The organism is Chloroflexota bacterium, from assembly GCA_013152435.1.
In the GTDB taxonomy this organism is placed as follows: domain Bacteria; phylum Chloroflexota; class Anaerolineae; order DUEN01; family DUEN01; genus DUEN01.
Map to the genome: position 1 here is coordinate 1 of JAADGJ010000120.1, position 41,424 is coordinate 41,424.

At 65.2% G+C, this 41,424-nt stretch carries 38 protein-coding genes; 19 read left to right on the plus strand and 19 right to left on the minus strand.

All coding sequences use genetic code 11. The features are described from left to right. Positions 1-399 precede the first annotated feature (399 nt). The 14 genes from GXP39_17215 (at position 400) to GXP39_17280 (ending at position 18,125) form a co-directional block, all read left to right on the plus strand. Positions 400-1,302 (plus strand): glycyl-radical enzyme activating protein, encoded by a 903-nt coding sequence (locus tag GXP39_17215; GenBank protein ID NOZ29769.1) that lies wholly within the window; start codon positions 400-402, stop codon positions 1,300-1,302. Positions 1,303-1,311: 9 nt separating this feature from the next. Next, the gene (locus GXP39_17220; protein ID NOZ29770.1) at positions 1,312-3,672 is read left to right on the plus strand and encodes a glycyl radical protein; all 2,361 of its coding nucleotides are present in this window, start codon (positions 1,312-1,314) and stop codon (positions 3,670-3,672) included. 6 nt (positions 3,673-3,678) lie between these two features. Further along, positions 3,679-4,425, plus strand: a complete 747-nt coding sequence (locus GXP39_17225; protein ID NOZ29771.1) for a DUF1638 domain-containing protein — start codon at positions 3,679-3,681, stop codon at positions 4,423-4,425. Positions 4,426-4,508: 83 nt separating this feature from the next. Next, positions 4,509-5,594 (plus strand): aldose 1-epimerase family protein, encoded by a 1,086-nt coding sequence (locus GXP39_17230; protein NOZ29772.1) that lies wholly within the window; start codon positions 4,509-4,511, stop codon positions 5,592-5,594. Between the two features lie 75 nt (positions 5,595-5,669). Next, the gene (locus GXP39_17235; GenBank protein NOZ29773.1) at positions 5,670-5,978 is read left to right on the plus strand and encodes a hypothetical protein; all 309 of its coding nucleotides are present in this window, start codon (positions 5,670-5,672) and stop codon (positions 5,976-5,978) included. Between the two features lie 11 nt (positions 5,979-5,989). Beyond that, positions 5,990-7,171 (plus strand): aminopeptidase P family protein, encoded by a 1,182-nt coding sequence (locus GXP39_17240; GenBank protein ID NOZ29774.1) that lies wholly within the window; start codon positions 5,990-5,992, stop codon positions 7,169-7,171. Then, positions 7,168-8,589: an iron-sulfur cluster-binding protein gene (locus GXP39_17245; protein ID NOZ29775.1), complete on the plus strand. Its 1,422-nt coding sequence runs from the start codon at positions 7,168-7,170 to the stop codon at positions 8,587-8,589. Before GXP39_17240 ends, GXP39_17245 begins: the two co-directional genes overlap by 4 nt. Continuing rightward, complete coding sequence (locus GXP39_17250; GenBank protein ID NOZ29776.1) at positions 8,586-9,293, plus strand: hypothetical protein; 708 nt, start codon at positions 8,586-8,588, stop codon at positions 9,291-9,293. Before GXP39_17245 ends, GXP39_17250 begins: the two co-directional genes overlap by 4 nt. 6 nt (positions 9,294-9,299) lie before the next feature. Continuing rightward, on the plus strand, positions 9,300-12,275 hold the full coding sequence (locus GXP39_17255; GenBank protein NOZ29777.1) for a hypothetical protein: 2,976 nt from the start codon (positions 9,300-9,302) through the stop codon (positions 12,273-12,275). Positions 12,276-12,400: 125 nt separating this feature from the next. After that, positions 12,401-13,570 (plus strand): Gfo/Idh/MocA family oxidoreductase, encoded by a 1,170-nt coding sequence (locus tag GXP39_17260; GenBank protein ID NOZ29778.1) that lies wholly within the window; start codon positions 12,401-12,403, stop codon positions 13,568-13,570. A gap of 464 nt (positions 13,571-14,034) precedes the next feature. Continuing rightward, positions 14,035-15,060, plus strand: a complete 1,026-nt coding sequence (locus GXP39_17265) for a Gfo/Idh/MocA family oxidoreductase (GenBank protein ID NOZ29779.1) — start codon at positions 14,035-14,037, stop codon at positions 15,058-15,060. A 90-nt stretch (positions 15,061-15,150) separates the two neighbouring features. Continuing rightward, positions 15,151-15,957: a sugar phosphate isomerase/epimerase gene (locus tag GXP39_17270; GenBank protein NOZ29780.1), complete on the plus strand. Its 807-nt coding sequence runs from the start codon at positions 15,151-15,153 to the stop codon at positions 15,955-15,957. A 171-nt stretch (positions 15,958-16,128) separates the two neighbouring features. Beyond that, positions 16,129-17,136: a Gfo/Idh/MocA family oxidoreductase gene (locus GXP39_17275; GenBank protein ID NOZ29781.1), complete on the plus strand. Its 1,008-nt coding sequence runs from the start codon at positions 16,129-16,131 to the stop codon at positions 17,134-17,136. After that, positions 17,133-18,125, plus strand: coding sequence for a Gfo/Idh/MocA family oxidoreductase (locus GXP39_17280; GenBank protein ID NOZ29782.1), 993 nt, complete (start codon positions 17,133-17,135; stop codon positions 18,123-18,125). The genes GXP39_17275 and GXP39_17280 overlap by 4 nt, the downstream gene beginning before the upstream one ends. 169 nt (positions 18,126-18,294) lie before the next feature. On the opposite strand, the gene GXP39_17285 is transcribed toward GXP39_17280, so the two are convergent. Beyond that, positions 18,295-19,188: an NTP transferase domain-containing protein gene (locus GXP39_17285; GenBank protein NOZ29783.1), complete on the minus strand. Its 894-nt coding sequence runs from the start codon at positions 19,186-19,188 to the stop codon at positions 18,295-18,297. Between the two features lie 88 nt (positions 19,189-19,276). Between GXP39_17285 and GXP39_17290 the strand changes: the two genes are divergently transcribed. The 3 genes from GXP39_17290 to GXP39_17300 all read left to right on the plus strand — a co-directional run bounded on the left by GXP39_17290 (position 19,277) and on the right by GXP39_17300 (position 23,507). Beyond that, a complete protein-coding gene (locus tag GXP39_17290; GenBank protein NOZ29784.1) occupies positions 19,277-21,295 on the plus strand; it encodes a family 20 glycosylhydrolase in 2,019 nt (672 codons plus the stop codon). Between the two features lie 74 nt (positions 21,296-21,369). Next, positions 21,370-22,449 (plus strand): Gfo/Idh/MocA family oxidoreductase, encoded by a 1,080-nt coding sequence (locus tag GXP39_17295; protein NOZ29785.1) that lies wholly within the window; start codon positions 21,370-21,372, stop codon positions 22,447-22,449. Between the two features lie 242 nt (positions 22,450-22,691). Then, positions 22,692-23,507, plus strand: coding sequence for a hypothetical protein (locus GXP39_17300; protein ID NOZ29786.1), 816 nt, complete (start codon positions 22,692-22,694; stop codon positions 23,505-23,507). A gap of 180 nt (positions 23,508-23,687) precedes the next feature. Here GXP39_17300 and GXP39_17305 read toward each other — a convergent pair whose 3' ends face one another. The 3 genes from GXP39_17305 to GXP39_17315 form a co-directional block, all read right to left on the minus strand. Further along, entirely contained in the window at positions 23,688-25,004 is a 1,317-nt protein-coding gene (locus GXP39_17305; protein NOZ29787.1) for an MFS transporter, read from the minus strand. After that, positions 24,994-26,166 (minus strand): aminotransferase class V-fold PLP-dependent enzyme, encoded by a 1,173-nt coding sequence (locus GXP39_17310; GenBank protein ID NOZ29788.1) that lies wholly within the window; start codon positions 26,164-26,166, stop codon positions 24,994-24,996. Before GXP39_17310 ends, GXP39_17305 begins: the two co-directional genes overlap by 11 nt. Before the next feature lie 120 nt (positions 26,167-26,286). Further along, entirely contained in the window at positions 26,287-27,357 is a 1,071-nt protein-coding gene (locus GXP39_17315; GenBank protein NOZ29789.1) for a Gfo/Idh/MocA family oxidoreductase, read from the minus strand. Positions 27,358-27,446: 89 nt separating this feature from the next. Here GXP39_17315 and GXP39_17320 point away from each other — a divergent pair, with 89 nt between their 5' ends. Continuing rightward, complete coding sequence (locus tag GXP39_17320; protein ID NOZ29790.1) at positions 27,447-28,109, plus strand: methyltransferase domain-containing protein; 663 nt, start codon at positions 27,447-27,449, stop codon at positions 28,107-28,109. 9 nt (positions 28,110-28,118) lie between these two features. Here the strand turns inward: GXP39_17320 and melA are convergent, their stop codons facing one another. The 13 genes from melA to GXP39_17385 form a co-directional block, all read right to left on the minus strand. Then, a complete protein-coding gene (gene melA / locus GXP39_17325; GenBank protein NOZ29791.1) occupies positions 28,119-29,447 on the minus strand; it encodes an alpha-galactosidase in 1,329 nt (442 codons plus the stop codon). A 733-nt stretch (positions 29,448-30,180) separates the two neighbouring features. Continuing rightward, positions 30,181-30,495, minus strand: a complete 315-nt coding sequence (locus GXP39_17330) for a hypothetical protein (protein ID NOZ29792.1) — start codon at positions 30,493-30,495, stop codon at positions 30,181-30,183. A gap of 102 nt (positions 30,496-30,597) precedes the next feature. After that, positions 30,598-31,116, minus strand: a complete 519-nt coding sequence (locus tag GXP39_17335) for an NUDIX domain-containing protein (GenBank protein ID NOZ29793.1) — start codon at positions 31,114-31,116, stop codon at positions 30,598-30,600. A 41-nt stretch (positions 31,117-31,157) separates the two neighbouring features. Next, positions 31,158-31,820 carry an NUDIX domain-containing protein gene (locus tag GXP39_17340; GenBank protein NOZ29794.1) on the minus strand — a complete coding sequence of 221 codons (663 nt, stop codon included), beginning with the start codon at positions 31,818-31,820 and terminating at the stop codon, positions 31,158-31,160. 10 nt (positions 31,821-31,830) lie between these two features. Further along, positions 31,831-32,118 (minus strand): acylphosphatase, encoded by a 288-nt coding sequence (locus tag GXP39_17345; protein ID NOZ29795.1) that lies wholly within the window; start codon positions 32,116-32,118, stop codon positions 31,831-31,833. 100 nt (positions 32,119-32,218) lie between these two features. Continuing rightward, positions 32,219-32,506 carry a GYD domain-containing protein gene (locus tag GXP39_17350; protein NOZ29796.1) on the minus strand — a complete coding sequence of 96 codons (288 nt, stop codon included), beginning with the start codon at positions 32,504-32,506 and terminating at the stop codon, positions 32,219-32,221. A 190-nt stretch (positions 32,507-32,696) separates the two neighbouring features. Next, complete coding sequence (locus GXP39_17355; GenBank protein ID NOZ29797.1) at positions 32,697-33,212, minus strand: nitroreductase; 516 nt, start codon at positions 33,210-33,212, stop codon at positions 32,697-32,699. A gap of 43 nt (positions 33,213-33,255) precedes the next feature. Beyond that, positions 33,256-33,738, minus strand: coding sequence for a hypothetical protein (locus tag GXP39_17360; protein ID NOZ29798.1), 483 nt, complete (start codon positions 33,736-33,738; stop codon positions 33,256-33,258). Between the two features lie 321 nt (positions 33,739-34,059). Next, positions 34,060-35,064, minus strand: a complete 1,005-nt coding sequence (locus GXP39_17365) for a peptidoglycan DD-metalloendopeptidase family protein (GenBank protein ID NOZ29799.1) — start codon at positions 35,062-35,064, stop codon at positions 34,060-34,062. 246 nt (positions 35,065-35,310) lie between these two features. Beyond that, positions 35,311-36,045, minus strand: coding sequence for an ABC transporter ATP-binding protein (locus GXP39_17370; protein ID NOZ29800.1), 735 nt, complete (start codon positions 36,043-36,045; stop codon positions 35,311-35,313). A gap of 13 nt (positions 36,046-36,058) precedes the next feature. Further along, positions 36,059-36,850 carry a cobalt ECF transporter T component CbiQ gene (gene cbiQ, locus GXP39_17375; GenBank protein ID NOZ29801.1) on the minus strand — a complete coding sequence of 264 codons (792 nt, stop codon included), beginning with the start codon at positions 36,848-36,850 and terminating at the stop codon, positions 36,059-36,061. A 7-nt stretch (positions 36,851-36,857) separates the two neighbouring features. Continuing rightward, the gene (locus tag GXP39_17380; GenBank protein NOZ29802.1) at positions 36,858-37,811 is read right to left on the minus strand and encodes a cobalamin biosynthesis protein CbiM; all 954 of its coding nucleotides are present in this window, start codon (positions 37,809-37,811) and stop codon (positions 36,858-36,860) included. Between the two features lie 99 nt (positions 37,812-37,910). Continuing rightward, complete coding sequence (locus tag GXP39_17385) at positions 37,911-38,345, minus strand: transcriptional repressor (GenBank protein NOZ29803.1); 435 nt, start codon at positions 38,343-38,345, stop codon at positions 37,911-37,913. A 193-nt stretch (positions 38,346-38,538) separates the two neighbouring features. Here GXP39_17385 and GXP39_17390 point away from each other — a divergent pair, with 193 nt between their 5' ends. After that, the gene (locus tag GXP39_17390) at positions 38,539-39,285 is read left to right on the plus strand and encodes a GlcNAc-PI de-N-acetylase (GenBank protein ID NOZ29804.1); all 747 of its coding nucleotides are present in this window, start codon (positions 38,539-38,541) and stop codon (positions 39,283-39,285) included. A gap of 93 nt (positions 39,286-39,378) precedes the next feature. Here the strand turns inward: GXP39_17390 and GXP39_17395 are convergent, their stop codons facing one another. Together GXP39_17395 and GXP39_17400 are read right to left on the minus strand one after the other, a co-directional pair. Beyond that, positions 39,379-40,227 (minus strand): ABC transporter permease, encoded by an 849-nt coding sequence (locus tag GXP39_17395; GenBank protein ID NOZ29805.1) that lies wholly within the window; start codon positions 40,225-40,227, stop codon positions 39,379-39,381. Continuing rightward, on the minus strand, positions 40,217-41,203 hold the full coding sequence (locus GXP39_17400) for an ABC transporter permease (GenBank protein ID NOZ29806.1): 987 nt from the start codon (positions 41,201-41,203) through the stop codon (positions 40,217-40,219). Before GXP39_17400 ends, GXP39_17395 begins: the two co-directional genes overlap by 11 nt. Positions 41,204-41,424 lie beyond the last annotated feature (221 nt).

Below are 41,424 nucleotides of genomic sequence, written 5' to 3' on the forward strand. Positions count from 1 at the left end.
AGGGGCTTCGCCCCTCCAGAAAAAGCCTTCCTCCCGCCTTCGACCTGCCCGGCCTCGGCCTGGGTCCTTCAGGAAGGGCCGAGAGGCAGGTGCAGGCCGGAAAAGCGGAGTTTCCCGTGGAGGGGAGGTCCCCTCCACACCTCCCCCTGTGGAGCTGGTAGTTGAGGGAGATCCTCAGACACCTTGCCGGCAAATTTTCAGACACGATCTCAGACTCCCCAGGGGGGCGGTCGATGGCGGCCGTAGCGTTCTTTTCCATACCTCACGTTTCCATGTGACGCGATCCCGTTGACAGCCCGACGGAAGAAAGCCTATAATGGGATCACGAACACTCGATGCGCCGATGACGATGGGGAGACGGCCTCTGCATGAGAAGCGAGCGCTGAGTTGAAAGCGGCGGTGAAGGGAATTATCTTCGATTTCAAGCGGTTTTCCGTCCATGATGGACCGGGGATTCGCACAACGGTCTTCTTGAAGGGATGCCCACTGAGCTGCTGGTGGTGCCACAACCCTGAAAGCCAGGCCCCAGGGCCGGAGTTGATCGTCCGGGAGAGCCGGTGCATCCGATGTTACGCCTGTGTAGCGGCCTGTGAGCAGGGGGCCATCTCCCAGAATGGCGGCATACCCATCACCGACAGGGAGAAATGCGTGCTCTGCGGGGCCTGCGCCGAGGTGTGCTACGCCGAGGCGCGGGAGATCGCGGGCCGGGAGATGACGGTGGCAGAGGTGATGGCGGAGATCGAGCGCGACGCCGCCTTCTACGAGGAGTCAGGCGGGGGCGTGACCTTCTCCGGTGGGGAGCCCCTCTTGCAAGGGGAGTTCCTGATCGCCCTGCTGGAGGCATGCCGGGAGAGGGGCATTCACACCGCCGTGGACACCAGCGGTTTCGCTCCCTGGGAGACGATGGAGAGGGTGGGCCAGCTGGCCGACCTCTTCCTCTATGACCTGAAGCTGATGGACGATGCCCAGCATCGGAAGTACGCGGGCGCGACCAACCGTCCGATCCTGGAAAATCTCCAGGCGCTCTCCAAACAGGGACGCGAGATCGTCCTTCGCATCCCCCTGATCCCGGGCATCAACGACGATGAGGAGAACATCCGACAGCTGGGCCGGTTCGCCGCCGCGCTTCCCCATCTGAACCATGTAGACCTGCTGCCCTACCATCGCATGGGGGCCGAGAAATACGAGCGACTGGACAAAGCCTACACGCTCCCCGATACCCATCCTCCCTCCAAGGAGAGGGTGTCCGAGATCGCTCAAATCCTGAGGGGATTTGGCCTGCGCGTCGAAGTGGGAGGATGAGGCATGGTGATGACGGAGAGGGTCGCCCGGCTGAGGGAACAAAGTCTGGCGGCGCCACCCACCCTCTCGACGGAGAGGGCAGAACTTCTGACCGATTTCTACAAGCGAGATCAGGGGCTGACGTCCGTGCCTGTGCGGCGCGCACGGGCCTTTCAGTACCTGATGGAGCGCAAGACCATCTACATCGGCGAGGGGGAGCTCATCGTCGGCGAGAAAGGCCCCTTCCCTAAGGCAGCGCCCACCTATCCGGAGCTGTGTTGCCATAGCCTGGAGGACTTGGATATCCTGAACTCCAGAGAGAAGATCCCGTTCGCCGTCAGCGAGGAGGCCCGGCGGGTATACGAGGAGACCATCATCCCCTTCTGGAGGGGAAAATCCCTCCGGGATTTGCTCTTCCAGGAGATGACGGAAGAATGGAAGGCCGCGTACGAAGCCGGCATCTTCACCGAGTTCATGGAGCAACGAGCGCCCGGCCACACGGTGCTGGATGACAAGATCTATCGCAAAGGGTTCCTGGACTTCAAACGGGACATCCAGAGGAGCCTGGAGAATCTAGACTACCTGAACGACCCGGATGCCTATGATAAACAGGAAGAGCTCAAAGCGATGCTCATCTGCGCCGACGCGCTGATCCGCTTCGCGGAGCGACACGCGGAGAAGGCGAGAGAGCTGGCGGCGCGAGAGGAGGACCCGCAGCGCCGAAAGGAGCTGGAGCGCATCGCCGAGGTCTGCTCGCACGTCCCGGCGCATCCTCCGCGGGACTTCTGGGAGGCTCTGCAATACTACTGGTTCGTCCACCTGGGCGTGACGACTGAGCTGAACACGTGGGATGCCTTCAGCCCCGGCCGGCTGGACCAACATCTGTACCCCTTCTACAAGAGGGGACTGGAGGACGGAACCCTCACCCGGGAGCAGGCCGAGGAGCTGCTGCAATGCCTCTGGATCAAATTCAACAACCAGCCGGCTCCCCCCAAGGTCGGGGTCACGGCGGAGGAGAGCGGCACCTACACCGACTTCGCTCAGATTAACCTCGGAGGCCTGAAGCCGGACGGATCGGACGGCGTCAACGAGGTCACCTATCTGATCCTGGATGTGGTGGAGGAGATGCGGCTCGTGCAGCCCAGCGCCTCCATCCAGGTGAGCAAGAAGAGCCCGGACCGATTCATCAAACGGGCCGCCCGCATCATCCGCACAGGTTTTGGCCAGCCATCCGTGTTCAACTCCGACCTGATCGTCCAGGAGCTCGTGCGCCAGGGTAAATCCATCCTCGACGCCCGAAACGGCGGGTCCAGCGGCTGCGTGGAGGTGGGTGCCTTCGGCAAGGAGAACTACAATCTGACCGGCTATTTCAACATGCCGAAGGTGCTGGAGATCACCCTGAACAACGGCGTTGACCCGCGCACGGGGAAGCAGATCGGGCTGAGGACGGGGGACCCGACGCGATTCCGGTCCTTCGACGAGCTATTCGAGGCGTACAGAAGACAGCTCAACTACTTCATCGACATCAAGGTGCGGGGGAACAACGTCATCGAGCGGCTGTACGCCCGCCATATGCCCGCACCGTTCCTCTCGATCCTGATCGATGACTGCATCGCCACCGGCCGGGACTACCACGACGGCGGGGCGCGCTACAACACGACCTATATCCAGGGCGTGGGGCTGGGCACCATCACCGACGCCATGACGGCCATCAAGTACCACGTCTTCGACCGGAAGACGCTGACCATGGCACGGCTTCTGGCCGCCCTGCGAGACGACTTCGAGGGCCACAAGAGGACGCGCCTGATGCTGCTGAACCGGACGCCCCGGTACGGCAACGACGATGATTACGCCGACGAGGTGATGAGGGCCCTGTTCGAGGCCTACTTCGACGCGGTGGACGGTCGTCCCAACACCAAGGGCGGGGAGTATCACATCAACCTGCTGCCGACCACGGTCCACGTCTATTTCGGCTCAGTGATCGGGGCCACACCCGACGGACGCAAGGCCGGGACTCCCCTCTCGGAAGGGGTCTCGCCCGTCCAGGGGGCGGATCGACGCGGCCCCACGGCGGTTCTGAAGTCGGTGGCCAAGATGGATCACGCCCGCACCGGCGGCACGCTGCTCAACCAGAAGTTCACGCCGCAACTGCTCCAAAACGACCGGGACCTGGACAAACTGGTCCATCTGATCCGGACATATTTCCGGCTGGATGGCCACCATATCCAGTTCAACGTCGTGGACGCCGACACATTGCGGGCGGCGCAACGGAATCCGGAGCGATACCGGGATCTCATCGTGCGCGTGGCTGGTTACAGCGACTACTTCTGTGACCTTAACAAGGCTCTGCAAGATGAGATCATCGCCCGCACGGAGCATCAGACATTTTGAGGTATAATGCGACTGAGATGCCTGGCATGTGAGGTGTTGGCCCGGCCGCTGTACCTCTGCGCGGCCCACTCGCCGCACATCGTCGATGTGGAGCTGTTTCGCCGCGGGCTACACGATGACCCACCTGATCTGCGGGCGCGGCTTCAGGCTCGCATTGACGTCTTGGCAGACGAGGGATATGACGCGATCGTGCTGGCGTACGGCTTGTGCGGGCAGGCCACGGCCGGGTTGGAGGCCCGGGGAATCCCCCTGCTCATCCCACGAGCGCACGACTGCATCACCATCTTCCTGGGCTCCAGGGAGCGCTACCGACAACAGTTCGAGGAATGTCCGGGCACTTACTGGTATAATCTGGATTACATGGAGCGCTCGGATGGGAGTGGCGGCGGGGTAGCCCTGGGCGCGAACACCAGCACCGACATCGACGCCGTGTATCAGGAATACGTGGAGAAGTACGGAAAGGACAACGCCGACTACCTGATGGAGGTCATGGGCGCCTGGCAGCAGCATTACCAACGGGCGGCATACATCGACATGGGCGTCGGCGACGGGTCACGCATCGAGGCGCAGGCCCGCTCCCAGGCGGAGCGGCGCGGCTGGCGATTCGATCGGCTGGCAGGGGATCTGGTGCTGATCCGCCGGCTGCTCAACGGCGACTGGGACGAGGACTTCCTGGTCGTGCCGCCCGGGCAGCAGGTCAGGATGACCTATGACGAGCGAGTGGTCACCTGCGCCGGGGAAGACCGGGGATAGGACAGCTACAGCGATACGCGTTCGTCGAGGGATCGAAGCATAGATCTGTAGGGTAACTTTCAGCGCATCAATAGGGAGAAGCTATGATAAACCTCTACGGCCGTTCCCTCTCTCGCGAGGAGCTGCTACAACGGATCGGTGACATGCGTCAGGTGGCCGGGGTGCGGCTGGCGGAGCTGGCCGACGGCCCTGAGCGCGGCGTGCGCGTCGCTGACGTGTACACGGGAAGCGGTTTCTCCTTCACCGTGCTCCTGGATCGCGGTATGGACATCGGCGCGGCCACGTATAACGGCCGGGCGCTGGCCTGGCAGGCACAGCCGGGCACGCCCGCCCCCTCGTTCTATGAGCCGCAAGGGCTGGGATGGCTGCGCACCTTCCACGGCGGCCTGGTGGCCACCTGTGGGCTGACCCAGGTGGGCGCCCCGTGCGAGGATCAGGGCGAGGCGCTGGGGTTGCACGGGCGCATCGGTCACATCCCTGCCCGCCATGTGTACGCGGACGCCGGGTGGGACGGCGATGAGTACGTGATCTGGGTGCAGGGGAAGATGCGGGAGACCGTGATCTTCGGCGAGGATCTGCTGCTGACCCGCCGCATCTCCGCCCGGCTGGGCGAGTCCCGCCTGTTCATCGAGGACACCGTGGAGAACATCGGCCACCTGCCCACCCCGCACATGATGCTATACCACTGCAACTTCGGCTGGCCTCTCATCGACGAGGGAACGGAGCTGATCGTCCCGTCGACCACGGTAACCCCGCGTGACGCCGTGGCCGAGCCAGGCCTCGACCAGCACCACCGCTTCGAGACGCCGCAGCCCGGCTACGCGGAACAGGTCTTCTTCCACAACGCGCGGGCGGACGCGGACGGATATGTGACGGCCGTGCTGGCCAATCGCACGCTGGACAACGGGCGCGGCTTCGGGGCCTACATCCGGTACCGACAGGCTGAGCTGCCCCAGCTCATCGAGTGGAAGCAGATGGGCGCGGGGACCTACGTCGTCGGGGTCGAGCCGGCCAACTGCCTCGTCATGGGCCGCGCGGCGGAGCGCGAGCGGGGCACGCTGGTCATCCTGGAGCCGGGGGAGAAGCGCGAATATCGAGTGGAGATCGGCGTGTTGCCTGACAACGACGCCATCGACGCATTGACGAGTCAAATCCGCTCGCTCTTATAAAAGCGGAGGATTCATCCAAGGTACCCACTTTTTCACATCGCGGTTCACAACACAAGGACCAAGAAAGGAGGTCTCATGGAGAACAAGTATCGCTGGTTGCGTATTCTGGCCGTGGTCTCACTGGTGCTGGCGGCTCTGGTGTTCCTGTGGGGACTGTGGAACGGTCTCTCCTGGCAGGCGAAGGCGGGTTATGAGGGATTGACGGCCCCCGGCGGCGTCAGGCTCGTCCTGCGGCTCACCCTGTTCTTCCTGCCCTTCGCGCCCGCTCTCTTCTTCGCCGGGCTGCTCTTCATGGCCGCCAGCGGGCTGCAACTCATGCTGGACACCGCCGAGCGCACCCAGGCGCTGGTAGAGGATCTGCAGAAGCAGGCAAGCGAGGGCTGAGCCCTTCCACCATGTTCCACCTGATCCAAGTTCAAAGCCTGCTGCAAGAGGCCGGGCTGGATGGATGGCTGCTCTTCGACTTCCGCGGCAGCAACCCCATCGCCCGGCGCGTGGTGGGCCTGCCCGAACATGGGGTGTTCAGCCGTCGCTGGGCCTACTGGGTCCCGGCCCACGGTGAGCCCGCATGGGTGATCCCGCGCCTGGAAGCGGGACAGTTCGAGCCTCCCGCGCCCGGGCGCGTTCTCACCTATGTGAGCTGGCGCGACTGGCTGGATCGCCTGCAAAGCCTCGTCGGCGGGGCGAGCAAGATCGCCATGGAATATTCGCCCCAGGGCGCCATCCCATACGTCTCCCGGGTCGACGCGGGGACGATCGACCAGGTACGCGGGCTGGGCGTGGAGGTCGCCTCCTCCGCCGATCTGGTGCAGGCCGTGGAGGCCCGGTGGACGCCCGCGCAACGGGAGGGCCACCGCCGCAGCGCGGCCGCGCTCATAGAGGTCAAGGACGACGCCTTCGCACTCATCGCCCGGACGTTGAAAGAGGGGCGCGTCCTCTACGAGCACGAGGTGCAGGCGTTCATCATCGAGCGGTGCACGGACCGCGGCATGGTTGGCGCCAGCGCCATCGTGGCCGTGAACGCGCACAGTGGGAATCCCCACTACTTCCCCTCGCCCGAGCGCCCGACGCCCATCTGCCCCGGCGATTGGGTGCTGATCGATCTCTGGGCCAAGCAGGCGGAGCCGGACGCGGTATATGCGGACATCACCTGGGTGGCTTACGCGGGGGAACGGCCGCCCCAGCGCCACCAGGAGATCTTCGACATCGTACGGGAGGCAAGGGACGCGGCGATCCGCTTCGTCCAGGAGGGCATACAGTCCGGACGGTCGCTCCATGGCTACGAGGTGGACGACGTGGCACGGGGGGTGATCGCTCGCGCCGGCTACGGCGAGTACTTCATCCACCGCACTGGCCACTCCATCGGCGTGGAGGGACACGGCAACGGCGTGAACATCGATAACCTGGAGACCCAGGACCGCCGGCGATTGATCCCGGGCATCGGCTTCTCCATCGAGCCGGGCATCTACCTGCCTGAGTTCGGCGTGCGCCTGGAGATCGATATGTACGTCGGCGAGGACGCAGCTGAGGTCACCACGCTTCCATTGCAGGAAGAGATCATCCGGTTGATGGGATGACGACGACCAGGCAGTCCACGACGCCTTCGTTCAAGGAGCGGGTGCGTCTCGCCCTGGGGGATCGGCACCTGCGCACCGCGCTGCAGCGCGCCACCGGGCAGTTCGAGCGGAAACGGGCACAGGCCTTCGCCGAGCTATCCGACCCGGAGCTGCTGCGAGATCAGGCCCGCGCGGCGCGAGAGCATGCCATCGCGCACCTGCCCGAGCTCCTGGAGCGGCTGGAGGCCGAGGTAACGGCCCACGGCGGGGTCGTCCACTGGGCGGAGGACGCGGCCCAGGCTCATCAGATCGTCCTGGACCTGGCCCAATCCCACGGGGTGCGCCGCATCGTCAAGGGCAAGTCCATGGTCTCCGAGGAGATCGGCCTCAACCAGGCGCTCCAGTCCGCCGGGCTGGAGGTGACGGAGACCGACCTGGGCGAGTTCATCATCCAGCTGGCGGGGGAGATGCCCTCCCACATCGTCGTGCCCGCCGTTCACAAGCGCAAAGAGGATATCGCCGACATCTTCGAGCGCCACCTCGACGTGCCGCGCACTCTGGAACCGGAGGTCCTGACCGAGACGGCCCGCCGCCGTCTGCGCCGCTACTTCCTGCGGGCCGACATGGGGATCACCGGGGTCAACTTCGCGGTGGCGGAGACGGGCACGCTGGCCATCATCACCAACGAGGGCAACGGGCGCTTCGTGACCAGCCTGCCCCCCCTGCACGTGGCGATCATGGGCATCGAGAAGGTGATCGCCACGTTGGAGGATCTGATCCTGCTCGTGCAGATCCTCCCGCGCAGCGCTACCGGTCAGAAGATGACCACATATGTGAGCCTCATCAACGGCCCCGCGCGGCCGGGCGACCCGGACGGCCCGGAGGAGCTGCACCTGATCCTTCTGGACAACGGCCGCAGCCATATCATCGCCGAAGGATACACCGAGGCCCTATACTGTATCCGATGCGGCGCCTGCTTGAACAGCTGCCCCGTCTATCGGGAGATCGGGGGGCACGCTTACGGCTGGGTATACCCCGGGCCCATCGGCGCCGTGGTGACGCCGCTCCTGCAGGGGTTCCCCCGCGCCAGGGAGCTTCCCAACGCCAGCTCGCTATGCGGCGCCTGCCGGGATGTGTGCCCCGTGCGGATCGACCTCCCCCGGCTTCTCCTGAAGCTCCGCAGCGAGCTGACGAGGACAGGGCTCTCCTCGCGATGGGAGCGATGGGCCATCCGGGGATGGCGCTGGATCATGGCGTCGCCCGCCCGCTATCGATGGGCCGGGCGGCTGGCCGCCTGGGGCACCCTAGGGCTGGCGCGACGAGGATGGATCCGCCGGCTGCCCCCGCCGCTGAACCGGTGGACGCGCAGCCGGGACTTCCCGGCTCCCGCCGTCAAGCCGTTTCGGGAGCGTTGGGCGAAGCGGGAGGCAAGGCCATGACGGAGGCGCGACAGGCGATCCTGAACCGGCTGCACCAGGCGCTTCGGACGAGCCCTACCCCTCCCATGCGCCCCCCGCGGCCGAGCCGCTATGAGCCGGTCACGCACCTCACCGGCTGCCGCCAGGAGTGGCTGGAGCGATTCGGACAGGAGTTGACCCTGCTGGGGGGTACCTGGGAATACGCGGAGACCATCGCCGCCGCCCGGCTGAAGCTGCTGGCGAGATTCCAGGAGGAAGGGCTTCGGCGGATTCTGGCCTGGGATCCCCGGCTGTGGCCGCTGCCAGGGCTGTATGAGGCGCTGACCACGGTTGGGGTGGAGGTCATCGTGCCGGACTTCCGCGCGAACGATCGAGAGGACACGCTCCAGCTGGCCGCCGAAGTGGAGTTGGGCCTGAGCGGCGCGGAGGCAGCCCTCGCCAGCACGGGCACGCTGATCGTGCGCAGCGGGCCGGGATCCTGTCGGCTGGCCTCCCTGATCACCCCCCGCCACCTGGCCCTGGTGCCCATGTCCCGCCTCTATCCCAACGCGGAGGCGTGGCTGTCCGACCTGCGGACGACCGGACGGGCGCGCGAGTTCTTCACCGACGCAAGCAACATCGTCCTCATCAGCGGTCCCAGTCGCACCGCCGATATCGAGATGATTCTGACGCTGGGCGTCCACGGCCCGAGGCGTGTCGACGTCCTCTTCTTCGAGGAGCGATAGGGAACGATGCTTGACCTCTCGACATTTCAGACCCCGCCGAAGACCTACGGCGCGGCGCCTTTCTGGTCATGGAACGACGATCTGCAGGAGGACGAGCTGGTCCGGCAGATCGGCGTGATGGACGAAGGCGGTTGGGGAGGGTTCTTCATGCACTCCCGCGTGGGACTGATCACCCCGTATCTGTCCCGCCGCTGGTTCGAGTGCGTCAAAGCCTGTGTGATGGAGGCGAAGCGACGCGGCATGCACGCCTGGCTGTACGACGAGGACAAATGGCCCAGCGGCTTCGCCGGCGGCATCGTCCCCGCCCTCTCCCCCGCGTATCGGAGCAAGACACTCTACTGCCTGGTCGACCACAAGCCAACGCATATTCCCGAACGGCTGGGCGCCTGGATCGCCCGCCGTGAGGAAGGGCAACTGGTTGACTTCCAGCCCGCGCCCGACCCCTCGGCCTTCGATCCGACCACCCACGCCTGGGTGCAGATCTACCCCGTCACCGCCACGCTGACCGAGCCCTGGTTCAACGGGTACTGCTACTTCGACGCGTTGAACCCGGAGGCGGTACGCGCCTTCATCGAAAGCACCTATGAGGCATATGCCCGTGAGGTAGGCGACGCCTTTGGGACGACGATCCCGGGCATCTTCACGGATGAGCCGCAATACATTCGCTGGAGGGGATACCACCGCGCGATCCCCTGGACCGACGATCTCCCCGAGGAGTTCCGAGAGCGCAACGGCTACGACCTGATCCCGGAGCTGCCCAGCCTGTTCTTCGACACGGGCGATTACATGCGGGTGCGTTACGACTTCTGGCGCACCGTCACGCTGCGATTCGTGGACAGCTTCACCCGCCAGGTGGGCGAGTGGTGCGCCGAGCACAACCTGATGCTCACCGGCCACATGATGGCGGAGGACACGCTGGAGAGCCAGATCCGCTGGATCGGCGCCGCCATGCCGCACTACGAGTACATGCAGCTCCCCGGCATCGACAAGCTCTGCCGGGATATCGACCAGCCGGTGACGGCCAAGCAGCTCGACAGCGTCGTGTGCCAGCTGGGGAAACCCCTGGCCCTGTGCGAGGCATACGGCTGCTCAGGACAGGACTTCAGCTTCGCAGGCCGCAAGTGGATCGGCGACCACCTGTACGCGCTGGGCATCAGCGTGTTGAACCCGCACCTCTCGCTCTACGCCATGCGGGGCGCCCGCAAGCGGGACTACCCGCCGAACATCTACTACCAGCAGCCGTGGTGGCCGTACAACAGCGCCTTCGACACGTACTACACGCGCCTGAGCTACGTGCTCACGCAAGGTCAGCGCGTGGTCGACGTGCTGGTCATCCACCCCATCGCCAGCGCATGGACGGTCTACAGGCCCATGGGAACGCTCCGGGCCGAACGTCTGAGCCGGGAGCTGCAAGCCCTGAACGACAGCCTGCTGGCGCTGCATCGCGATTATCACTTCGCCGATGAGATCCTCCTCGCCCGATATGGCAAAGTGGCGGACGGACGTATTCGGGTCGGGGAAATGGCGTACCGGGTGGTGATCGTGCCTCCGGGCACCACGCTGGCCCAATCCACGGTAGACCTGCTCCACGACTTCGCCGAGGCTGGCGGCCTCGTCCTGGCCGTGGGGGAGGCGCCCACGCGAGTGGATGGCCGCCCGGCCCAACGCGTGCTCCCGCCGGAGACGGTGCGCATCCCCAACGAGCGAGCGGCCATCGCCCAGGCCCTGGACGCCCGCTTGCCCGCTGATATCCTGATCGAGGGCGAAGGGGCAGAGGAGATCATCTACCACCACCGGCGCGATGGGACCACCGAGATCTTCTTCCTCGCCAACCAGGATCTGTACGAGGGACGGGAGGTCCGGGTTGTGCTGCCGGGAGAGGGACGCCTGGAGCGATGGGATCCCTTCACCGGGCAGACGGAACCCCTTGCCGGGCACGTCTCCGGCGGCCGTACCGAGGTAACCCTCTCGTTCCCGCCGGTGGGATCGCATCTGCTGGTCATGCACACGGATCAACCGCCGGTGGCCCTATCCTCCGAACAACGCCCCTCCACCGAGGAGTCGATCGCGCTCCCCGACCGCTGGACCTTCCGACGCCTGGATCCCAACGCAATCACCCTGGACTATTGCTCCATCCGCCTGGACGACGGGCCATGGAGCGAGCGCAAGCCGATCTGGCAGGCCCATCGCGACGCCATGATGGCTGGCACGGGAACGCCATTCGCGCTGCGGTTCCGCTTCCAGGTCGAGGCCCTACCCTCCGCTATCGAACTAGTCCTGGAATGTCCCGAGCGGTTCCAAATCGCCGTGAACGGACGTAACGTGCCGTACCAGGACACAGGATACTGGCGGGACATCAGCTTCAAGCGGGTGGATATCCGTTCTTACGTGCAAGAGGGGGAGAACACGATCGAGCTGACGGGCGTGGTGGCGGAGGACACGGAACTGGAGGACATCTACCTGATCGGGGATTTCGGCGTGAGCGCCCGCCGCATCGGCCCGGAGCGGCACGGCGCGGAGGGGATGGACTTCGACCGCTATGCCCCGGAGTTCGCGCTGACCCAGGAGGCGGCGGGCGGGACCAGCCGGGATCTGAACACCCAGGGCTACCCCTTCTTCGCCGGCATCCTCAGCCTGAGCCAGACGGTGGAGGTCGCCGATCCGGGGGAGCAAGCCATCCTGGCCCTGGACGGGCTACACGCCATCGTCGCCGAGGTATGGGTCAACGGCCAGCAGGCGGGGATCACCCTCCTGCCGCCCCATGAGGTGGACGTGACCGAGCACCTGAAGCCAGGCGCCAACGAGATCGAGGTGCGCCTGGTCACCAGCCTGCGCAACCTGTTGGGGCCGCTCCACCGGGCGGGTGGCGATCAAAGATGGACCGGGCCCAACGACTTTGTGGACATGAGCCGATGGACGGACGACTACATCTTCGTGCCCTTCGGGTTTGAGGCCGCCCATCTGCGGATCCGGCGAGCATGACCTGTATCCTGCATCTTGTATCCTGGATCCTGGATCTTGTATCCTGCATCTTGCATCCTGGATCTTGCATCCTGCACCCTGCATCCGGTATCCTGCATCCTGCACCCTGATATCAGGAGGTAACCATGGCGAAAACGGTCAATGTAGCACTCATCGGTTACAAGTTCATGGGACGAGCACACTCCAACGCCCTCCGTCAGGCGCCGATCTTCTTCCCCGAGCTACCGATCAAGCCCGTGATGAAGGTCCTGGTGGGGCGCAATCGCGAGGCGGCGCAGGCCGTGGCGGATCAATTCGGGTGGGAGGAGGTCGCCACCGACTGGCGCGAGGTGGTCGAGCGGGACGACATCCACGTGATCGACATCGCCTCCCCCGGCAACACCCACGCCGAGATCGCCATCGCCGCGGCCAAGGCGGGGAAGCACATCATCTGTGAGAAGCCGCTGGCCAACACGCTGGAAGAGGCCAAAGCGATGGTGCAGGCCGCCCAGGAGGCCGGGGTGACCACCCTGTGCAACTACAACTATCGCCGGGTGCCCGCCATCCGCCTGGCCAAGAAGCTGATCGAGTCCGGCGCGCTGGGCGAGATCCGCCACTTCCGGGGCGCCTACCTGCAGGACTGGATCGTCGATCCCGAGTTCCCGCTGGTCTGGCGGCTGCGCAAGGAGGTCGCCGGGGCGGGCGCGCTGGGCGACATCGGCTCCCACAACATCGACCTGTGTCGTTACCTGGTGGGCGAGCCCACCCGCGTCACCGCGCTGACCCGGACCTTCATCAAGCAGCGCCCCCTGCCATCCGAGGACATGGGCGCGTGGGGCTCGTCGGCGGGGGGCGGCATGGGCGAGGTGACGGTGGACGACGCGGCGGCCATCATCGCCGAGCTGGACAACGGCCCCGTCGCCACCTTCGAGGCCACCCGCTTCGCCCTGGGCCGCAAGAACTACAATTCGTTCGAGATCTACGGCTCCAAGGGATCCGTCGCCTTCAACTTCGAGCGGATGAACGAGCTGGAGTACTACGACGGCACCCTACCCACCGACCGCCAGGGATGGTCCGTCATCCAGTGCACCAACGCCGGGGACCATGACTTCATCGATCACTGGTGGCCGCCCGGCCATCCCATCGGCTATGAGCACACCTTCACCCATGCCATCGTGGACTTCCTCAACGCGCTGGACAAGGGCGAGCAGCCCGACTCCGACTTCGCGAGCGGGGCTCAGACGGATGCGGTGGTTGATGCCGTGCTGAAGTCGGCCGAGACCGGGCAATGGGTGACGGTGGAGAAGATCGCCTGAAAGGAGCGGGGGCGTTCAACCGTTGGCGAAACGCATAGGGGGCCGGGGGTGCCCGGCCCCTCTCTTGTGGAGTTGAATCGCGGGCCTGAAACGGGGGGCCGCGATCCCGGGCGCCTATCCGATCACACCTCGCAGCCCACAAGGATAGCGCCCGGCCGACCGCCGGGCTCTTAGAGTATGTCTGAAAAACGCCGTTGCTTCTGCTGTGGGGAGGCCTGGAGGGGCTCCGTCCCTCCGGAAAAGCCCTTCTCCCACCTTCGACCTGCCTGGCCTCGGCCTGGGTCCTTCGGGAAGGGCCGAGAAAGGCAGGTGCAGGCCGGAAAAGTGGGGTTTTCCGTGGAGGGGAGGACCCCTCCACACCTCCCCATGTGGAGCTGGTCGTTGAGGGAGACCCTCAGACATCTCGCCGGTAAATTTTCAGACATGCTCTTACACATCTCACCAAAATGAGGACGGGATCCACCATGCTCACAGCGGCGATCATCGGCTGTGGCCGTATCGTTGCGGAAGGACACCTGCATGCCTTCCAGACGTTGAAAGACCGGGTTCGCGTCATCGCGCTGGCCGATCCGGCACCCGAGCGACGGGCGCTGGTCGGCGACGCGCTGGACGTGCCGGAATCGGCACGCTATGCGGACTATCGAGACCTGCTTCATCGTGAGACGCCGGATTTCGTCGATCTGGCGCTGCCCCATTTCCTGCATGAGGAGGTCACCATCGCCTGCGCGCAGGCCGGACGGCACATCCTGACGGAGAAGCCTCTGACCACCTCGCTGGAGTCGGCCGACCGCATCCTGGAAGCGGTGGAGCGCGCCGGCGTGCGCCTGGGCATCATCCACAACTACCGCTACCTCCCCCACAACGTCCACGCCCTGCGCCTGATCGAGGCGGGGAAGATCGGAGAGCCGTTCTTCATCCGCAACGAGGGGCTGGGGGGCGGCCACTACCGGGGGGCGCCCGGATACGACCCGGACTGGCGAGCGAAGGGGGAGCGGGCGGGCGGGGGTGCGCTGCTGGATAATGGCTACCACAACATGTACGTGGCCGAGGCCCTAATGCAATCGCCCGTGAAGGCCGTGTTCGCGCACGTGGGCACCTACGTTCAACGCCAGGACGTAGACGACCTGGCCGTCGTGCTGCTGGAACACGAGAACGGCGGCGTATCGTCCGTGCAGGTAAGCTGGGCGATCCACGGCGGCGGCCAATGGGTCTCAGAGGTACATGGCACCGGGGGGAGCCTGCGCTTCGTCAACGGGCGGCTCGAACTGTTCGAAAACGACCAGGGGCAATGGGTGTCGCAGGACGTGGGGGAGCGCAATCACGGCCGGTCGTTCGTCGGGCTGTTCTCCGACTTCATCACCGCGCTGGAGCAGGGACGGCCGCCGGAGCTGGACGGGCGCGCCGCCCGACACAACCTGGCCATCGTCATGGCCGCCTACGAGTCCAGCCGACGAAAGCGCCCTGTGGCGCTCAGCGAGCTGGGCGAATAAGCGAGCACCTTCCCAAGCGCGCGAACGGGAATGGAATGCACACTTTCATCAGACTCCGGCCCAGAAGCCCGTAGAAGGAGATAGCGAACGGTGAGGTTAGCGATCCAACATACGATGGTACGTGGTCAAACGCTGGCGGAACGGTTTCAGCGCGCGGCGGAATACGGCTTCGCCGGGGTTGAGCTGACCACCGGGGGATTCTCGGGGCCGATCTTCGAGCATGTGGAGGAGATCCAGGCAGCCATGAGCGCCAGCGGGCTCCCGGTGAGCAGCATCTGCACCTCACGGGCGGAGGACCTCATCACGCCGGACCCGGAGGAGCGAGCTGCCCGCGCCCAAAACCTGATCCGGCTGCTGCAACTGGCCGAGCAGCTGGGCGCGTCCGGCGTCGTCTGCGTGCCCATCCGTCCCCCCACACGCCTGCCCGACCTATCACCCGTGGGGACGGAGAACGAGCTTATCGAGCGGCTGCTCGTGGTCACGCTGCAGGATGTGATCGCCGAGACCGCCGATCTGGACGCGGCCATCTTCCTGGAGCCGCTGAATCGCTACGAGGCTCGCTTCCTGCGCACGCTGGCCCACGCGATGCGGATCGGGCAGGCGGTCGGCCATCGGCGCATCCAGGTACTGGCCGACTTCTTCCACATGAACATCGAGGAGGCGGATATCCCGGGCTCCATCCGGGCCGTCAGCTCCCGTCTCGGGCATGTGCACCTGGCCGACTCCAATCGTCTGCTCCCCGGGCATGGGCACATCGACTTCGCCGCGAGTCTGAAGGCGCTGCGTCGCGCCGGATTCAGCGGCTGGATGGTGCTCGAATGCAGCATCCCGGACGATCCGAACAAGACGCTGCCGGCCTGCGTCTCCTACCTGCGGGAACGCTGGCAGCAAGGCTGACCGCGGCACCCGGCGCGCTCCTGGCTGCGAGGGAGCTCGCCACGTTCCCGGCGCATCCTGTAAGCGAGCGCCCTGCGGTGGCGGCATATCGCTGTCGACCGAGGGGGCTCGGAAGATGAGCCACAACTTCATTACGGTAGCCTACCCTTTCATGAGAATCAGGAGGGTTCTATGCTGAACGTCGGTGTATTGGGTGCGGGGACGATGGGAACGCTTCACGCCCATCACCTGTGCCAGATCCCCAACGTACGGTTGGTGGGCGTGACCGCCCTTCCAGCCAACGAGGCGGACGCGCTGGCCAGCAGTCTGGGTATCCAGCGCTACGACTCGTCAGAGGCGCTGCTGGCCGACCCGGCCATCGACGCGGTGGTCATCGCCACGCCAACGCCCACCCACGCCGAGCTGATCATGGCGGCGGCGCGGGCGGGCAAACACATCTTCTGCGAGAAGCCGCTGGCCCGTCACCTGGAGGATGGCCAACGGGCGATCGAGGCATGCCGCGAGGCGGGCGTATCCCTGATGATCGGCCACGTGGTGCGATTCTTCCCGGAATACGAGCGCATCAAAGAGCTGATCGACCAGGGAGCGATCGGCAAGCCCGCGATGCTGCGCTTCAGCCGGGTGGCTCCCTTCCCCCGGGCCGGGCAGGAGAACTGGTACGCCAATACGGCGGCCAGCGGCGGCGTGATCCTGGATCTGATGCTGCACGACATCGACACGCTACGCTGGTACTGCGGGGACATCCTGCGCGTCTATGCCCACAGCCTGACGGGGCGCACGGACGTGGAGCGGGACTACGCGCTGGTCACCATGCGCATGGCCTCTGGGGCGATCGCCCACCTGGAGGGGTCATGGGCCCATCCCGGCGGCTTCCGGACGCGCGTGGAGATCGCCGGCGACGGCGGGCTGCTCTCGGTGGACAGCCGGGAGAGCGCCCCCATTCAGATCGAGCGGTGGATGACGGAGGGGCGTGGGGGCGGCGTGGCCCTGCCCGAAAGCCCGCTGGCGGAGAGCCCCTATCTGGTGGAACTGCGCCACTGGGTGGACCACGTCGTCAACGGGACACCGCTGCGGGTGACGCCGGAAGACGCGCTGAAGGCGCTCGAGGCCGGGCTGGCCGCCATGGAGTCGGCCGACACAGGCCAGGTGATCTCACTGGTCCGGGGAGGTGTGTCATGAAGATCGCCATGCTCAGCTTTGCCCATCTACATGCACTCAGCTACGCCGAATGCCTGCGCCAGCTGCCGGACGCGGAGCTGGCCGCCATCTGGGACGAGGATGCGGAGCGAGGCCAGACCATGGCCGGGCGCTTCGAGACCCGCTTCGTAGGCGATCTGGACGCCCTGCTGCGAGAGGAGGAGATCGCCGCCGTGATCATCACCGCGGCCAACGCGGACCACAAGGACCTGGCCGTCGCCGCCGCGCAGGCGGGCAAGCACATCCTGTGCGAGAAGCCCATCGCCACCACCGTGGCCGACGCGCAGGCCATGATCCAGGCGGCAGACGAGGCCGGCGTCAAGCTGATGACCGCCTTCCCGGTGCGCTACAACCCGCCCACCCGCCGCGTGTACGAGCGCGTGCGCGGTGGGGAGATCGGCCCCATCCTGGGGGCCAAATGCACCAACCACGGCACCATGCCGGGCGGCTGGTTCACGGACAAGGAGAAGGCCGGCGGCGGCGCCGTCATGGACCACACCGTGCACGTGGCCGATCTGCTGCGCTGGATGCTGGAGGACGAGGTCGTCGAGGTATACGCCGAGCTCGACAACCTCATCTACCCGGACATCCACATCGATGACTGCGGCCTGCTCTCTATGCGCTTCTCATCCGGGACCTTCGCCACCCTGGACACATCCTGGTCCCGGCCTCCCATCTTCCCCACCTGGGGGGATGTGACCATGGAGATCGTAGGACGGGATGGCGTGCTCTTCCTGGACGCGTTCCGGCAGAACGTGGAGCTCTACAGCCAGACGCAGAACCGCGTCGCCTGGGTTCACTGGGGGACCAACATGGACCTGGAGATGATCCGGGACTTCATGCGGGCCATCCGGGAGGACGCGCCGGTCCCCATCACCGGATACGACGGCCTGAAGGCCATGGAGATCGCGCTGGCGGCCTATCGCTCCGCGGAGACCGGCCAGCCGGTCTCCCTGCCGCTGACCCCGTAAAGGGCAAGAGGGGAGCAACTCGCCCGAGGACGCACGGAACAGGCGGGTCAGGCGATCGCGCCTGGCCCGCTCTCCAATGGGATCGGCGCGACGTGAGCCCCATCCTCTGAAGCGGGGCAAACGGCCCGCTTCCCGCGATGTCCCCGGACGAGAGGCCCGCTCACGTCGATCAGATCAGTCCGGCGAACGCGGCCACGGTGTGCGCGTATTCGGCCGGGCGGCCGATGTCGAAGGAGCGGCCATCGACCTCGTAGGCCCAAAGGGGCTCGTCTTTCAGCATGAGCTGGAGCGCCGAGGTGAACTGGATCTCCCCGCGCTCGCGCAGGTCGTGGTCGATGAGGTACTGCAGGTGATCGAAGATGGACGCGGTCAGCGCGTACTGGCCGTAGATGCCCAGATACCACCCATCGGGCAGGCCGCGAGTGCGCAGGTGCTCCCAGGCGTAGTCGGCGGCCGGCTTCTCGGCGATGTTGTACAGCCGATAGAGCCGGGCGACCTGATCGTCCTGCTCGCCCGCCATGACGCCGATCGCGTAGATCGCGTTCTCCGGGACGCGCTGTGTGGCCAGAACGGAGTGCCCGGTATGCTCAAAGGCATCGATGATCTGCTGGGCGCAGGTGCGGGGGGTGGCGCTGCGATAGAGATGATCGCCCAGGAGAAGCAGGAACGGCTCGTCCCCCACAAAGGAGCGGGCGCAGTGGACGGCATGGCCGAACCCCTCCTGCGTGGGCTGAACCACGAACCGCAACCGCTCGGCGATCTGCAGAAGATGCTCCGTCTGCTCGATCGCCTGGGGCAACCTGCTCAGACGGCCGTTCAACTCCTCCGAAAGCGGCTCGCTGAAATAAAAGCGAAAGACCTCCTCATCGCCGGGCCGGACCACCAGGCACACCTCCTCCACGCCTGTGCTCAACGCCTCCTCGACGATGCGCTGGATGACCGGCTTGGCGACGCCATCAGGGCCGACGACCGGGAACAGCTCCTTTTTGACAGCCCGGGTGGCGGGATACAGACGGGTCCCCATCCCCGCAGCCGGGATGACAGCTTTGCGAATCTGGGACACGACAGCGCTCCTTGTTCATGACTGGAATTCGAGGGCGGAAACCGAAGATTCCATATGATTATAGCGTAGCTTGAGGGGAAGGCCAACCGTGACAACAGATCGTGAGATCGCATGGATTCCACAGCCGAAATCGGTGGAGTGGTTGCCGGGGCGATTCGCCTGGGACGGCATCGAGGCGCTCGTCGTCTCCGAGAGCGGGGACAAACGCCCGCTGGCCTGGGCCACAGCGCTGTGCGAGGAGCTGAGCGCCCGGCTCGGGCGGGCGCTGGCCGTCCGGCCGGCCGCCGCCATGGAACCAGGCCTGTGGCTGGCCGCCACGGCAGAGGGCGACGCATCCACGCTCCAACTCGATCTTCCACAAGCGCCGGAGGGATACGTCCTGCAGATCACCCCGACGACCTTGCTGATCGCCGCGCGGCGGCCGGCCGGGCTGTACTACGGGCTGCAGACGCTCCGCCAGCTCCTCGCGGACGCGGCGGACGAGTCGCTTGCCCTTCCCGCCGTGCGCATCACTGACTGGCCGGATCTGGCCGTGCGCGGCATCCATCTGGATCTCAAAGGGGCCATGGCCCCGTTCGACTACTGGCGAGAGGTGATCGTCACGCTGGCGCACTATAAGATCAACGCGCTGCTCATCGAGTACGAGGATAAATTCCCCTACACCGGCCATCCGGACATCGTAGGCCCCGGCGCCCTCACCCCGGGCGAGGTGGCCGAGCTGGTGGAGCTAGCCCGAGAGCATTGCATCGAGGTGATCCCGCTGGTGCAATGCCTGGGGCACGTCGAATATGTGCTCCGTCACGAGCGCTACGCACACCTGCGCGAGGACGGGGAACTGTCCCAATACTGCCCCCTGGAGCCCGGCGCGGCCGAGCTATTCCGAGAGATGGCCGACGAGGTCATCGCCGCCCATCCGTACAGCCGATACTTCCACCTGGGGGCGGACGAGACGTGGGTGCTGGGACAATGCCCCCGCTGCCGGGAGGAGGCCGCTCGCCAGGGGAAGCTGGGCCTCTACATGGACTACGTCGTCCCGGCGATCGAGCACATACGCTCTCGCGGCAAGGTCCCCATCATCTGGGACGACATGGTGTGGCGCACCCCGCAGCCCGACCGGGTCGATCGATTCCCCGCGGACACGGTGATGTGCGACTGGTTCTATCACATCACGGAGCCTCAGGTCCCCTACTTCCTGTGGGGAGACGAGGAGAACATGAGCCGTCGCTGGGTCTCCCGACGATGGCGGGAGATCGACCCGACGGTGATCCCGGCCGGAGCGCGTCCGCTGGAGGATCTGCCCGAGGCCGGCCGAGAATTCGCCCGGCGGTATTGGGACCGCGGCAACTGGCCGCTGATGGGAGACGCGCTCCCCTACGCCAACTTCTTCAAGGAGCAGGGGAGGCCCGTGATCGGCGCCTCGGCCGCGAAGGGGGCCGACGGCTTCTCGGCCTTCTGTCCCAACTTCGACCGCCGCTATCGCAACGTGGCCCTGTGGGGGAAGGCAGCAGTCGAAAAGGGGATCGAGGGCGTCATCAGCACGGCGTGGTCCCGTTACTCGACCCTCACCGTGCCCTGTGAGCCGTTTGAGATGGCCTGGTATACCTACCTGGCCTCGGCCGAGTCCTACTGGAACGGGAGTACGACGCCGCGCGCGCTGTTCGACATCGCGTTCGACCGCCGATTCGTGGGGGCGATCGGGGTCGCTGAGGCGATCCGCCATCTGGATCGCGGGCGGGCCGATCCCACCGGGAACGGGCTGGCCATGGCGAGGGAGCGCCTGGACGCGGCGGCAGGGCAGGCCACCCCCGCCGGACGACGACATATCGCTCATCTCCAACTGGCTGCAGACCTGGCGGAGCTGCAGGCCCGCGCCGAGGGCGTGCTGGGGCGACTGATCCCGTCGGCGGGACGGATCGCCCGCGGGGAGCCCACACGCGAGGCGACGCGAGCGGCGAAGGAGATCGAGGCCCTGTTGGCAGCCTTCGAGGCCTGGCAGCAAGCGGCGAAGGAGGTCCTTGCCCAAACCCTCCTCCCCGCCGATGCAGCCGAGGTCATCGAGGCCCAGACGTTCGGCTGGAAAGAAGCCCTGACAGGCTGGAACACGTAACACGCAACACGCAATACGCAACACGCAACACGCAACACGTAACACGCAACACGTAACCACACAGCGAGGGAACCATGACGGACAGAAAAGTGCGTGTCGGCATCGTCGGCGCAGGCTTTGTCACGGCGCGAGGGCACATCCCCGCCTACAAGCGACTGCCCAACGTCTCCATTGAGGCCATCTGCGACATCAACGTGGAGCGGGCGAGAGAGGTCGCAAGGGAGTTCGATATCCCTCACGTCTTCGCCGATTTCGAGGAGATGTTGGAGCAGGTGGAACTGGACCTGGTGAGCATCGGCACACCGAATCGCTTCCACGCTCCTCAGACCATCGCCGCGCTGGAGAAGGGATGCCACGTCCTGTGCGAAAAGCCCATGGCGCTCACCGTGGAGGAGGCCCAGGCGATGGCCGAGGCCGCCCGCAGGAACGGGCGAAAGCTGACGCTGGGGCTCCATCATCGCTACCGCCCGGAGGCTATCGTCCTGAAGCCGATGTGCCAGGCGGGCGAGCTGGGCGAGATCTACTACGCCCGGGCGTCGATGATGCGCCGATCCGGCATCCCCGGATACGGAAGCCACTTCACCAACAAGGACCTGGCCGGCGGCGGCTCGCTGTACGACATCGGCGTGCACATCCTGGACCTGACCCTGTACTTCATGGGATATCCCGAGCCGGTCTCCGTAAGCGGGCGAATCTTCTCCGTCTTCGGCCCCCAGCGCAAAAAGCTGGGCCGATGGGGGGCGGACATCCTGCCCGGGCACGCCCGCTTCGACGTGGACGACCTGGCGACAGCCATCGTGAAATTTGACAACGGTGCTATATTACAGCTGGAGGCGGCCTGGGCGTTCCACGGCCGCAGCGAGCAGCGGGTGCAATTGATCGGCAGGGAGGGTGGCGCCGAGATCTACCCAGAGATGTTCGGCCGAGAGCAGGCGCTGCGCGTTTACAAAGACTGGGGGGACCGCCCGATCGACATCACGCCGGAGCTGCCACGGTTCCCGGCCAATCAACAAGCCCGACAGATCGAGGACTTCGTCAACCACCTGGACGACCCCGAGCCACCTGTGGTCACCCCGGAGGAGGGGGTGATCCTGACCCGGATCCTGACGGGGATCTACCGGTCGGCCGAGACGGGCGAAGAGGTCCGGGTGTAGCGCGTCCAGAGGCGTGCCCCGACATGTCCACCGCCCTCCCGGCAAACGCGACGGCCCATGACGGGGGAGGAGGCCGACGTCCAGATCGGCGCATCCTCCATGCTGATCCCAGGCCCTGGGGATGCGCTCTGACCGCACACCAAGAGCCGGGCAGGGGACACGACGCTGCCCGGCTCCTCCAGGGTCGGACATCCCAGACGTGAAGCCCGACCTTTGGACAGACGATCCACAAGGAGGGAACCATGAAAGGGATCGCTTCTTTCATCCTTATCCTTCTCATCATGCCGCTGGGGCACGCCTTGATGATCGTGATCGAGCGCTACTGGGAGCCCTACATGGCCCCGAGCGCGGCCGCTATCGCCCTGGTGGGCATCCTCCTCGTCCTCTCCACCCGATGGGCGCAACGGGAAGGCTGGCAATCCCTGCTGGGAGCGCTGGGCGGCGTACTCGTCTGGACGGGAGCCGTCGAGTATAGCTTCGTCTTCGCGGCCCGGCGCTTTGGCGTACCCGACTACCCACAGGCGGAAGGCGAGTACATGCTGATGGAGTACTCGTGGGGGCTCCTGATCCCGGTGATCCTCTACCTCCTGTTCCTGGAGAACGTGCGTTGCAGCCCGATCCTGTGGCTGCGCCGAAAGCTCAAGCTGATGCGTGGGCCCACCGCCTCCGGCCGGATCTACAACTACGGCCCCCACGTGGCCTTCGAGATGTGTGTCGTCCTGTGGTTCTGCTACGTGGCCATGCTGCTCGCCTACGACATCGGGACGCGCTCCTGGGCATCCTACCTGCTGTTCGTCCTCTCCGTAGGCGGGGGGCTGTACACGCTCTACCAGTTGTACCACAAGCCCACCTGGGGGACCGCGATCCGGTACGCCATCCCGACCGTGGTGATCGTCTGGATCGCCGTGGAATACCTGGGGAAGTGGGGCGTCTTCACGGAGCCCTGGATCGTGCTGAATCCCCCCATCATGCTTTCCATCGCCCTGGCCTTCCTCTTCACCGCCTACCTGGTCGTGGACAATCTGCGCGAGCAGAGGAAGACCCACCACGGGACATAGGGCGGACGCTCTCATTCCAGGGGCTACTCGGGCATAGCCAGAAGCCAGACCGAGAGATCTGGCCAGACGCAAACCGTCCTGGGGCAGACGAAAGTGGGTGGCTCTCATGGGAGCCACCCACTTTCGGTCGGTGAGAGGCGGGAAAGGCTCTCACATCCCATGACCTGCGGGCAGAGGCCCTCAGGCGCTCGCTTGATGGGACCGCGCCACGTCATGGGTCTCCGGCAGGCCAAGGGCGAACAGCAACGCGACCCAGGGCAGAAAGATGATCACCCGAAACACGGAGCCGATCCCCCACAGGTCGGCCGCGGCGCCGAACAGGATGCTGAACGCCCCGGTAGCGATGAGGCCCACGCTCATCATCAGGCTGGTGGCCGTACTGCGGCTGTCAGGCAACAGCTCCTGAATCATGGTCAGGCCCACCGGGCCGGTGCACAGCGCGACGGCGCCGGCTATCAGGAGCCACGCCAACGCAGCCCAGCCAGCGCTGGAGAGGAAGGCATAAAGCAACGGCGGTGTGAGCGCGGCCGAGGCCATCAGGACCGTCCTGCGTCCCCAACGATCCGAGAGGGTGCCGCCGGAGAGCGCTCCCAACGCCCCCGCCAGCTCGAAGGTGGAGACGGCGGTGCCCGCGAACAACAGCGTGTACGAGCCCTGTTGCACCAGGTAAGTCGGCAGGAATAAGATGAACACGCTGGTCGCCATGGAGCGGAGTGAGGTAAAGGCCAACAGGGCCAGGATGGCCCGCCGCTGCCGGGACAGGCTATGTCGCAACTCCTTGAACGAGATGCGATGGGCGCCCACGTGAGAGCGAGGCGTGAAACGGATCAACAACAACGATGTGATGATCGCCGGGATAGTCGCCAGCCACAGGCGGTCCAGCCCCAGCCAGCCCACCATGGTCACGGCATAAAGCGGCCCCAGCGACCTCCCCATCTCCCCGCCTGTCATGAAAAAGGACATGCCGGTACCCCAGCGTCGCCCGCTGGACTGCGTGATCATCCTCATGGCGGGGGCGTGGAACGCGCTGATGCTGAGCCCCGCCAGGATCAGCAGGGGCGGCAGCAGCCAGTAGGTAGGAACGATGCCCAATAGGCTCATGCAGACGGCGGTTACAGTGGGAGCCAGGATCACGAACAGGCGCGCGTCGGTGCGATCGGCCAGGTAGCCGATGGCCGGCTGAATGAAGGCGGAAGAGCGGAGGAACGGGACCAGAGCGCCCGCCGCCGCCAGGGAGAATCCCAGCTTGGCGGTCAACAACGGGAGCAGCGGGGCGAGGAAGGCGGGAAAGCAATCATGGATGAAATGGGCCAGGGAGATGATCCCCACCCGGGTTGCATCGAACCGGGCCACCACGGGATCACGCGCGCCATCCGCCTCCTCCTTCCCATCACGCGGCCCCTGCTGCGTCTCCCGAGGGACGGTCGGGTCTCCGCCGGCCTCCCGCCGCTTTCCGGGGGAGCGGACGTCTCTCGGCAGGGGACGCTCATACGCCATGCCGCGTCCCCTCCATGGCGAACTGGCGCAACACCTCCAGCAGACGATCGAGCTCCTCAGGCAGCGTATAGGCGTTGATGGACAGCCGCATCCATCGTCGCTCATCGTTCGATCCCACCAGGATGCGATGCTCCTGCCACAATCGCTTCCCCGGCTCATCCGGGATCGTATGCGTGAACGCGACCAACCCGGAGCTGAGCGCCGGATCCATGGGGGAGGTCACGGTCACACCCGGGATCTCGGCCAGCGCCTCCTTCACGGAGCAGGCCATCGGAGCAATGACGCGCTCGATCTCGGCGGGATCCAACGCCTGGATACGCTCGATCGCGGTCCTCAGCGCCGGATACAGCGGCCACGGCCGGGTGCTGAACTCGAACCGTCGGGCATCAGGATAGGGCTCATACATCATCTTCTCGAGGTCGTAACGCTCCGTCATGCCCCACCCCACGAAGGTGGGCTCCACCTGAGGCAATAGATCGCGCCGGATGTAGAGGAAGCCCGTGCCCAACGGGCCACAAAGCCATTTATGTCCACACGCTGCGTAGAAGTCGCAGGCCAGGGACCGCACATCCACCGGGAACTGCCCCACAGCGTGGGCGCCATCCACCATCACCAGAACACCCTTGCGGTGGCTCAGATCGCATATCTCGGCCACGGGCAGGCGCAGGCCAGTGATGCAGGAGACATGGCTGATGTGGATCAGCCGGGTGCGGGGGGTGATGAGCCGATCCAACCGATCCAGGATGAGGTCTACATCGTGCGCCAACCGCAGCAGCTTCACCACGATCCCCTGCCGGCGCGCCAGGTTGAACCAGGGGGCAGCGCCGCCGGAATGTTCCTCGTCAGTGATGATGACCTCGTCGCCCGGATGCCACGTCAATCCATTGGCAACGATATCCACCCCCTCGGAGACGTTCCGCGTCAGCGCCACCTCCTCCTCATCGGCATGGATAAGGGAGGCGGCGGCGCGCCGGGCGGCATCGAACTGCCTGAAAAAATCCTCCGTCACCTGGAAGACGAACGTCCCCTCGGCCTCGATGCGCCGATACCAGCGCACCAACTCATCGGCGACGACGGTGGGCAACGGGCCGTATGTGCCACAGTTCAGGTAAACACACCGCTGCACAGCCGGAAGGCCCGCTCGTAACGCAGCGACATCCATGATCCCCTCCAACACGACGCCGGGCATGTATCACGCCCGGCGCAAGGTTGCGCGCATGATACAACCGGAAAGAGCACGCCGGCCGAGGCCGGGCAGGTCAGAAGTGGGAGACTCGTAGTACTATAACACGCCGCGCTGGACCAGATGCGCGCGAAAGATCTCCTCGAACAGGCGGACGTCCGTGCGCGTGTCGGCCGCCGACGACCGGAACGGCTCGCCGGTCTGCAGGCAGTGAATGAAGTGTTCCGCCTCCCGCTTGTAGCTCCACGACCAGATGGGCTTGGGGATCGGCCGGGTGAATGTCTGCTCCTCCCCAGCCCGATAGACCTCCACCTCCGCCGGGACCTGCCTCAGCAACAGCGGCGGCGCCCACGTCTTCACCCATCCGTGACGGAAGTAGATCTGCGTATGTTCATCCCAGCGGTAATGCGAGATCAGTCCCGATTCGATCACCGCCCGGATGCCGGCCAGATCCAACACGACGATCCCCGTATAGCCATCGGCATCCAGATCCACCACCCGAACGGTCACCTCATCCCCGACGTCCAGGAACCAACGCAACAGGTTCACGTTGTGCGTGTACTGCTGGAGATAGCCCAGATATTGCTCCAGGTACTCGGGGGGCAGCCAATCCGGCCCCTGGGCTGGCACCTCGGGCATGGGCTCATCGCTGGTCGCCATGGGCGTATCAAGCCCACAGATCCAATCGCCGCAGAACCCATGGTTGCGGACGAAGGTGATCGCCCCCAGCTCACCGGTCTCGCGAAACCGATCGACGGTGGCCTTGACCAGCTCATTCCCGGCGTCATAGCGCTTCATGTACCCCACCATCAGCCGTCGGCCGGATCGACGCTCGGCCTCCAGGATGGCATCGGTCTGCGCCAAGGAGACGGCCATGGGTTTCTCCATGAACACGTCCTTCCCCGCCAGCAGCGCATCGCGAGCGATGCGTCCCTGCACCATGAACCCCGCCGACACGGCGATGGCGTCCACATCCGGGTCGGCCAATAGCTCCTCGTGGCTCCGATATAATCGCGGGATCCCGAACCGCCGCTGTACCTCCCGTCCTAGGTCCTGACGTATCTCCGCCAACGCGATGATCTCACAACCGGGAATCGTGCTAAAATTGGGGAGATGCACCTTCTGCGCCATGAACCCACAGCCGACGTATCCAAGACGCACGGTTCGCATAAGCGTGCCCCCTTTCGTATATCCTGATCCTCCTGGCGACCTCCCAACGCCGCCAGGGCCGGCCTTTGCCCGGCGAAAGCAGGGAAGATATGACGAAACGCTTCGACTATCAGAGCTTTTACGACCGCATCGCGGGTATATACGAGCTGGGCGCCCGGTTCTGGCTGGGGTACTCCGCCCGGGGCCTGCCCTGGCTGCCCGCGTCCGGGCGCATACTGGAGATCGGCCATGGGCCGGGATTGCTCCTCTCGCGCCTGGCCCGAGACGATCGGGTATTCGGGTTGGATCTGTCATGGGAGATGATCCGCCGGGCGCGGCGCGGGTCAGCCCGGGCGGGGATACGAGCCCTTCTGACCCAGGGCGACGCGACCCATCTCCCCTTCGCGAGCGCCTCCTTCGACGGGATCCTCATCACCTTCGCCTTCAGCGCCATCCCGGACAGGACCGGAGCCATGGCCGAGATGGCGAGGGTGCTCCGGCCATCCGGCCGGCTCGTCCTGGTAGACGCGGGAATCCCCGATGACCACAACCGGATGGCCGTCTTCCTGGCGCGCCTGTGGGAGCGGTTCGGCGATCACATGCGCGACGAGGTGCTGTTGATGCAAGCCGCGGGGCTGCGCGTGATCCACCGGGAGGAATTCGGCCCCTGGCGCTGCATGCGGGTGGTCGTGGGGGAGAAAGCGCCGGCCGCAGTGGGCGATGAGGCCCGCCACGGCCGGCCTGCCCAAAGTCCTGACGCGCTCGGCCGATGATGCCAGCGCCTACACCTCAAAATGCTTGAACTGGGGCAGGTACTCCCGGTTCTGCTGAAACATCTCGTTCACCATCTGCTTAATCTCCGCCAGCGAGAGCACGGCGGCGGTCAGCGGATCGTAGACGATGGCATGGTAGACCAGTCGGGGATCGCCGGTGAGGGCCGCCTCCACCGCCATCTCCTCGATCTGAGCGCTCAGATCGGTCAGGGCGGCGCATTGCGGCGGAAGCGGTCCGACATGCACGGCCTCGAACCCCTTGCGGCTGGCCCAGACGGGCACCTCCACACAGGCGTTCTCGGGCAGGTTCGTGATGAGCCCCGTGTTGGGCACGTTACCGTTGAACTGGAAGGGCTCTCCCCCCTGAAGGGCGTTGATGATGTAGGCCGCGTACTCGTGCCCACGCTCTAGCGAGATGGGCGTGTCCGAGGCGAACCACCTCTTCGCCTCCTCACGCCAGGTGTCCTCGCGCTCCCGGTAGCGCTTGAGGATATAGGCGTGCTCGCCGGGGTTCCACCCCGTGCCGTGCGTGCAGTACTTCTCGATCAGGTCAGGCCGCTTGCGGAACCACCAGTTGTACTCGGAGTTGTGGCCGCTGGACTCGGTCACGTAGTAATCGAGATGGAGGAACATCTCGTTGCGCACGATCTCCTCGTTGTAAATCTCCGGGTTCTCGGTGATGGCCTTGCGGATCAGCGGATACGCATCCTCCCCGTTCCATTCGAACTTCAGGTACCAGGCCATATGGTTGATCCCGGCGCAGGTATAGGTGATCTCCTCTATGGGTGCGCCGATCCAACGGGCCAGCATCATGGCCGTTCCCTGCACGCTGTGACACAGGCCGGTGAGGCGAATATGGGTCTCCCGCTGCAATGCCCGGCAGAGCATGGCCATGGGGTTGGTGTAATTGAGCATGTAAGCATCCGGACAGTAGCGCTCCATGTCCCGGGCGATATCCAACATGACCGGGATGGTCCGCAACGCCCGGAAGATGCCTGAGGGACCGCGAGTGTCGCCGATATTGATGTCCACGCCGTACTTCTCGGGGATCTCGATGTCGTAACGCCAGACGTCCGTCCCGCCCACCAGGATGGTGACCAGGACCACATCGGCATCCCGCAGGGCCTCGATCCGATCCATCGTGGCCTCGACCTTGGCCGGGTAATTCCCCATCTCCACAATGCGCCGGACCGACTTGTAGGCGAAATCCAGGCGCTCGGCGTCGATGTCCATCAGGGTCAACGTGGCGTCCTCCAGGAGCGGGAAGGTCAGGATGTCCCTGACCAGATTGCGGGTGAACCCCAGGCTCCCGGCACCGATGAAAGCGATCTTCGTCATCGACAGCTCCTTATCAGGCATAAGATGATGCGGTCCAGGCCCCTACGCCCCCATCACGAAACGCACGCGGTAGGAAGCCCCCGCCGTAGCGCGTGCCCCGTGGCAGCGTCAGGATACATTCTATATGCTACGCGACCGAGTTGTCAACACGGTGACGGGAGTTTCATTTCAGGGGCCACGCCTCTTAAAGCTCCCCCGCATTTTCAACAAAAGGGACACACCACCGGCGTTCAGAGCCTTTTCAAAGCCCAACGTCCATACTGACATACGTGGCACCTGCAGAAACGTCGTGTTTGTATACGCCTTCTCGGTTTCCCCCAGCACACGATGTGGCCAAACGTACCCACCGCCCAACGATGAGCCCCCTTCTCCCGAGTTCGGGGAAGGGGGTCTGGGGGATGAGGGCCGTTTTTCTGTCGGTTGACGAGCAGGGGAATGACTTGCGTCGGGCAATACGCGGGGGCGTTCCTACCATCCCGATTCCCATCACTGACCCTGAAAAAGCCGGGCCACTGGGATCGCCGGAGATAGCGACTCAAACGACCTTGGCGATCCATGCCGCCGGCCGCGACCTGACCGACGAGCTAGATCGGGCGCCGCATGGGGCGCATCTGCTCATGAGGTTTTCCATCGCCGGGGTGCTGGGCCGCTCAGTCTGACGCCATATAAAAAAGTCGGGCGATGGCTTGTAGCCATCGGAGAGACACCCTGCAGCCGCAGCCCACTGCTCCAGTTACCGTCTGTAGGAGGTCGTTAAACCTCGCACACCCACCAGGCTACCCACGACCATGGCGATGATGACCCAGACCGGTATTTCATCAGAAACTGGCACCCCACCTGAGTCAGCCAAGACCGGTGTGGCCCACAGCGTCACCGAAAGGATAGCCACGGCAATCGCGAGGACAATGGCCCACCACGGAATGCCCATCTGGCGTTTCTCCGCGGATTCGAGCCTACCGGTCAGTTGTAGAACCTGATCCTGAACAGCCATTTTGTCCCCCCATGCCGTGCCTTCGCCCGCATTGTCGCGTAAAGGGATCCGGATCACAATAGGACTTCCGGGGGAGTCCGCAACGGCCGGCGAGCCAATACAAAAGCGCCGGGAGCTCCCGGCGCCTTCATAGATCGGCCCCTTCGCTGCAGACCCCCACTACCCTTCGCCCGCCCATTCGATCACCAGCCGGTCGTTCTCATCATAGTGGTAACGGCCGAACAACGGCGGAGCACCCGGCCCCATCGACAGGACCCGAGGCAGCAGATCCGTCAGATCCTCGACCAAGTCATACTCCAACACGCGATCCCGCGGCACCCACTCCAGCGTCCCCTCCTCCGACGGGCGGACCGCCCGGCCCAGCGCCCGAGCAGTGAACACGAAGAACAGGATGCCGAGCTGCGGATCGCCCGCATCCACGTGGACCACGGCGCGCAGCCGGACATCCTCCACCGCCACCCCCGTCTCCTCCTCGATCTCCCGGAGCGCCGCGGAGAGCACATCCTCGCCGCGCTCGATATGCCCCCCCACGCCATTGTACCGGTTCGGCCAGAGGCGCTTGTTCGGCCCGCCCCGCAACAGGAGCACATCATCCCCATGCGTGATGAAGCAAAGCGTGCGGGGGACCACCTGGTAACGGCGCCGGCTCTTCTCAACCCCTTGATCCTGTTTCCCCATCGTCCCTCATCACCCCTGCATTCAGACGGCCCATCCCCCTCTCAAGGGAGACGGCCCCGATCGTCTTGTCCATCCTCTCCCTGCCGGGCGAGCCACGCGGCGAAGAAGCGAGCCGTGCCCAGAGGCCGCAGCACGACGTCACGAGGGATGGGAGACGCCTCCCACAACCGGGCACCCTCCGCCAGCAGGCGGTCCAATCCGACCGGTCGGACCCAGGTGTCCGCCACCTGATCCGCGGACAGTCCGATCAACGCCGGGATCTCCGCGCCCGGCGCCGGCGTGGAGACGGCCCTGGCCCGGAAGACGAGCCCCAGGAAGGGGATCTCCACCTCGCCAGGCCCGCGCCGATCGGGCAGGCGGAAGCGATCTCGCCAAAGGAGCCAGGGCCGCACCGGCTCCTCCCAGACGAGATCGAGCGGGCGCAGACGGCCATCCGACAGGCACTCGCAGGTCTGTCCCGCGTCCATCAGCTCGATGCGACACCTCGCCTCCTCCTGCGCCTCCCGGATCACCGTCTCCATCCAGGTCTCGCCCGGGTCCTGGTGGCCGCCGATGCCGATATAGTGCAGCGTCCAGCGCTCGCCCGTCCGATTCCACTGGAAGCGCGGCTCGATGCCGAACACGTAACGGCCATCATACTCCAGGATCAAGCCCGAGGTGACGTGCCCGCCCGGCTCCACCCAATCCGCCAAACGAGAGGGCATCCCCATATCCTCAATAGCTGCTCGTCGTGATGTAAAAGTCCTTGTACTTGCCGCTGGGCCGCTCGTATCGCACTTCCACGTTCTCCACCGCGGCCTCCTCCGGGCCACGCCAGCACCACCGGATCATGTGCTCGATATCCTGTGGATCTCCCTCGAACACGGCCTCCACCCGGCCGTCCCACAGGTTTCGCACCCATCCGGTCAATCCCAGCTTCCGGGCCATACGCTGCGTCTCGGCCCGGAAGAACACCCCTTGCACATGACCGGAGATGTATACATGCGCTCGCGCCGCGGGCATCATGGGACCTCTCCTCGCGACGGTTCGCCGGCCGAGCAGGCGCAATAAGCCCCGCCCAAGCCGGCGAATGACTCCCGCCATGATGGCACCCCGATCGAGCTTACTGCTTCAGGCGCTCGATGAAATCCTCGATGGGAATCGCCGTCATGGTCATCAACTTGATGCTCCCCCGGGAGGCCATCTCGGCGGATACCCGGGCGACGGTCTCGTTGTCGGGCGCCTCGACGATGTTCACGAAGTCATACGGGCCCAACGTGGCGTACTGGGCGATCACCCTGACCCCCAGCGCCTCCAACTCCTTGTTGACCTCCAGGATGCGCTCCGGATTCCGCTTGATGGTCTTGGCCCCCTCATCGGTGAGGTTGCTCAACATCACATAGGTGCCCATGATCTCCTCCTATAGGCCCCGAGGCCCTCGCTCATTCCACCATGCCCAACGTCCGGGGGAAAAAAACCGCCGCTCCCGCCGTGGGGAGGCCCGGAGGGGCTTCACTTCCGACGAAACCTTTCTTCCGCCCTACACCTCCCCTTGTGGAGCGATAGCCGAGGCACGCCCTGAGGCAGCCCCAGACGCTCGATCACAACTCCCGCACCAGATCGCTCAACGGGCGACGAGGAGTGGGCGCAGGGGATTCGGCAGGGTACCCTACCGGCAAGATGGCGACGGGATGCAGCCCGTCCGGCAGACCCAGGACCCGGATCACCGAGTCGTCATGGAAAGCGCCCACCCACACGGTGCCCAGCCCCAGAGCGACGGCGGCCAACTGCGCGTAAGCGCAGGCGATGGTCGCGTCCTGCACGCAGTACAGTCGTTCCCCGCGCTGTCCATACTTACGGGCAGAGCGAGCAGCGTCGGTGCAGAAGACCAACACCACAGGAGCCTGCGCCACATACGCCTGGTTGTAGCTGGCCTCCGATAGCGCCCGTCGCAGCGCGGCGTCACGCACCACGAAGACCTGATAGGCCTGCAAGTTTCCGGCGGAGGGCGCCGCGTTGACGGCCTCCAGGATGCGCTGCAACGCATCCTCCGGCACCGGCCGGTCCTGGTATGCGCGAATGGAACGGCGTTGTCGTATGCATTCGAAGATATCCATGTCCTCTCTCCGCGTGGATCTCCAGGCTCAATCGCTGGGCGTCTCACATCTTATAACCGATCTGACGAAGGAGATTCTTGCGCCAGGTCACGTCCTCTTCCGTCTCGACTCCCTTGGTCTTGATCCCATCGATCACCCCGAGGATGCCGCGTCCCTGCTCGGTCTCGGCGATGATCACCTCGACGGGATTGGCGGTGGCGCAGAAGATACGACACACCTCGGGCACCATCTTGATGGCGTTCAGAACGTTGATGGGATAGAAGTTACGCATGAAGATGATGAAGCTATGCCCGGCGGAGAGGGCCAGGGCGTTCTTCTTGGCCAGCTCCACCAGTTCCTCATCGGTGCCCGCGGCGCGCACCAGCGCGGGGCCGGATGACTCACAAAACGCCAGGCCAAACTGGGCGCCGGGGACCGTGCCCACGATGGCCTCGTAGATGTCCTCCACGGTCTTGATGAAGTGGCTTTGTCCCAGGATGAAGTTCATGTCGTCCGGCTTCTCGATGCGTACGGTCTTCAGTTCCATGGCCTCCTCCTGTGAGAACAAGATACGCTCGGTTAAGCCTCCACGTCCGAACGCGGGCAACAAACGGCCCACTCAATTCTAACATAGAAAGGAATCAGGTGGGAACCAGATGCGGAGAACGGCAGTGCATCCTTTTCGTTGGAAATACAACGGGGAGCTTTAGAGCGTGTCTGAAAATTTACCGGCACGATGTTCTGAGGGGGTCTCCCTCAACGACCAGCTCCACAGGGGGAGGTGTGGAGGGAACCTCCCCTCCACGGAAATCCCACTTTCCCGGCCTGTACCTGCCTTCCTCATTTTTCAGACACACTCTTAGCGGGTCTATGGCTCGGGCGGGAGATAATCCAGCGGGTTCACCCGCTTTCCGTTCACCCGGATCTCAAAGTGGACATGCGGCCCCGTGCTGCGACCGGTGCTGCCCACCTCGCCGATGAGCTGCCCGCGCTTCACCCGATCCCCTTCATGTACCCAGGCGCCCTTCAAATGGCTGTAGAGGGTCACCAGGCCATCGCCGTGATGAATGATGACAGTGTATCCATAGCCAGTCCTGGCCCAGGCGGCATGGGTGACCACCCCGCCGAGCGCGGCATACACCGGCGCGCCGTAGATCGATCCGATGTCGATCGCCCGATGCCGGGCGGAGTATCCCTGCGTCAGGCGCCCCACCAGCGGCCAGGCGAACGCATAGCCCGGCGCCGGGCTCGGTTTGCGCAGCCAACGGGTGAGATCCTTCCGTCCGTTGGGGATGAACAATCGCTGGCCGGGGACGAGCTCGTAGGGCTCGCTCAGGCGGTTCAACGGCTCGGCCGTGATATCCACCGGCGCCACCCCCCACGCCTTGGCGATGGACTCCAGCGTATCGCCGGGCCGAACCGTGTATAGCGCCCCTCGACGCGGCGGGATCAAGATCTCCTGCCCCGCCCAGATACGATCCGGATTGCGCTCGATCTCCGGGTTGCACCAGCGCAACGTGTCCACATCCAGGCCGAACTTATGCGCGACGCTCCACAGCGTGTCGCCGGGCTGAAGGGTGTACGTGATGATCTTGCGACGCGCGGCCGCCCCCAACGCCTCCTGAAGCTTCGGTCCCCGGGACAGCGACAGGAGATCATCCACGGGGAACGAGCCGGAGCGTCCCATCACCTCACTCGCCTCCGCACGCGAGCGCGGCGCGCCCGCGCTCGCCAGGGAGGCTCCACCTCCCACCGGCGTCTCCGTAAACGGCGCCATGGCCGCGCTCGTCGGGACAGGCGCGATCAAAGACGCACACAGCCCGGCGATGACGAGCAGGCTTATCCGCCACAGGACACGATAGGATCGACGCACCGATTCGCTCCTTCGGCCCGAAGGCCCAACCCTACGCGGCATCCTACCACATGCACGTGAGCGAAGCAAAACCCCTCAGGGCGGTAACTGCACAGAGTTACAGAAACGATCAGAGGAACCCTATGAGAGCATAACGGGCCAGGCTCCCACGCCCGGCTCGTGACAGCATGGGAGCCGCCACCGCATGGTGGATCAACCTGACCTTACCCGCAACTTCCCCATGACCGACACCGTTGTGAACAGGTCTCAGGGCGCCTCCAGGCCATGTCGCTCCAGCAACGCCGTATCCGCCAGCAGCTCCGCTGTCGGCCCGTCCGCCATCACCCGGCCCTCGTCCAGGATGACCATGCGCGGGAACAGGTCCCGCACCAGGTGCATGTCGTGCGTGGAGACCAGCATGGTGATGGGCAACGAGCGCAACAGGTTGATGAGCCCCCGCCGGGCTCTCGGATCCAGCCCGGCCGACGGCTCGTCCAGCACCAGGATGCGGGGATCCATGGACAGCACCGTGGCGATGGCGATCCGCTTGCGCTCCCCCATGCTCAGATGATGGGTGATCCGATCGTCAAACCCCTCCATGCCCACCAACGCCAGCGCCCGCCGCACGCGCTCCCGCACCTCCGCCTCCGCGTATCCCATGTGTAGCGGGCCGAAAGCCACGTCCTCGAACACCGTGGGGGAGAAGAGCTGGTCGTCCGGGTTCTGAAAGACCAGCCCCACCCGGGCGCGAATGCGTCCCAGGTTCTCGTCATTGACCTCCATCCCATCCACCCATATCCGACCGCGAGGGCTGCGCAGGATGCCGTTCAGATGCAACATCAGCGTGGACTTCCCCGCGCCGTTCGGCCCCACCAACGCCACCTTCTCGCCTTCGTGAATGGAAAGTGTAACGCCATACAGCGCCTGCCGCCCGTCCGGGTACGTGAAGTCCAGATCCTCGATGCGGATCACCGGTTTGCGCCCGTTCTCTCGCGTCACCATCGCTTTTCCCGCCTCATCGATACGCCCATCCCTCGATCACCACCAACGCCAACACGAGCACCAGAAGCGCTACTACATCATACAAAGTCAGACGTCGCGTGTCCAATGTGCGCAGATCGCCCGCGTATCCCCGGCTGAGCATCGCCTGATACACGCGCTCGCTGCGCTCATAGCTGCGCAGGAACAGATTGCCCACCATGTGTCCGGTCACCCGCGCCCGCCAGGCGATGGGCCGGCGCACCCGGCGACCGTCCGGCTGCGCGCTGCGGGCCTCCCGGGCGCGCATCAGCCGTTGCGCCTCGTCCGCCAGCACGAATAGATAACGGTACATGAAGGAGATGATCGCCACCAGCAGCCGGGGGACGCCGAGTTGCCGCAACGCCTGCATCAGGGCCGGATAGGATGTGGTCGCGGCGAGCAGGAGCGCCATCAACACCGAGAGCCACGATTTGACCATCACGGAGAGGAAGGCGATGAGGCCCTGATCGGTGACGCGCACCTGCCAGCGCCATATCGGGAGCGTCACCAGCGCCTCGCCCGGGCGGGTGAACGCCAGCGTCACAGCGGCCAGGGCGAAGGGAAGAGCCACCAGGCCACGACGCAATAACAGCCCATGGGGAACGCGGGCCAGCGCCGTGCACCCCGCCCAGAGCAGCCATAACGCCAAAAACGCCCCCCAGCGACCGGGGGGCGTCACCGTACAGGCCAGCACAAAGGCCAGGGTACCGATGAATTTGATTCGGCCGTCCAGCCGATGGATTCGGCTGTCCAGGCCCACGTACTGATCCAGATGGCTGATATGCATACGCGCGCTAACTGGCCTCACGCCGCTGCAGCCGACGGGCCAGGAGCCAGGTCACGCCGAACATGAGCAGCGTGCCCAGCACTCCGGCCAGGATCGTCGCCAGGGCCTCATTGGAGACCCCCGGGAACAGGTAGTCGGGGATGATCTGATAGAAGGGCCCCATGGCTCGATCGATGAACCCGAAATCCTCGGCCACGCGCTCCAGCCCATCGGGCGAGGAGGAGGCCAGCGGGGAAAGCAGGGCCACCACCAGCGCGACGGCCAGCCCGATCATCGGCCAGCGACCGCTGCCCGCCTCGGCCGGTTGTAACGTCATCAGATCCGGCCGGGCAGCCGAGATGAACGCCAGCGCGCCCACCGTGATGAGCGCCTCGCCGATGCCGATCAGGACGTGGACGGTGGCCATCGCGGGCAACACGACGCCCAGGGCGATGGTGCCGGAGGCCGCCAGGGCGACGGAAACGCCAATGGCCGCCACCACCACGGACGCCCACGCGGCGAGCGCCGCGGCCACCCACTGGTGCAGATTCCGCAGCGACCGATAAATCCCGTAGCTGACCAGCGGCGCCACTACCGCCATGAACAGGATATTCGCTCCCAGGGCGATGAGCCCGCCATCCTGGAAGAACAGCGCCTGCACGGTCACCACGGCCGTCATGATCAGCATGGCCGCCCAAGGGCCGAGGAGGATGGTCGCCAACGCGGCGCCGATGAGATGTCCCGAGGTGCCGCCGGCGACCTGGAAGTTGATCATCTGGCCGGCGAAGATGAAAGCGGCCAGCACCCCCATCAGCGGCACCTGGCGCTCTCCCAACTGCTTATTCGTCTCGCGAACGGCGAACCCGAGGGCCACGGCGCTCAGGATCCAGCAGACGACGATCACCGGCAGGCTGAGGAAGCCGTCCGGGATGTGCATAGCCGCCCGCTCCAGGACCGGCGCCAACACACTGTTCCACATCATCTTCTCCACTCCTCCGAAGCGAATATGACGAGATGGCGATGAATCGCCAGGGGCGCTCCCCCGGCCGACCGGCTCAAGACCTCTCAAGCGAAGGCGGAATCAGCCCAGCTCGGCCGCACAGCGCTCGCAGAGGCCGGGGATGCTCAAATGATCCACCTCCGCCTGAAACCGGTACTCGCCGGCCAGGCGCTCCGCCAACTCCATCAGCCATGCGACGGGGACCTCAATCGTGGCACCACACTCGCGACAGACCGCATGCGCGTGCGGGCGCCGTCGCGTGGCCTCGTACTGCGCCGGGCCGTGAGCCGGTCGGAACTCCCCCACCAAGCCATGCTCCTTTAGGAACTGCAGCGACCGGTAGACGGTGGAGAGATCGACGTAAGGGTGCTGCTCCCGCACCCGCGCCCAGATCTCATCCACGGTCGCGTGGCCGGGATGATGGTACAGCGCCTCCAACACCAGCAGGCGTTGCGGCGTCAGCCGATACCCGGCCTCCCGCAAGGCCTCCGCATCCCTCTGATAGCAGCTCATCATCCCTCCCTACTCATCCGGGGTAACATCGCACCGAAGTGCGGTACGACAGCCGAGCTATCCAGCCCAACCCACTACCGCAATTATACGCACTTGCAAATATTTGTAAAATGAGGGCGTCGTTTTGACGATCCAGAGGCCATCCGGTATAGTGAACGCCTGTGACGGAAGAACCATCCCAGCAGGAGAGGATCCCATGTCCCCGAAACGTTTGCTCATGCTGGCCACCTTCGGCCTGGAGATCGTGGAGTGCGGCGGCACCTTGGCGAAACACGCCCGGGCCGGATGGGATGTCCATGCGGCCATACTGCTCTCTCGCCCTGAGGCCCAACCCCAGATCCAGCGCGCCGCCCAGATCCTGGGAGTGCAAACCCGCTTCCTGAACTTCTCCTACGGCGAGGTCCGCCCAGACCTCGCCTCCAAACAGGCCCTGGTTCGAGTGATCCGCGAGACCCGGCCGGACATCGTCATCACCCAGGACCCGGAGCACTCCTTCACCGATCTGGACCCGGACCGGCGCGAGGCGATGATCCTGTATCTGGAGGCGTTGAGCCTGGCAGGGAGGGATTTCGCGGTGGATGCGTGCGGTGGGCTTCCCCCCCACCAGGTACACAACATCTACTACATGACGCCGGAACATCCGAACTGCGTGGTGGACATCTCCGACGTGTACCACCTGAAGATGCAGGCGCTGGATGAACTGGGATACCAGCTCGCCTTCACCGCCCGGGTGCTCAAAGGCCACCTGTCAGAAGGCGCATTGCGGGCCGTCGTCCCGGACTATGAAGATGTGAAGAACGACGATCTGGCATTGGGGCGGGCACTACACCGGGAGATGGAGAGGGCCCTAGCGATCGCCCACGGGATCGCGGGCCACTCCGGCGCCGCATTGGGCGAGGCCTATCGGCACGAGGGCAGCTTCACGCTCGAATACCTGCTGTAACAGGCTGTCCTCACATCCGACGGCACGCTGCTCCTATCCCGTCGAGCATAGGGTGGCCGCGGGCACTGCCGGCGGCTACCCTCCCGCCTCACGTCAGCGCCGCAGCCTGGGATCCAGGAATTCCTCTAAAGCGAACCCGGTGAACGCGAAGCCGAGGACCGTCAGGGTGATCAGGAGCCCCGAGGGGATCACCCACCACACCCAGGCGCCGCTCAGAAAGGCGCCACGGACCTGAGCGTAGTACAGGATCGTCCCCCAGCTCTTGGCGGTTGGATCGCCCAACCCCAGGAAGCTGAGCGACGCCTCCACCAGGATGGCAGTGCTGGCGGCCAACACGAGCTGGGCCAGGCTCAACGGCAGCACCCCGGGCAGCACATGCCGAACGAGGATGCGTCGGTCCCGCGCTCCGATGGCGCGGGCGGCCTCGATGTAATCCCGCCCCCGCAGGCCCAGGGTCTGTGAGCGGATCACACGGGCCGGCCGGGCCCAGGTCAGCACCGCCATCACGATGATCAAGTTGCGGAAACTGGGCCCCAGAAAAGCGGCTAGCAGGATCATCAGCGGCAGGAAGGGGATGACCAGCACCAGGTCCACAACGCGCATGATGACGGCGTCCACCATCCGGCCGTAGTACCCGGCCACCACGCCCGCCAACGTGCCGATCAAGACGGCCAGCAGGGCGGCCAGGACCCCCACAGCCAGGGAGATCCGGGCGCCGTGCACGATCTCACTGAGAATATCCTGCCCCACATCGTTGGTCCCCAGGAGGTGCCGGGCGCTGGGCGGCTGAAACGGTCGCCCCACGCGCTCCGCGGGGTCGTATGGGCTGAGGTCATCGGCGAAGATCGCCATCAGGCCGATCAGCAACAGAACGACGATCCCTATCATGCCGACGCGACTGCGCCGCAAAACCCGCCAGGCCTCCCACACCCTATCGCCCATCGGGCACCCCTCGCCGCACCCTGGGGTCCAGGACCGGATACACGAGATCGGCCAGGATATTGCCCGCGATGACGCTGACGGTGATCAGCAGGAAAGCCGCCTGCAGCACCGGATAGTCCCGGTTCAGGACGGCCTCGTATAGCAGCCGGCCCAGCCCCGGATAGGAGAACACCGTCTCCACCACCGTCGCGCCGCTGACCACGAAGCCCAGGTTCAACATGAACACGGTGGCCACTGGCAGCAGAGCGTTTCGGATCGCGTGGCGAAACATCAGCGCCCGCTCCGCCAGCCCCTTCGCGCGGGCGACCAGGATGTAGTCCTCTCGCAGAACGCTCAGCATGGAATAGCGCGTGATGAGGAAGGTCCCCGGGACGGAGACCAGGGTCAAGGTCGCCACGGGCAACACGAGATGTTTGAGGATATCCGCCACGCGAGCCCAGCCCGCCAACTGTCGCCAGGACGTCTGCGCGCCGAAGGTCGGCAGCCAGCCCAGTTGCACGGCGAAGACGGCGATGAAGATCATCCCCACCCAGAACGCGGGGAGGGATTGCAGGAAGAGGAAGAAGGCCAGGATGCCGATGTCGGATGCTCCGCCTCGCCGCCACGCGGTGAGGACGCCGAAGAGCACCCCCAGGGCCGTGGACAGGAGGAGGCTGGTGCCGGTCAGAAGGACGGTCCAGGGCAGGCGCTCCCTCAGGATGTCGACGATGGGGCGCTTCTGCTGATAGGAGTACCCCCAATCGGCCCGCGCGAGGTCACCCAGATATCGGATGTACTGTCGCCATAGGGGTTGATCCAGGCCATGTCTGCGCAGGATCTCGGCCCGGGTCTCGGCCGGAAGCAAGGCCGCGTCCTCGCCCGCCAGAAGCGCCAGCGGATCTCCGGGCATGAGCCGGGGCAGCAGGAAGTTCAGCGAGACGGTGAGGAAGAGCACCGCCCCATATTGCCACAGCCTACGGACCAGGACCGTCGTCATATCCCTTCCTCAACGCAAGAGCGTGTCTAATCATTCACCACGAAGGCATAGAGGCACCAAGGATTGCACTGAAAACGCCTCATACTGGTTCCATAAAGCCTCTCATCGGAGAGAAAATATTTGCGTCTTCTGGAGGTTTCGCGTCTTGGTGGTTCTGCTATCTAACATCTCTCAGAGCGTGTCTGAGAAATACCATTGCTTCTGCTATGGGGAGGCTCGGA

Coding starts and splice junctions, on each gene's coding strand:
- GXP39_17220 (NOZ29770.1), top strand. CDS start 1,312: ATGACGGAGAGGGTCGCCCGGCTGAGGGAACAAAGTCTGGCGGCGCCA.
- GXP39_17225 (NOZ29771.1), top strand. CDS start 3,679: ATGCGACTGAGATGCCTGGCATGTGAGGTGTTGGCCCGGCCGCTGTAC.
- GXP39_17230 (NOZ29772.1), top strand. CDS start 4,509: ATGATAAACCTCTACGGCCGTTCCCTCTCTCGCGAGGAGCTGCTACAA.
- GXP39_17235 (NOZ29773.1), top strand. CDS start 5,670: ATGGAGAACAAGTATCGCTGGTTGCGTATTCTGGCCGTGGTCTCACTG.
- GXP39_17240 (NOZ29774.1), top strand. CDS start 5,990: ATGTTCCACCTGATCCAAGTTCAAAGCCTGCTGCAAGAGGCCGGGCTG.
- GXP39_17245 (NOZ29775.1), top strand. CDS start 7,168: ATGACGACGACCAGGCAGTCCACGACGCCTTCGTTCAAGGAGCGGGTG.
- GXP39_17250 (NOZ29776.1), top strand. CDS start 8,586: ATGACGGAGGCGCGACAGGCGATCCTGAACCGGCTGCACCAGGCGCTT.
- GXP39_17255 (NOZ29777.1), top strand. CDS start 9,300: ATGCTTGACCTCTCGACATTTCAGACCCCGCCGAAGACCTACGGCGCG.
- GXP39_17260 (NOZ29778.1), top strand. CDS start 12,401: ATGGCGAAAACGGTCAATGTAGCACTCATCGGTTACAAGTTCATGGGA.
- GXP39_17265 (NOZ29779.1), top strand. CDS start 14,035: ATGCTCACAGCGGCGATCATCGGCTGTGGCCGTATCGTTGCGGAAGGA.
- GXP39_17275 (NOZ29781.1), top strand. CDS start 16,129: ATGCTGAACGTCGGTGTATTGGGTGCGGGGACGATGGGAACGCTTCAC.
- GXP39_17280 (NOZ29782.1), top strand. CDS start 17,133: ATGAAGATCGCCATGCTCAGCTTTGCCCATCTACATGCACTCAGCTAC.
- GXP39_17295 (NOZ29785.1), top strand. CDS start 21,370: ATGACGGACAGAAAAGTGCGTGTCGGCATCGTCGGCGCAGGCTTTGTC.
- GXP39_17300 (NOZ29786.1), top strand. CDS start 22,692: ATGAAAGGGATCGCTTCTTTCATCCTTATCCTTCTCATCATGCCGCTG.
- GXP39_17305 (NOZ29787.1), bottom strand. CDS start 25,004: ATGGCGTATGAGCGTCCCCTGCCGAGAGACGTCCGCTCCCCCGGAAAG.
- GXP39_17310 (NOZ29788.1), bottom strand. CDS start 26,166: ATGGATGTCGCTGCGTTACGAGCGGGCCTTCCGGCTGTGCAGCGGTGT.
- GXP39_17315 (NOZ29789.1), bottom strand. CDS start 27,357: ATGCGAACCGTGCGTCTTGGATACGTCGGCTGTGGGTTCATGGCGCAG.
- GXP39_17320 (NOZ29790.1), top strand. CDS start 27,447: ATGACGAAACGCTTCGACTATCAGAGCTTTTACGACCGCATCGCGGGT.
- melA (NOZ29791.1), bottom strand. CDS start 29,447: ATGACGAAGATCGCTTTCATCGGTGCCGGGAGCCTGGGGTTCACCCGC.
- GXP39_17335 (NOZ29793.1), bottom strand. CDS start 31,116: ATGGGGAAACAGGATCAAGGGGTTGAGAAGAGCCGGCGCCGTTACCAG.
- GXP39_17340 (NOZ29794.1), bottom strand. CDS start 31,820: ATGCCCTCTCGTTTGGCGGATTGGGTGGAGCCGGGCGGGCACGTCACC.
- GXP39_17345 (NOZ29795.1), bottom strand. CDS start 32,118: ATGCCCGCGGCGCGAGCGCATGTATACATCTCCGGTCATGTGCAAGGG.
- GXP39_17350 (NOZ29796.1), bottom strand. CDS start 32,506: ATGGGCACCTATGTGATGTTGAGCAACCTCACCGATGAGGGGGCCAAG.
- GXP39_17355 (NOZ29797.1), bottom strand. CDS start 33,212: ATGGATATCTTCGAATGCATACGACAACGCCGTTCCATTCGCGCATAC.
- GXP39_17360 (NOZ29798.1), bottom strand. CDS start 33,738: ATGGAACTGAAGACCGTACGCATCGAGAAGCCGGACGACATGAACTTC.
- GXP39_17370 (NOZ29800.1), bottom strand. CDS start 36,045: ATGGTGACGCGAGAGAACGGGCGCAAACCGGTGATCCGCATCGAGGAT.
- cbiQ (NOZ29801.1), bottom strand. CDS start 36,850: ATGCATATCAGCCATCTGGATCAGTACGTGGGCCTGGACAGCCGAATC.
- GXP39_17380 (NOZ29802.1), bottom strand. CDS start 37,811: ATGATGTGGAACAGTGTGTTGGCGCCGGTCCTGGAGCGGGCGGCTATG.
- GXP39_17385 (NOZ29803.1), bottom strand. CDS start 38,345: ATGATGAGCTGCTATCAGAGGGATGCGGAGGCCTTGCGGGAGGCCGGG.
- GXP39_17390 (NOZ29804.1), top strand. CDS start 38,539: ATGTCCCCGAAACGTTTGCTCATGCTGGCCACCTTCGGCCTGGAGATC.
- GXP39_17395 (NOZ29805.1), bottom strand. CDS start 40,227: ATGGGCGATAGGGTGTGGGAGGCCTGGCGGGTTTTGCGGCGCAGTCGC.
- GXP39_17400 (NOZ29806.1), bottom strand. CDS start 41,203: ATGACGACGGTCCTGGTCCGTAGGCTGTGGCAATATGGGGCGGTGCTC.